Raw genomic sequence first — 57,671 nt, 5'->3', positions numbered from 1 at the left:
GGACAACGAGACCCGAACCGTCGACGGGTAGCGGCGCGGCCTCGGTGGTGGGTGTGGGAACCGCGATGTTGTGCGGGATGATCGGCGGAGCGATCTTGCCGCCCAGTGTGGCGACGGCGGCGCCGATCCCGAACCCGATGAACACGTCGCCCGGATAGTGCGCCCCGGTCGCGACGCGGGACAATCCGACAAGGCCTGCGAGCGCAGACATCACCAGGCCCAGTGGCGGGGACTCGAGCGCCACGCCGACGGAAAAGGCTGCCGCGCTTGCTGAATGGCCCGACGGCAGCGAATTCGACGTCGGCTGGTGCGCCGCCCGCCGCACCAGTGGCACGACCGACGGTGAGGGTCGCTTGCGTTGCCGGATTCGTTTCGCGCCCTGGTTGGTGACGAGACTGGACACTGCGAGCGATGCCAGGCCACGGACCGCGGCCCGCTGCCAGCGAGGGCGCCCACTGAGTATGAGTCCGGCTCCGATGCCCATCCACAGCTTCGAATAGTCGGCTGCCGCGGTGAGTTTGGGCATCGTCTCATCGAGCAGCGGGCTCGGTGAACGAGCGATCGCCTGGAAGAGGTTGGCGTCGAGTGTGCCGAGCTCCTTCGTCAGCTGATGTAGTGGGTCTTTGTCGCGATGTCCGATGTGTCGCACTCGTGTCATCGTTCAACCGTAGCGGTCGGCGGGGGAGGGGAGTGCTTGTCCCACAACAACACACGGCCCACATCACACACGACCCACAACAGCACACGGCTGCCGTCGCGGAGTGCGACGGCAGCCGTGTGTGACTGCTGATTCGAGAGCTGGTCAGTCGAGCGGGTTGCCGCCCTTGGCCTGCAGCTCGCGCAGGGCGTCGATTTCTTCGCGTTCCTGCTCGTGCTCGAACTCGACGTTGCGCTTCTGCTGCTCGGGCGGGTCGGCCACCATGATCGAACCCGTGCCGGGCGCACCCGACGACCCGAGTTTGTTCATCCGTTTCGGGACCGCGGCACCCTCGTACGGCAGCGGGATCGCGTGACCGTGATCGTCGACCGGGCCGAGCGGCTGATGGATCTCGATGTACTCGCCCTGAGGCAGACGCTTGATGATGCCTGTCTCGATGCCGTGCTCGAGGACCGCGCGGTCGCTGCGCTGCAGGCCGATGGCCCAGCGGTAGGCGATGAAGTAGGCGATCGGCGGCACGATGATCAGACCGATGCGACCCATCCACGTCGTCGCGTTGAGCGAGATGTGGAACTTCAAAGCGATGATGTCGTTCATACAGCTCAACGTCAGGATGATGTAGAACGAGAACGCCATCGCGCCGATGCCGGTGCGCACAGGGGTGTCGCGCGGACGCTGCAGCAGGTTGTGATGGGCGTCGTCGCCGGTGAATTTCTTCTCGATCCACGGGTAGGCGAACATCACAACGAACATGATCGTGATGATCACGACGACCCAGAAGATCGCGGGGATTGTGTAATTACCGAGGTACAGCTCCCACGCAGGCATCAGACGGGCCAAGCCGTCGGTCCACATCATGTAGATGTCGGGCTGAGAACCGGCCGACACGTGTGCGGGGTTGTACGGACCGATCACCCACACCGGGTTGATCTGGAAGATGCCGGCCATGATCGCGAGGATGCCCGCGGTGAAAGCGAACATCGCTCCACCCTTGGCGGCGAACACCGGCAGGATACGGACACCGACGACGTTCTTCTCGGTGCGTCCCGGGCCGGGGAACTGGGTGTGCTTCTGGTACCACACCAGCGCCAGGTGGGCACCGATCAGCGCGAGGATGATGCCCGGGAACAGCAGGATGTGCAGCACGTAGAGGCGCGGGATGATGATGTCGCCGGGGAACTGCCCACCGAAGAGCGCCCAGTGGATCCAGGTACCGACCAGCGGGATTCCCAGCACGATGCCGCTCATCGCTGCGCGAACGCCCGTGCCCGAGAGCAGGTCGTCGGGCAGTGAGTAGCCGAAGAAGCCCTCGAACATGGCCAGGACCAGCAGCAGGCAGCCGATGATCCAGTTGGCCTCACGCGGGCGACGGAACGCGCCGGTGAAGAAGATGCGGGCCATGTGGATGATGATCGACGCCGCGAACAGCAGTGCTGCCCAGTGGTGGATCTGACGGACGAACAGACCGCCGCGCACCTCGAAGGAGATGTTCAGCGTGGTCTCGTATGCGCGCGTCATCATCACGCCGTTGAGCGGCTGATACGCGCCGTGGTAGGTGACCTCGGCCATCGACGGGTCGAAGAAGAAGGTCAGGTACACACCGGAGATCAGCAGGATGACGAAGCTGTAGAGCGCGACCTCACCGAGCATGAACGACCAGTGTGTCGGGAACACCTTGTTGATCTGGCGCCGCATCCCTGCGGCGAGGTGGTACCGGGAATCGACCTCTTCGGCCTGCTTCGCGAGACGATTGCTCATGACTTGCGCTCCCAGAATGCGGGTCCGACGGGTTCGATGAAGTCGCCTGCGGCAACCATGTACCCCTGATCATTGACCGTCAGCGGCAGCTGCGCCAGTGCACGCGCGGCCGGACCGAACACCGGCTTGGCGTATTCGAGCGCGTTGAACTGCGACTGATGGCACGGGCAGAGGATGCGGTTGGTCCGCTGCTCGTACAGCGAGGTCGGGCAACCGAGGTGGCTGCAGACCTTGGTGTAGGCGAAGTAGTCGCCGTAGTTGAAGCTCTCCTGGCCCTTGCGCTTGATCGACCGGGCTGCGTCCTCGGGACGCAGGCGGATCAGCATGACGGGGTTGGAGACGTAGCGCAGACCCCAGATCAGCTTCTCGCGCGACTCTTCGGTCTCGCCGTAGCCGTCGGAGACGCGCCACGGGAACACGGTCTCCATGCCGCCGGCGTCGAGGTCCTCGGGCCGGACCAGGGCGACCTGGTGCGGGTTACCGGTGTCGCGACGAAGGAAGACGGTCTCGTTGGGCTGCGATTTGGGGTTGTAGATCGGTGACCAACCGGTGTGCCACAGCGGTGCGTCCTCGCGCTTGGCCCACGGATTCTTGATGAATCCACCCAGGCCTGCGACGACGCCGGTGAGTGCGAGCGCACCGAAAGCGAACAGTCCGGAGCCGATCAGCATCTTGCGACGGCCGAGTGTCGACTTCGTTCCCGAGTCGACGAGTTCGGCGACGATGGTCTTCTTGTCGACCTCGGTCGATCCCGGACCGTCGTGACGGTCCTGAACCGCGATCTCGGACGGGATGAACTTCTTCGTGATCAGGACGAGGGCCACACCGATCGACAGGATCGACAGACCGAACGTCACACCCAGCAACGGTGTGTTGAGGGTGTAGCGCCAGTAGTCGGAGGTCCCCGGCAGTGCGAACTCCCAGTGGTTCCACAGGAAGATCACGAAGCATGCCAGCGCGGAGATGCCCGCGATGACCAGCCAGATGGCGATCTGTCGTTCTGCGCGCTTCTCGGCCTTCGTGCCGGGCTCGGGAAATCGCTCACCCCGATGGATGATCTCGACGCCGTCGAGGTTGGTACCGAGCTTGACCAGGTCATCGTTGGTCATCTGGTCAAGCTCATCGGCGGACGGCGTGTCCTTGTCCGTGGTGCTCATGTTCGTGATCCCATCCACATCGCGGCGGCGACGACCGCCACAACTCCGACAAACCACATCACCATGCCCTCACTGACCGGGCCGAAGCCGCCGAGGCTCAGACCGCCCTGGGGCTTGGATTCGGTGACGTACTTGATGAAGCCGATGATGTCCTTCTTCTCGTCCAGCGAGAGCTGGCGATTGGAGAACTTCGGCATGTTCTGCGGTCCGGTGAGCATCGCCGTGTAGATCTGCTGTTCCTTGACGTGGTCGAGCGTCGGCGCGTACTTACCCGACGACAGCGCACCGCCACGTCCGGTGAAGTTGTGGCATGACGCGCAGTTCAGACGGAACAGTTCGCTACCGCGACCGAGGTTCTCGCCACGCAGCGACTCCTGTGCGACGACCGGCAGGACGACTTCCTTCATCGAACCGTCGGCCTGGCGCTGCATGACCTTCTCGGTCTTGCGGGTGCCGTCCGGGTTCTTCTCGAACAGCGGGCGAGGGCCGCCACCCTGCGACTGGATGTAGGCGCCGAGCTGGTCGATCTGTGCGGTGTCGAACTTCGGTGGCTTGCGCTGGGCCTGAGCCTCACCGCGCGCGGCAGGCATGCGGCCGGTCGAAACCTGGAAGTAGACAGCCGCGTCGCCGACACCGATCAGGGATGGGCCGCGGTCGGCCACACCCTGCAGATTGGCACCGTGGCAGGTGATGCACGAGCTCTCGTAGAGCTTCTTGCCGTCCTGGATCAGCGCGGCGTCGCTGGTGTCCGCGACGGCGACCTGAGGCTTGGGGGACAGCAACGACGCGAGGACGCCTGCCATCATCAGGCCGGCGAGCAGTAGCAAAGCGCCACTGGCGCGGCGGCGCAGCTTACGACGCGAGCGGGACTTCTTCGCGGCGCTCGGCTTTGTGCTCGAGGTGACTGTGTCGACCTGACCGACGTCGGAAGGGCTATCCGACGGTCGCGGTGGAGATGAACTCATCGTGGTCTCTCTACTAGCGGACGGACTTCTCAGCTGTTGGCGGGAACGCGGTTCCGAGGAGCCACTCTCGCCTCATGTCTCAGTTATTCGTTGCGATCGGTGTCATCGGATGAAGGGCAGTCATCGGATGAAGTAGATGGTGACGAACAGGGCGATCCACACGATGTCGACGAAGTGCCAGTAGTAGGACACGACGATCGCAGCAGTCGCCTGGTTCGGAGTGAACTTGGCGAGCTTGGTGCGGACCAACAGGAAGATGAAGGCGACGAGACCGCCGATCACGTGCAGGCCGTGGAAGCCGGTCGCCATGTAGAAGACCGAGCCGTAGGCGCTCGACGAGAGGGTCGTGCCCTCCGCGACCAGGTGGTAGTACTCGTAGGCCTGGCCGCAGACGAAGAAGGCGCCCATCACGAACGTGAGGATGTACCAGCGACGCAACCCGAAGACGTCGCCTCGCTCGGCGGCGAACACGCCCATCTGGCAGGTCACCGACGACAAGATGAGGACGGTGGTGACCGGGATGGCCAATTTCAGGTTCAGTTCGGTGGGCTCCGGCGGCCAGCCGGCAGGGCCGGCATTGGCGCGTGCGACGAAATACATCGCAAAAAGTCCAGCGAAGAACATCAGCTCACTGGACAGCCACACAATCGTGCCGACACTCACCATGTTGGGGCGGTTGAGCGAGTGCACGCGCGAGGTGATGGCTGTTCCCGAGGTACCTACAGCGCTAGTCACAGATTGAAGTATGACGGTTCGTAGTACGCCCTGACCACTCGGGTCGGATATTCGTGGGAACTATTTCTCTTCCCGCTGGTAGGCGCCGGTCGGAGGTGCCTTTCGGCGTGTCAGGGTACCGGTGGACCGAGCGGTGAGCGCCGTGCTTTGCTCAACTCCATGGGTACCTCCGACCACGACGATCCAGGGTCGCGGCACGACGGCCGACAGTTCGACCTCAACGGCAGGCCGATGGCGCCGCGCCGCTGGGAAACGTTGCGGCGAGCGATGATCGGCGGTCGAGCCGCGCCTCGCGACGCGCTGACGGTGACCGACCGCGACGTCGTCGTGGTCGGTGAATCCGACGACGAGGCGGCGTCGAGCTCGTCGATCCTCGACGCCTCGACGTTGCGTCCGGCCGATCAGGCAGTCGTGCGGCACGTGCTGGCGCTTCCGGACGACGGTGTCGAGGCGGCGGTTGGCCTGGCCGCGCTCGACGAGTACGAGGCGATTCCCATCGATGTCGTCGCCGATCGGTTCGCGATCCCGGAGGGACTGGCACCTGTGGTTCTGGCGCGCGTGCAGCTCGTCGACGCACTGCACTTGTCGCAGGAGCGCTCACGAATGGCGAGCCTGGCGTCGCGGCACTCAGGTGTTGCGGTGGGGTGGCAGATCGTCCAGCGGCCGCGATGAATCACCGCGCCGCGCGCGCATTGATCACCGCGCCGCGCGCGCATTGATCACCGCGCCGCGCGCGCCGAGATCACCGCGCCGCGGGCGCTTCGCACATCGTGCGGTACGACCGCGAGCAGATCGTGTGCGCAGGTCAACTAAGGTGCATGGGGTGAGCAGCGAGCAGAGCTACACCTGGCCGCAGATCCTGGGATCCGTCACCGACGGAATCGACCTGACCGTCGACCAGGCGCGATGGGCGATGGACGAGGTCATGACGGACAGCGCGACGTCGGCGCAGATCGCCGCATTCGGCGTCGGCGTGAAGATGAAGGGCGCAGCGCCTGCCGAACTCGCAGGCCTGTCGCAGGCGATGCTCGACCACGCCACCCTCGTCGACACCGACCGTGCGGCGATCGACATCGTCGGAACGGGAGGCGACCGCTCGCACACCGTGAACATCTCGACGATGACGTCGATCGTCGTCGCCGCGGCCGGCGTGCCCGTGGTCAAGCATGGCAATAGGGCGGCGTCGTCGAAGAGTGGCGGTGCCGACGTGTTGGAGGCCCTTGGCGTGACGATCTCGCTCGGTGCCGCTGAGGTCGCCGCGTGTATCGAGCAGATCGGCATCGGATTCTGCTTTGCCCCGGTGTTTCACCCTGCGTTCCGTTTCACCGCTCCCGCACGACAGCAGATCGGCATCCCGACGGTGTTCAATGTGCTCGGCCCGCTGACGAACCCGGCGAATCCACGCGCGGGATTGATCGGGTGCGCGTTCGGCGATCTCGCGCCTGTCCTCGCGCGTGCCTTTGCCGAGCGGGGCAGTTCTGTCCTTGTGGTGCGCGGCGATGACGGTCTGGACGAACTCACGACGACCACGACGTCGTCGGTGTGGCAGGTGGTCGACGGCACGGTCACCGAATTGACGATCGATCCGCGTGATCTGGGAATCGACTACGTCGACCTATCGGCGCTGCAGGGCGGAGATGCGACGGTGAACGCCGCCATCGCGCGGGAACTGCTGTCGGGAAAGTCCGGCCCCGTGCGCGATGCTGTGCTCCTCAACGCTGCGGGTGCACTCGTCGCCAACGAGCAGACGTCCGCGACCGACAACGCGGGACTCACCGCGGCGTTCGCGGCGGCGACCGAGCGCGCCGCGGAGTCGATCGATTCGGGCGCAGCCGCGCGGCTGCTCGACCGGTGGGCCCAGGTCAGCGGAGAGCTCGCCAACAAGTAGGCCGGTTGCCGGGCGAGGATCACTCCTCGCCGATGGAGAAACCACCCTCGACGGCGCTCGACGAATAGCTGCGGAACGCGATGTGTGTCGCGCTGTGCCGTACTCCCGGCAGCCGATTGATCTTGCCGGTGACCACCTCGGCGATCTGCTCGTGGTCGCGTACGCGGATCTTCGCGATCAGGTCGACATCGCCCGCACACGAGTAGACCTCTTCGACGCCCGGGATATCGGCCACGGCCTGTGCCGTTTCGGGGATCTGGTGGACGTCGGCGTCGATCAGGACGATGGCGGTGATCATGCGGGCAAGCGTAGTCGGCCACCTTCGGCGCGCGGGCGTGACCGGTGACGGGGCGTGCGGATGTCACGCGCATCGTGGGCGGTCTGTGACCACTCCAGCCAGCGTTGCGCCGAACCGACGGGTGTGGCCAGCGCGTCGCTGGAGTCGACGATGCGGGTGCCGGGGTCGGACACCCAGCGGTAGAGCAGACCTGCCTCTTCCGGGGAGGCGCCCCGAAGTGGGGTGTCGCCTGGCAGCACTGTCTCGGCCGCCGCGACCAGCGCTGCGACCACCGGCATCGGCGCGTGTCCGCGTGGCGCTGTTCCCGCCGCAGCGAGCCGTCCGTGCCGAATGACCGCCAACTCCCAGCCGCCGGCGCCGTCGGAGCGTGCGACCACCAGCTCGGCTATCGCGCAGAGGGAACTCAGACGCTGACACCGTGCGAGCTGATCGATGGTCGCGGCCATCCGGTCGCGGTGGCGCGCGGCGGTCTCGTACATCTGGGCACCGGCGACGACGTCGAGTCGCTGCGAGAGCCGCTCCAGGATGGTGTCGGATCGTCCGAGTATCAGATCGACGACGGACGTGACCGATGGCAGGTAGTCGGGGAGTGTCTGAGGGCGTGTCGAGGCGGCAGCACAGCCTCCGACGACCCGACCGCCGTCGTCGGGGAGGCGACACCAATGATGGGTGGCGGTCGCGCCGAGGCGGGTCGTGCAGGTTCGCAGTCCTGCGGCGTGTGCGATGAGGTCGGCGATCGCGGTCGCCGTGGTGCGCTTACCGATCGGCCCGATGCTTATCTCTCCCGGCGTGCGGGCCACACGCAGACGGGCGAACCGTTCGTTGCTCAGGGTCACCCACCAGCCGCGGTGGGGTTGCGTCGAGCGTCGGTTGTACGCCGGGGCGTGTGCGGCGAGCAATCGGAGCTCGCGAACTCCCGCCTCGAGTGCGTGCGCGCATTCGACGTGGTCGACGCGTTCGGCGAGCATCACCATCTCGCCGATCCTGCGTCGGGGATCGGCTCCGGAGAAATAGGACCTCACGCGTCGACGCAGATCCGATGCCGTGCCGACGTAGAGGACCTCGTCGCTGGGGCCACGGAACAGGTAGACGCCGGGACGCGCGGGGATTCGGTCGGCCAGGTGCCGCTTTGCGCGCAGCCGCGGATCGGTGCGTGGCAGGTAGCGGGTGAGTTCGCGATAGCTCTGTACGCCCTGATTCCCGACGCGTTCGAGAAGGTGGTGAAAGACCTCGACGGTCGCGCGGGCATCGTCGAGAGCGCGGTGCGTCGGGCGGACGGTGACGTCGAACAGATCGGCCAGAGCCGACAGGCGCACCGTCGGCGCCTCGTCGCGTCCGAGGATGCGTCTTGCCATGGTGACCGTGCACAGCGTTGCACTGAACGGCCACTGCAGGTGTAGGCGCAGCGCGTTCTGCCGCAGGAACGACATGTCGAACCGGGCGTTGTGCGCGACGAGAATCGATCCGCGCGCGAACTCGATGAACGACGGCAAGACCTCGTCGATGCGTGGCGCGTCGTAGACCATCGCCTCGGTGATCCCGGTGAGCGCGACGATCTGCGGTGGAATCGGGAGTCCCGGATCGACGAGTGTCGCGAACTCGCCGAGTACCTCGCCGCCCCGAATCTTCACCGCGCCGATCTCGGTGATGCGGTCGTTGGCGGCACTGCCGCCGGTTGTCTCGAGGTCGACGACGACGAGCGTGGTGTCGAACAGGGACCGATCAGAGAACTCGTTGTCGAGAGTGCTCTCGAGGTCGGCGCTCGCGAGGTCTGAGAACGAGAGCTGATCGCCACTGGATGTCACGTCGCGAACAATAGTTCGAACCACCGACACCGCTGATTCGTTGCTGGTGAGGCGTGTGTTCCGGATGTGGCGATTCGTCGCCAACTGGTTTCGGGTCCCGGGCCTCCGCGACTCGGTCGGCCGGACTTGTCGGTGGGGGTGCCTAGTCTCGCGGTGAGAAGGAGGCAGTGGTGCGCGTCGCCGCCGGGAGGAGGGGAAGCCTCCCGGCGACATGCGCATCCCGAGGATTTCACACCACTGAGACGGAGATCACATCATGGACATCGATTGCAGCACCTGCCCCGGTCGTGAACACGCCTGCGACGGCTGTGTGATGACAGTGCTTTTCGGCCCGCTGAACAGCCAGGATGGCAGCGCCGGGTGGCGACGAGGGTGGCCCACCGGCACCCGAGATAACGACGCCGAGATCCACGCCGCCATAGATACATTCACGGGCGCTGCAATGGCCTCCAACGTCGATGCACGATCTGCAAGAGCAAGCATCTGCGCAGTTCAAGCGGCCAGTTCGTCGTCCGAATCGCCGACATTGCGTGCCGGCTAGGGTGCGGAGGTCGAACACGCTGTTTGTCGGTTAGTGGACAGACACGCATCCGGTTTCGTAACCTTTCCGAGACCTTTGCGAAGCGTCCCGCTCCAACAGGAGAGGTTCGCAGGGGTCACCGCTCAATCGCCGAGGCTACGAGTCTCGGCGTACCGGGGAACCACTCATTTTTTCGGAGCTTTCCGAATGGGGGTGAATCGCGCTCTCGATCCGGGTGTTCGCACTCGAATCGCATGCGCGTAGGGCCATTTCTTCCGGCCCGAATCCGACAGCTAACCCGGTCGGCGGTAGAGGGAGAACAAAGGAGAACACCCTTCGTGGCCAAACATCGTTTGGAACAGCCCGACCGCGGCAAGGTCGCAAAGAAGGCGGTAATCGCCGGGTCGATCACGTTCGGCTCGCTTGCCGCTGTCGCTGGTCCCGCTCTGGCCGCGCCGGTCACCGTGCCCAACGTCGGCACGTTCGAACTTCCCGGCGTCGACACCAAGCAGATTCCGGCACAGTTCCAGCAGCAGAAGGCGCCGGTCGTCAAGAAGCAGGATGTCGCGAAGTCGCCCGACGCCACAGTCGAGATCCCCAACGTCGGCAAGTTCACGCTTCCGGGTATCAGCGACAACCAGATCCCACAGCAACTTCGGCCGCGTGGCGGAGCTCCGCTGCTCGCCCCGACGCAGACCGCAGGCGAGAAGGCCGTGCGCGCCGCTGAGACCAAGATCGGCGCCCCCTACTCGTACGGTGCTTCCGGACCCAACGCCTTCGATTGCTCCGGCCTCACCAGTTGGGCCTTCCGTCAGGCAGGCCTGACGATTCCGCGCGACAGCTACGGACAGCTCGGCGGTGGCACCGCGGTCGCCTCGCTGGCGAACGCGAAGCCCGGCGACATCCTGGTGTTCAACGGTGGCGGACACGTTGGCCTCTACATCGGCAACGGACAGTTCATCCACGCATCGACCTACGGCGTCCCCGTGAAGAAGGACGTCGTGAAGAATTGGAGCTTGGTCGGTATCCGTCGCTACTGAGCGACGAGATCGACAGAGTTCGTGACGGCGGGCAGATCACGCGTTGACGCGTGATCCGCCCGACCGGCAGTAGCCGCCGCAACGCTCACGTTAGGGTGGAGCGCGGTGCACCGGTCTGCCACGTGGAGGCCGGTCGCTGCATGTGGTGAGGGGAGTGAACACAGAAGTGGTTGCGGGATCGCAGGCAATGGCGCATCGATCACGGGCGGCATTCGTCGTTGTCGTGACGGCGATGATCGTCGCTGTCGCACAAGTCTTCTCGATGGCGATAGCGGGTCCGTCGAGCGCGGAACCGACGCGCACACCCGACCAACTCCTCACTCAGTACAAGAAGCTGAGCACCGACGCCGAGAAGTCGTCGGAAGCGATGCACAACGCCCAGATCGAGTACGACAAGCAGCGCGGCATCGTGACCGCTGCCCGTAAAGACTCGACCGAGGCCCAGAAGGGCCTCGAAACCTCGCGGAAGACGCTGGGTTCGTACCAGAAGCGCGTCGACACGATTGTCCGCGCCAGCTACAAGGGTGCCCGGGTCAACCGTCTCTACGCGGTGCTCGTCAGCGACTCACCGCAGTCGTTGCTCGACCAGATGTCGGGCCTCGAGGTGATCTCGCGCCAGGCGTCGGCAGATCTCAAGGGCCTCAAGAAGGCTCGCGCCCAGATGGCAGCGGCGAAGGCGAAGGCCGATCGCACCGCCGCGGAGGCGACGACCGCCGTGTCGGCCGCCGAGCGCGTACGCGGCGACCTCCAGGCCAAGCAGGCCAACCTGCAGCTCCAGGCGGTTCAGGTGCGTGCCGTGTACGAGTCGATGACCGGCAAGCAACTCGGCGCACTTCGCGGCCCCAAATTCGATTTCGACCCCCGTGCCGTGCCGAAGGGTACGTCCGCCGCTCTCGCGGCCGTGCAGGCGGCGCTGACCCGCATCGGAGATCCCTACGTCTGGGGTGCCACCGGACCCGACTCCTTCGACTGCTCCGGGCTGATGGTGTGGGCCTACCAACAGGCCGGCAAGACGCTTCCGCGCTCGAGCGAGGCACAGATGGGCTCGGGAACGGCTGTCGACCGCGGCAATCTGCAGCCAGGCGACCTGATCATCTACTACCCGGACGCCCATCACGTCGGCATGTATGTCGGCGACGGTTACGTGATCCACGCGTCGACATTCGGTGTGCCCGTCAAGGTGGTACCGATCGACCAGGCCGGGCCGTTCGCGGCCGCGCGGCGATACGCCTGATGCGCGGACAGCGTGCACGCTGAGGCCTCGGCCGCGCGCGTCGCATGTGTGCTTCTCGCTGCCGCGACACTCGCAGTGGGTGCGTCGGCCTGCTCGTCGGATGATCAACCGCGGCAGGCGACCTCGTCGTCTGTCACGACGACGACCACGAATCCCAACGTCTATCTGCAGGAGCGGTCGGAGGGCGTCGCGCAACTCCTCGACGACCTCACCCGCGCTGTGACGGATGGCGATCGCGCTCGCCTCGACTCGCTCCTCGACGCATCGACGCCCCCGACGTTCCGCGACTCCCTGACCGTCGCGGCCCAGAACCTGTCCGGACGGGATTTCTCCGGAACGGGCACCTCCACCGCGTCCTCGGCCGCAGCGTCGCCGCCGTCGGCAAACTCGCCGTCGCCATTCTCGCAGTCGCCGTCCTCACCGACCACGGCTGTGCCCGCGCGCGGAACCACACTGAAGCTCAAGGAGTTCGGCTACCAACTCGCGTCGACGCAGGGCGCCGAGACCCAGGTGCCCGCAGAGGTTGCTGCTCGACTCGAATCGCAGGGCAGCACCGACTCGTGGGTCGCGCCGGTGCAGCTGCGGTATGCGCTCGGCGGTGCCAATACGCCGGGAGTCGACGAGCCGACGGTCACGCTTGATCGCGAACTTGTGGTGGCGCGATACGGCGATGGGTGGAAATTGGTCGGCGACGCAACGCTTCTCGGTGACGACGCCCCGGCAACCCAGCTCTGGGACCTGCCGGGTCTCGAGGCCACGGACGTGCTCACCGGGGGAGGGCCGTCGACGGTGGTGTCGTATCCGGGTACCGACGTCATCGTGGATCGGACGCGAAGCTCGCTGCGTCAGGCGGTATCGGCCGTCACCGCCTTCTGGGGTTCGGAGTGGCCGCGACGCGCCGTCGTGGTCGCAACCGCGACACCGGACGAGTTTTCCGCGATAGCGCACAGTTCTGCGACCGATACCTCTGCCGCCGCTGCGGCCACCGTGTTCGATCGCGTCGAGGGTGACACGGTGATCGGTCAGCGCGTCGTCCTCGCTCCGTCTGCCAACGACCTACCCGCGCCCGCGCTTGCGGTGGTGCTGCGGCACGAACTCACCCACGTCGCGGCGCGCTCGGTGACCGCGAAGGATGCGCCGCTGTGGATCACCGAGGGTGTTGCCGAGTACGTCGGCCGCAAGGGAACCTACGTGCGCCTCGACGACGCCGCACCGGATCTCGCCGCGCAGGTGCGCGCCGGGCAGAGTCCCGACGCGCTGCCGTCGGATCAGGATTTCGGTGTGGCGACAGACAAATCGGCTCTCGCATACCAGTCCGCGTGGGCGCTCGCGGCCTACGTCGCCGACCGCTACGGTGAAACACGTCTGAAGGCCCTCTATCGCGGGGTGGCGGCGTCGGGAGATGTCGGCAGGCAGGACAACGCGATCGCAACTGCTCTCGGTGTCGATCGCAACCGTCTGATCGCCGACTGGCGCAGATGGCTCGCGGAACAGGTTCCGGGATAAGGAGTACGGTCCGTGCGTCGAACCCTGTTGGTGACCAACGACTTTCCGCCGCGGGCTGGTGGGATTCAGTCGTATCTGCAGAATCTCGTCGACAGGTTGCCGCCCGAGGATATCGTTGTCTACGCGCCCCGATGGAAGGGCAGCGTGGAATTCGATGCGCGACAACCGTATCGCGTCCATCGGCACCGGACGACGCTGATGTTGCCCACGCCATTCGTTGCGCGTCGCGCCGCCGAGATCATCCGTAGCGAGGGTATCGAGACCGTGTGGTTCGGTGCCGCGGCGCCGCTCGCGGTGATGGCACCCACGATGCGAAGGGCGGGCGCCCAGCGCGTCATCGCCTGCACCCACGGCCACGAGGTGGGGTGGTCGATGCTGCCGGGTGCCCGACAAGTGCTGCGCCACATCGGAAATCACACCGACGCGATCACCTACGTGAGTAGATACACCCGGAATCGCTTCGCTTCGGCCTTCGGGCGCGCCGCCGCGCTCGAGTACCTCCCGCCCGGCGTCGACACTGATCGTTTTGCTCCGAATCCTGTTGCCCGCGAAGAGTTTCGCGCACGGTTGGGGCTCGGCGACGCCCCGACCATCCTGTGTCTGTCGCGATTGGTGCCACGCAAGGGGCAGGACATGCTCATCCGTGCCCTGCCGTTGATCCGCAAGGAGATGCCCGACGTGGTGCTGGTCATCGTCGGTGGTGGACCGTACGCCGACACACTGCACCGCCTCGCCCGCGAGGAGGGGGTGGCCGATCAGGTGATCTTCACCGGTTCTGTTCCGGCAGAAGATCTTCCGGCTTACCACAACATTGCCGACGTCTTCGCCATGCCTGCGCGCACACGCGGCGGCGGCCTCGACGTCGAGGGATTCGGGATCGTCTACCTCGAGGCGTCGGCAACGGGTGTGCCCGTCATCGCGGGACGCTCCGGTGGCGCGCCCGAAACCGTCGTCGAGGGGGAGACGGGCACCGTTGTCGACGGCCGCGACGTCCCGGCGATCGCGTTGGCCGCACTGGCGATGCTCACCGATCGTTCGGCGTCTGCCGCGATGGGCGCCAACGGGCGCGTTGTCGCCGAAGGCAGATGGCAGTGGCGACATATGGCAGCGCGCCTACAGCAACTGCTGTAGACGCGCCTGCGTGATGTCGGTCTGCGTGATCTCGAGCCGCGTGCGCTTCTACTTGGTGTAGAGCGCGTCGATGTCGTCGGCGAATTTGTCGACGACCACGTTGCGCTTGACCTTCAGCGTCGGAGTCATCTCGCCGGTCTCCTCGGAGAAGTCGGACGGCAGGATGCGGAACTTCTTGATCGCCTCTGCGTGCGAGACCGTCTTGTTCGCCTCGTCGACGGCGGCTTGAACTTCGGCGCGCAGCTTGGGGTCGTTGATGAGGGATGAGACGTCGGCGTCGGACGGGAGGCCCATCCGCTCCTTCCAACCGGGGAAGGCTTCGGGGTCGATGGTGATGAGCGCCGAGATGAACGGCTTCTGATCGCCGACGACGACTGCCTGCGACACCAGCGGGGCGGAGCGCAGTACATCCTCGAGACCTGACGGCGAGACGTTCTTGCCGCCGGCGGTCACGATCAGTTCCTTCTTACGGCCGGTGATGGTGATGAAGCCCTCGGAATCGATGTTGCCGAGGTCGCCGGTGTGGAACCAGCCGTCTTCGAGCGCCTGTGCCGTGGCGTCGGGATTGTTCCAGTAACCGTGGAAGACCACGCCGCCGCTCAGCAGCACCTCGCCGTCCTCGCCGATGCGAACGGTGTTGCCCGCCACGGGCTTTCCGACGGTCCCGATCTTGATCTCACCCGGGGTGTTCACGCTGAAGGCCGCGGTGGTCTCGGTCAGTCCGTATCCCTCGTAGACGGGGATACCGACTCCGTTGAAGAAGTGCCCGAGCATTGCACCGAGCGGCGCGCCGCCGGAGATGGCGAGCTCGCACTGCCCACCGAGCGCCGTGCGCAGCTTGCTGTATACGAGGCGGTCGAAGACGGCGTGCTTCACCTTCAGTAGTAGCGGAACACTGCCCTGCTCCGACTTCTCCGAGTATTCGATCGCGGTGGCGCTCGCGGCGTCGAAGATCTTGCCCTTGCCGCCGTCGGCGGCCGATTGGCGGGCCGAGTTGTAGACCTTCTCGAAGACACGGGGGACCGAGAGAATCAGCGACGGCTTGAACTGCCCGAAAGTGGCGACGATGTTCTTGGTGTCGCCGGTGAAACCGACCTCGACCCGCGCCTCGATCGCGACGAGGGTGATCGCGTGCGCAAGGACGTGCGCGAGAGGCAGGAACATCAGCAGTCGCTTGCCCGGCGCGAGCAGGGTGCTCAGGTTGCCCTGCAGTACACCGCGGATCTCCGAGAGCATGTTGGAGTGCGTCAGCTCGCACCCCTTGGGGCGGCCGGTGGTTCCCGAGGTGTAGATGAGCGTCGCCGGGTCGCTCGACTTGAGAGATGCACGCCGCTTGGCGATCTCGTCGTCGGAGACGTCCTTGCCCGCCTCGATGAGGAGTTCGACGGCACCGGGGCCGGCCTTCGGATCGATCTGGAACACCTGGACGGCTGTGGGCAGATCGCCGACCGCCTCGAACTCTGAGCGATGTCCGTCGTCTTCGACGATGATGGCGGAGGCGCCGGAATCCCGCATGATCCAGTCGATCTGACCCGACGACGACGAGTCATAGATCGGAACGGTCGTCGCGCCTGCGCACCAGATTGCGAAATCCAAGAGGATCCACTCGAGGCGCGTGCGGGACAGGACCGCGACGCGGTCGCCGGGAGCCACACCGGAGGCGATCAAGCCCTTGGCGATGGCCGTGATCTGCTTGACGGCGTCGTCTGCCCGGACCGGAAGCCACTCGCCGCCTTCCTCGCGCCGAAACACCGTCGAGGCGGGAGTGCGCTCGGCGAGACCGAACAAGATGTCAGTACAGTTCTCGTCCTCCTCGATCGTGAAATCGGCGGGGACGCTGTACTCATTCATCGCGGCACTCATTTGTTAATCGACGACCTTTCGCCATCGTTGGCATCAGACACTCGCGGTCAATCGTATCCCCGGACTTTTGGCCACCCACAACCGCGCCGGAGTTGTGTCACGTATGAGGGGTCTATCCGCTCCCGTCGCGAGTATGTGAAGCTAAGAGGCGTGACGAGCATTCAGGTGGCGGATGAGACATTCGTCGCTGCGGCACCCGAGTTGGTGGCTGCCGTGGTGGGTGATCGCGGACGGTGGCGATCCTGGTGGCCCGATCTGCGCATAGAGGTGGCCGAGGATCGCGGTGCCGCGGGTATGCGCTGGCGGGTCGACGGTCCGGTGAGAGGAACGATGGAATTCTGGTGCGAGCCGGTGCTCGACGGGTTCGTACTGCACTATTTCCTTCATGCAGAACCCACCGGTGATTCGGCAGGAGCCGACGTGTCCGGCCTCAATCATCATTACCGCGTGATCGGGAAACGGGTGACGTTCGAGATCAAGGATCTTCTCGAATCGGGCCGCGCCCCAGGCGATCCCGCGATCAGTGAAAGCGTGGCGAGCTGATGGCCGACCATACCGAGCGTTCGATCGTCATCAACGCCGACGCCGCAGAGGTGATGGCTGTCATCTCCGACTTCGAGCACTACCCGGAGTGGGTCACCGCGGCGCGGGAGGTCGAGGTCACCGAACGCGACTCGGCGGGCAGGGCGTCGGAGGTGCGTTTCCTCCTCGACGCCGGCGTGCTCCAGGACACCTACGTGCTGCGCTACACGTGGGGTGCAGGCGGCGACGAGGTCTCGTGGGTTCTGGTGTCGAGTGATCTGCAGAAGGATCAGCGTGGCCGGTACGTGCTCAGCCGACAGGTACCCGGCTCGACCAAGGTCACCTACGAGTTGATGGTCGACCTGCAGGTTCCGATGATCGGACAGCTCAAGCGACGTGCCGAGAAAGCGATCACCGACGCCGCGCTCAACGATCTGAAGAAGAGGGTCGAAGGCTGATCGACCTGACGCCTATTCACATCGTCTTCGGTCCGGGGGGATCCGGGGTGACCGCGGTCGCGGCCGCGGGCGCGGTCAGCCGACCCCGCGCGCGCAGGCCCGAGGTGCGCTCACCGCTCACCGCCGATCGGCACACCCTCCTGGTCACGGTCGACCGCTGCTCGCCGGTCCCCGACATTCTCGGTGTGTTCCGCTCGCCCAACGACGTCGTCGCGGTGTCGTCGCATCTGCACCTGCTCTGCCTCGAGCGGCTCACGTCGGCCACGACGTCGTGGGCGCTGTTCGCCGAACTCCTCGCCGATACCGTGCGACGCTCCAAGATCTCACTGCCCTTCGTCGACACCCTCGCAGGGATCGACCAGGCGGAGGTGACATCGCTGCCCGGCGTCGAGGATGCGTTGTTGCTGCGGCGGATTCGCGACGAGGCGGTCAGCGGTCAGTGGCAGCGCATCGTCGTCGACCTGTCCGGAATGGGAGATCCGTACCAATTGCTCGACGCGTCGTCGACGCTTCGACACTCTCTCGACCGGCTATGGCCGAGGCATCGCAGGCTCGCGGCCGCGGCCGACCGTCCGGCTGTCGCACAACTGACCACCGCGGTCGACACCATCGACCGGGACTGCGCCGACGTCGCCGAGCTACTGCGTGACGCGGACACCACAGCGGCACACCTCGTGGTCGGCAGCGGGCATCGCGGAGCCCGATTGTTGCCGCATCAGCTCGCGTCCATCGACCTGCTCGGACTCCCGCTGCGCACCATCTACCTCGACGACGCCACCGCCGAATCGGGCCGTCGGGAGCTCGTGCCCGACGAGATCGACATCGCGCCCGGCGTCGAGATTCGTGGTGTCGCGGCGCTCGACACGCCGCTGGACCGGCCGGCACGACTGAAGAAGCTCGGGGTGACGCTACTGGCGCCGTCGGGTCGCGCGCACGGTTCGTCGGCGCTGTCGGTTGTCGGCGACGAGGCGGACGGCCTCGACACCACGTACGAATTGTCCTGGCCGCAAACGCTTCCCGACCCCGGTCGGTTCATGCTCGGACGCTCGGGCGACGACCTCCTCGTCACCGTGGACGGTCTGCGCCACTGCCTGCCGTTGCCTTCGGTGCTGCGGCGATGCGTCGTCGACGACGCCGACTGGGATGGCCAACAGGTGCGCATCCGGTTCCGTCCCGACCCAGCGGTATGGCCTCGACGGTGAGGTTGCGGGTAGCGTTTCGGTGCACATGTCCCCGGGCCAGTACCGGGGCCCGCCACCAGCAAAGGACCAGCCGCCCGACATGAGCAGCGACGACCGTGGCAATCCGTCGGGGGGACGGGAGACGCCAGGAGACCGCGACGACGCGTTCACCGGAGACCCCGTCGGTGACCCTGTCCGCGACTTCGTCCTGGGCATCGCAGCGCAGATCGACCAGCTCGCCGCCATCATCGGCGGAGGGGGGCAGTCGGCGTCGACCGGGGCAGCCCGGGGAACGGGCGCGCGCCACCAGGCATTCGGCGACGTCGCAGGCGAGATCAGTTCACTCGTCGCCGAGATCGGCGACCTCATCTCCCGGCTGATTGCCGCACTCATCGCGGTGCTGGAGGCCGTCGCGAACGCGCTACGCGCGACTCCGGCCGCGCACACCCCGCCGACCGCGCAGTACCAACCGATCGCGGTCCGAATCGGCACGTCGACGCCACACCGGGCGACGCGCGAGCACGGCGCCGATCCCTTCGTTGACCGCAGGCATCTCGATGGCGACACTCGGACGTGATGAGAACTGAGAAGTAATGGGCGAGTTGACGATCGGCATCGACATCGGCGGCACGAGTGTGCGCGCCTCCGTGGTCGACGAACGCGGACGGATGCTCGACACCCTGCGGGCCGCGACGCCGGGCACGGCGCTGGCCCTCGAGCACTGCCTCGATCGGCTCGTCGGCGAACTCACCTCACGGTGGGCGGCGCGCGCCGTCGGCCTCGCGGTGGCAGGCTTTCTGACCCCCGATCGGCAAGTCGTCCGGTTCGCGCCGCACCTGCCGTGGCGTGAGGCACGTGTCGCAGAAGAGATGAGTGCACGCATCGGTCTGCCCGTGGTCACCGAGCACGACGCCAACGCCGCGGCCGTCGCCGAGTTCCGATTCGGCGCGGCGGCGCGCGGACACAACTCGCTGGTCTTGGCCATCGGGACCGGTATCGGTGCCGGACTGCTCATCGAGGGCGAGATCTATCGCGGCAGCTTCGGCGTAGCCCCGGAGCTCGGACATCTGACGGTCGTCCCCGACGGCCGGCCGTGCTCATGCGGCAAGCGCGGATGCTGGGAAAGATATTGCAGCGGAACGGCTTTGGTCGACACCGTCGTCGAATTGCTTGCCGACGGCGACTGGGGGAGAAGCCAGCTCGCCGCCGACGTCGCAGCCGATCCCGGGTCGCTGACGGGGCGTCGTGTCGCGGGTGCCGCCGCCGACGGTGACGCGGTCGCGATTGCCGCGTTCGCCGCCTTCGCGGCGTCACTCGGTCAGGGGCTGGCGATGATCGCCGACATCTTCGACCCCGACCTGATCGTGCTCGCAGGCGGCGTCGGCGCGGCGTCGGGACTGTTCCTCGACGAGGCGCGTGAGCACTACGCCAGATTGATCACCGGCTCGGGGCACCGACAGCTCGCGCGGATTCGAGGCACGCAGCTCGGCGAGAGCGCGGGCGTCATCGGCGCCGCAGAGGTGGCGCGCGCGGCACTACGGTCCGAAGGTCTGGCGCTCGGCGACGCAGGGTGGTCGACGGCACACTGAGAGCACGCCCTATGGCCCACGCGGGTCTGGGCGCTTGAGTAGAGTCATCTCACAACGTCCCGTCGGCTCACCGCGAAACTCGCCCCTCTTCGAGTTCTCTCGGTTCTCTGTCCGGCGACGACTTCACCAAGTGGCGACGCGGCGATGATGGAGTGAGTCTCAAATGTGGTACTACCTGTTCAAGTACGTTCTCCTCGGACCGCTCCTGCGGGTGCTCGGCCGTCCTGAGGTCGAAGGCCTCGAGAACCTCCCCGAACGCGGACCGGCAATTCTCGCCAGCAACCACCTCGCCGTGATGGACAGCTTCTTCCTGCCGCTGATGGTGCCGCGTCGGATCTACTTCCTCGCCAAGGCGGAGTACTTCAACGGCACCGGTATCAAGGGTCGCTTCCAGGCGTGGTTCTACACCGCCGTCGGTCAGATCCCGATCGACCGGACCGGCGCGGAGGCCGCCGCCGATGCGCTCAAGGCCGCGCGGCGCCAGCTCGAGACAGGCAACCTGATGGGCATGTACCCGGAGGGCACCAGGTCGCCCGACGGCAACCTCTACAAGGGCAAGACGGGACTCGCCCGAGTCGCGCTCGACACCGGGGTGCCGGTGATCCCCGTCGCCATGATCGGCACCAATACCTTCAACCCGCCCGGAACCGTGCTGCCGCGCCCGACCAGGGTCAAGGTGAAGATCGGCAAACCGCTGAACTTCGCCCGCTACGAAGGCATGCAGGGCAACCGCTTCATCGAGCGTGCCGTGACCGACGAGATCATGTACGAGCTGATGCAGCTCTCGGGTCAGCAATACGTCGACATCTACGCCGCCTCGCTCAAGGAGCCGAAGCCCGACGTGCAGGAGCCCGCGCAGCCGGGCGAGGCCTCGGCCGCCTGACTCATATCGGCCGTCAGTTCGGGCGCCGGCGCTGCGCCGGAATTATCGCTCAGGCAGATCGGATCTCGGCGAGCGGCTGATCGGCTGCTCGTGTGGCGGCCCGCGCGGGGGAGAACGGAAGCAGCCAGATCACGATCAAAGCGGCGATTCCCCACAGCGAGAACGCGTTTCCGACGATGTGGTCGAATACGGTCCAGTGTCGGGCAACCATCGGCAGGAACTGGTACGGGCCGACGGCGAAGATCAGGATGCCGCTGACGGCGATCGCGCTGTAGGCGACGTACGCGCGCCGTGAGTCGGTGCGCGCGGCCACCACAAGGCTCGTCAGGATCAGCGGAATCGACCACACCCAGTGGTGTGCCCACGATGTCGGTGAGACGAGGAGTCCCCAGACCGCGACGACGCAGGTCGCCAGGAGGGCGTTGACGCGTCCGGTCCGACCCGCGCCCCGGCCGAATGCCGCGACGGGCTTGCATGCGAACAACGCGGCGCCCGCCAGTGCCGTTGCGACGAGTGAACTGAGCACCCACGCGAGCTGTGCGGCGCTCGCCTCGGGGAGGAGCCGAATCCACATCGCGTTGAGGTTCTGGTTGATCCGGCCAGACGGATCACCGATGCGCGTGGTGTGGAACAAGGTGTGTGTCCAGTACCCCCACGAATCCGACGGCATCCAGATCCATGCCAGGGCGGCTGCGGCGACGAAAGTTGCGGCAGCGGTGACGACCGCCCGCCAGCGTCGAGCCGATGCGAACAGCACGATGAAGACGAGCGGGGTCAGCTTGATCGCCGCCGCGAGTCCCACCAGAACACCCTGCAGAGGCCCGATTGCGCGGCGACGCCCCCGCCCGACGAGGAAGACGTCGACGACGATCATCGCCATGAGGATCACGTTGATCTGACCGAAGCCGAGCGTCATCCACATCGGATTGAGCCAGAGCGCGGCAGTGGAGACCAGAAGAGCGAGCCACCACCGGTTGCCGATGCGCCCGACGGAAAGCACCGTCAGCACGATGTGCACGACGACGACGAGGAGTCCGATCGTGAGCAGTGACATCACGACGCCCGCGATGGTGAGTGTCATCGCACCCAGCGGCACGAAAGTCATCGCGGCGAACGGCGGGTAGGTGAACGGAAGCCAGATGCCGTCGCTGGTGAACGGCATCGATCCGTCGGCGTAGAGGCTCTGGCCCTGCTGCCAGATCTGTGCCCCCAGCCGATAGACGTCGAGGTCGATACGCGTTCTGGTACCGAAACTGCTGGTGAAAGGCACACCGATCATCTGGAGCAGCGACGACGTCGCGAACACGATGACGATGAGCGCGCGCGTCAACCGCGTCGGAACCCACCGACGGAGCCGAGTGTCCGCGGCGCTGCAGAATGTGGGCATCGATGGCCTTTGTGTAGGCCCCGCAGCGGGGGCATGTGGGTCGGTCGGGTGTCGGTGTGCGCATTCGGTGGCGAATACTTGGCGGTATGCGTTTCTTCTACGACTCGGAGTTTATCGAGGACGGCCGCACGATCGATCTCATATCGATCGGTGTCGTCGCAGAGGACGGTCGTGAATATTATGCGGTGTCGACCGAGTTCGACCCCGGGCGCGCCGGTAGTTGGGTGCGCGCCAACGTCCTGCCCAAGCTTCCCTCACCCTCGTCGCCGCTGTGGAGGTCGCGGTCGCAGATCCGCGACGGCCTGCTGGAGTTCCTGACGGAAAAGGGCAACGACATCGAGCTGTGGGCGTGGGTAGGGGCCTATGACCACGTTGTTCTGTGTCAGTTGTGGGGTCCGATGACCGAACTGCCCCGCGCTGTTCCGCGCTTCACGCGTGAGCTCAAACAGCACTGGGAGGCCGCCGGACGCCCACCTCTGCCACCGGCGCCCGACGACGCTCATGACGCCCTCAGTGATGCTCGACACAACCTGCGCAAGTGGGAGGCCATCGAGCGCGCGGGCGGTTCGCGTGCCTGAGGCGGGGTAGGCCCGGAGACGGTACGGGGCCGTGCTGCGGGGTCGTCGTAGACGCCTACTACCCTGGTGGGGTGGTGAACTGGACCGTAGACGTTCCGATCGACGAACTTCCCGAACTGCCCCCGCTTCCCGGCGACCTGCAGGCACGCTTTGCCGACGCCATGAGCAGGCCGGCACTCCAGCAGCCGAGTTGGGATCCCGAGGACGCCCACCGGATGCGCACGGTGCTCGAGAGCGTGCCGCCGATCTGCATGCCTGCAGAGGTGGAGGCTCTGTCCTCCCAACTCGCCGACGTCGCCGAGGGACGCGCCTTTCTGCTGCAGGGCGGCGACTGCGCGGAGACATTCGCCGACAACACCGAACCGCACATCAAGGGCAACATCCGCACCCTGCTGCAGATGGCCGTCGTGCTGACCTACGGCGCCAGCCTTCCGGTCGTGAAGGTGGCCCGCATCGCGGGGCAGTACGCCAAGCCGCGCTCTGCCGACGTCGACGCGCTCGGCCTGACGTCCTACCGCGGCGACATGGTCAACGGATTCCCACCCGTCGAAGCGGCGCGAGTGCACGATCCGTCCCGCCTGGTCCGCGCGTACGCCAATGCGTCGGCAGCGATGAACCTGGTGCGCGCACTGACCGGCGCCGAAGCAGACCTGCGTCGCGTGCACGACTGGAATCGCGAGTTCGTCCGTACGTCACCCGCCGGTGCGCGGTACGAGGCCCTCGCAGGCGAGATCGACCGCGGTCTGAAGTTCATGGACGCCTGTGGCGTCACCGATTCGAGCCTGAAGTCCGCCGCGATCTTCGCCTCGCACGAAGCGCTCGTACTCGACTACGAACGCGCGATGCTGCGCCTGGCCGACAATCCCGACCTCGACGAGTCCGGTGCCAACGGGTCCGAACTCGACGAGAAGGTGCTCTACGACCTTTCCGCGCATTTCCTCTGGATCGGTGAGCGCACACGCCAACTCGACGGTGCGCACATCGCGTTCGCCGAGCTCATCCGTAACCCCATCGGGGTCAAGATCGGACCGACGACGACACCCGAGCAGGCCGTCGAGTACGTCGAACGGCTCGATCCGCACAACCGTCCCGGACGGTTGACCTTTGTTGCCCGCATGGGTAACTCGAAGGTGCGCGAGGTGCTGCCGCCGATCGTGAGCGCGGTGGAGGCGACCGGCCACAAGGTGATCTGGCAGTCCGATCCGATGCACGGGAACACCCACACCTCGCCGACCGGGTACAAGACACGGCATTTCGACCGCGTCGTCGACGAGGTGCAGGGATTCTTCGAGGTGCATCACGCGCTCGGCACTCACCCGGGTGGTATCCACGTCGAGCTCACCGGAGAGAACGTGACCGAGTGTCTCGGTGGCGCGCAAGACATCTCCGACCTCGACCTGTCCGGCCGATACGAGACCGCATGCGACCCGCGGCTGAACACCCAGCAGTCGCTGGAACTGGCATTCCTCGTCGCGGAGATGCTGCGCGGCTGAGCATCTCGGCACCGGGCCGGCCAGCTGGAGATCGGTTCAGCCGACGATCGGTTCAGCCGACAATCAGCGCGCCGAGCCACCAGCCGACCGAGCCCACGCCCGCGGCCACCAGCAGGACGACGGTCAGCCAGATCAGCGCCTGCAACCTTCCGCGCCCCGGGTCGTGGGTGGGGGTGTCGTCGGCCGGTCGATCGGGAATCACCGTGGGACGCTTGGTCGTCGCGGGTGGTGCTGTCGTCGGCTGCGGAGGCGCGACGAGCGACGCCGCGACCGGTTGCTGTGCCGTTGCGGGGACAGCGCGCGGCGCCACCGGGCGAGGCTGTGGGCGCGCCGCGGCGGCCTGTGCGGCGCGCATCCGGACCATCGTCTCCCGCTCGGCCGAGCGGCGCGGTGCGGGAACGGTGAACGGCGGCAGGTCGAGATCGTCGGCGGCGGCGAGCAGCGCGTCGCGCATCTCGAAGGCGTCGACGTAGCGGTCGCGTGGCCGACGTTCGGTGGCGCGCAGGATCACCTCGTCGATCTCCTCGGGCACGCCGTCGATGACGTCGCCGGGGGCCGGGACGTCGTAGGAGAGTCGTTGGTAGGCGAGTGCAAGTGGCGAGTCGCCGTGGAAAGGTGTTCTGCCGGTGAGTAATTCGAACATCATGACGCCCATGGAGTAGACGTCGCTCCTGGCGTCGGCGTCGGCGGATTCGACCTGCTCGGGCGACAGGTACGCCGCGGTGCCCAGGATGACGCTCGCCGAGGTGACACCCGCCTCCGCGACCGCGCGCACCAGGCCGAAGTCGGCGACCTTGACCTCGCCCGCATCGGAGATCAGGACGTTCTCGGGCTTGATGTCGCGATGGACGAGTCCTGCTCGGTGCGCTGTGCCGAGACCGCCGAGGACGGGATCGGCGACAGCGACGACGGCGTGCGGCGGCATGGGTCCCCGCTCGCGCAGCAATTCGCGCAGGCTCCCGCCCTCGACGAGTTCCATCACGAGAAACGCGGTGCCCTCGTCGATGCCTTGGTCGTAGACCGCGACCAGGCCCGGATGTTTGAGGCCTGCGACCGCCCGCGCCTCGAACTCGAAGCGGCGCACGAACTGTGGGTCGCCCGAGTAGCGTCGATCCATCACCTTGACCGCGACGTCGCGACCCAACCGCAGATCGGCGCCGAGATAGACCGCCGACATCCCGCCGCGCGCGATGGGCGCGTCGAGACGATAGCGGTCCTCGAGGACCGCACCGAGCAGGGTGTCGGCCGGGCTGTTCACGACGTCGAATCTACCCGGCACCACCGACCGCGGGCCCATACGCGGCGCCGTGGCGTGTACCCGAATGACGAGTTGTGCACAGCGTGACAACCGCCTGTCGGCATGCGCGGCGAAACGGTAATCTCAGGCGGGTGAGTTCTCTGCCCCTCTCGACCGACACCCTCCCCGCCGACACCGCCACCTATTCACTCGACGACGTCGCAGCACGCCTGCATGTGTCGACGAACAAGGTGCGCAACCTCATCCGGGATCATCACCTGCTGGCGATCTCGCGTGACGGTCAGCCCGCGGTGCCGCGCGTGTTCTTCGACGACGAAGGCATCGCGAAACACTTCACCGGACTCGTCGACGTATTGTTCGACGGCGGCTACACGCGCGACGAGATCATGGCGTGGCTGTTCACCGAACAGGACGACCTCGGCCTGACACCCGCAGACGCGCTGCACACCCACTCGGCGCGCGAAGTCATCCGTCGCGCGCAGGCACAGGCGTTCTGACACCCCACATCCGACGTCCGAGAGCGCCGACCCGCAGCGGATCGGTTCGCATCACCGACGCGGCCGCGAGGCCACCGAGCGCCAGCGCCAGCAGGGTCTCGGGCAGCTTGTAGAACAAGATCGAGTCGTCGGGCTGAAAGACGATCAGCATGAACGTCGAGATGCCGACGACGAGCGCGCGCACCCATATCGGGAGCGTGAACGCGACGGCCAGACACAGCACCCACGTGTAGTACCAGGGGAGCGTCGACGGTTCGAGGATCACGACGGCCAGCATGGCGAGCACGATGCCCGCCATCGCGTCTCGCTCGGAATGCCGCTGCCGCCACCACAACACGACGAGGATGACCGCGAGAAGCGCTTCGCCGATGAGCCGGGTGATCGGCAAAACAGTCTGCAGGTTGAGCGGAGTGAACGGCGCGGCGACGAGCGTCACGAGGTGAGCGACAACCGTCGGCAGCGTAAACCAGTTCACGATCCGATCCGCCCAGCCCAAACCAGTGAGCCAACCCAGGCCGAGCCCGACGAGCGCGGTCCACGCCGCGAACACCGCAACGGTGATGCCCACGATCGCGGCGAGCACGAGAGCCACGTCGCGCGCGCCCACCTGGCGCCGTTGTCGAATGTGCGCCAACCAGATCCACAGCACGAAGGGGACCGCGATCCCGGCGGTGATCTTGATCGAGACCGCACAGCCGAGCAGCACGAGCCCGCCGACGTGTCGCCCGGTGACGACCAACGCCATCCCCGCGGACAACACACCCATCATGAGCAGCTCGACGTGCGGTCCGCCCACCAGGTGGATCAGGACGAGCGGGTTGAACAGCACGAGCCACAGCCCGGCGGCGGCCGACGCCCCGAAGTGGCGGGCGAGTCGCGGAATTGCCCAGAGCGACAACAGGAGTCCCGGCAACAGGACCAGTCGCATGGCGAGCACACCCAGGATGACGTGATCGCCGGTCACCGCGACCACAAGGTGTGTCACCCACACGAAGAGCGGACCGTAGGGCGCAGTGGTCGACGCCCAGACCTGCGCCATGCTGTCGACGAGCGGTCCCGGATTGTGGGCCGGGCCGTCGGCGTACGGCGAGAAGCCGGCCCCGAACAGAGCGCCCTGGCCGAGGTAGGCGTAGACGTCGCGACTGTAGAGCGGCACGGTCACCATCAACGGTGCGGCCCATGCCAGCACCCACCTACCCAGGTGGAGCCCGCTGTGATCACGCGTGCGGTCGCACAGGATGCGCCCAAGGCGTATCCATGCGATCACCATGAGCGTCACGCCGACCCAGAATGTGATGCCGCACAGCGATTTACCGTGCCCGTAGGTGAGCCAGCTCAGTCCGGTGTCGGTCAGTATCGGGTGGTTGCGGGGGATGTCTGCGATGCCGAAACCGCCGAGCGACACCATGATCGAGCCGATCAGACCGGCGATGAGGGTTCGCCGCGTCGTCGACGATCCGCAGTCCACACTCGGGTCTGCGGCCACCGTCACGTCGGTGTCCACGCTCAGGCGTCGCGATGCGCCATACGACGCGCGACGGCAACGAGGTCGGTGTACACGGCATCGTCGATGTCGGTGCTCTCGAGGGTGGTGACGGCGGAGTCGAGTAGCGTGTCGATCGTCCGCTCGACGTCGGCGACGGCGCCCACCTCGGTCAGAATGCCACGCGCAGTGGCCAATTCGTCTGCCGACAGTTCGGTCCCTATGACCGAACGCAACGTGTCGCCGAGTGCGGGATCGTCCGCGTCGGCGCGGGACAGTCCGAGCGCGAGAAGCGCTGTCCGCTTACCTGCGACGAGGTCGTCGCCCGAAGGCTTGCCGGTTCGGACCGGATCACCGAACACACCGAGAAGGTCGTCCTGCAACTGGAACGCGATGCCGAGATCGTGGCCGACCGAACGTAGTTGGCCGACGAGTTCCTCGGAAGCACCCGCGGCGCGGGCTCCGAGCTCGAGTGGACGCGCGACCGTGTACGCCGCCGTCTTGAACTCCATCACCCGATAGGCGGCCTCCGTCGATTCCTCGCCACTGACCTCGTTGACGATGTCGAGGACCTGACCGCCGAGGACCTCGGTACGCATGGCCGCCCATGTCGCGATCACCCCCGGTGGCAGGGGCGCTACCTGCGGACCCGTCAGAGGCCTTCCCGCGGGCGACACGGTCGCCGGGACGTACCCGTGGACAAGGTCGTCGGCCCACGCGAGCGCGAAATCGCCTGCCAGAACAGCCGACGCGACGCCGTGTTCGGCTGCGTCGCCGCGCCATCCGGCGTCGCGATGGCCGCGCTCGAACACCCGGTGCACCGTTGGTCTGCCGCGCCGCGTGTCGGAGGCGTCGATGATGTCGTCGTGAATGAGCGCGCACCCCTGCACGAGTTCGAGGGCGGCACTGATCCGCAGCGCGTCGGCGTCGGTGAGGCCGGTCGGGACACCGTTGGCGTCGCTGCGGCCCGCCTGCCAACCCGCGTATGCGAAGACGGGCCGGATGCGCTTGCCGCCCGACAGCACGAAATCGGCGACGACCTGCGCCGACGACCCGACGACCGGCGAAATGGCCGCGGCTGTTGACACAGCGGTACCGAGGAAGTCGCGCAGCACGGATTCGACTGCGCCGGGAACCTCGGCGAGGCGCGTGGGGACGGGAGCGGTCGAGGTCACGTGTCACAGGCTAGCCCGTACACTGGTCCGGTGAATTCATCCGCCCCGGTGCCGTCCGTCGTCGAACGTCTGTCTGCGCCGCATCCGGGACAGGTGCCCTTCTCCGTCGAGTTCCTTCCACCGAAAGATGCCGAGGGCGAAGCACGCCTGTGGCGTGCGGTGCGTGTCTTCGAGCGGCTCAATCCCGCGTTCGTGTCACTGACGTACGGCGCGGGTGGCAGCACGCGCGATCGCACCGTGCGCATCGCGGGGCAACTCGCGACCGAGACGACGCTGGTGCCGGTCGCCCACCTCACCGCGGTGAACCACTCGATCGCCGAACTGCGCTCGCTGGTCGGCGCGTACGCGGATAAGGGCATCACCAATATCCTTGCGCTGCGCGGTGATCCGCCCGGAGATCCGCTCGGTGAGTGGGTCAAGCACCCCGAGGGCGTCTCGTACGCCGAAGAACTCGTCGACCTGATCGGCGGACTCGGCCAGTTCCACGTCGGTGTGGCCTCCTTCCCCGAGGGCCACCACCGCGCTCCCGATCTCGACCACGACACCCGCGTACTCGTGAGCAAGCTCCGCGCAGGCGCCGAGTACTCGGTCACCCAACTGTTCTTCGACGTCGACTTCTACCTCCGCCTGCGCGACCGCGTCGCTGCTGCCGACGCCGAGCAGGGTGCCAAGCCGATCATTCCCGAGATCATGCCGATCACGTCGCTTGCCTCGGTCCGACGGATGGTCGAGCTGTCAGGCTCGGTCCTGCCCGAGAGCGTCGAGCGACGGTTGATCGCCGCCGCGGGTTCCGGTGAACAGGAAGATCGGGCAGCGGTGCGCGCGGTCGGAATCGACATCGCCACCGAGATGTCGCAACGTCTCATCGCCGAGGGCGTCCCCGGGCTGCACTTCATCAGCCTCAACTTCGCCAAGGCCACCTGCGAGGTACTCGACCGGCTCGGCGTCGACACCTCCGACGCCCTGCCGCTCGTCTCGACGAACTAGCCGGCGCCGGTCGGCGCAACTGCCCCTTGAATATTCGCCCGACCAGGAGTGCCTAGCCGGTGGAGCCTGTGCTCTTCGGCTTGTCGCCACCCGACGGCGTCGTCGCGGATTCTGCGTGCGCGGCAGGTGCGGTAGTCGAAGGCTGTGCGCTTGCCTTCGGAGTTGTCGTCTTCGGTGTCGTTGTCGTCTTTTGGACGGGTGCGCTTCGACGCACCGGCCGCGGCCGCCCGGGGCGAGGGCTCGTGTCGCGGTGCGAGTACGCCAACCAGATGACGAGCGCGACGACGAGCAGGCACACGATCACGAGGAGCCACGTCCATCCGGTGAACGCCGCGGTCGCGGGGTCGGGGTATGTCGCGTCGGCGATGAACTCGGTGACCTTGCCCGGTTCGGGTGTCCACGTGACCGAGGTCTCCGAATCCTGCTTCGCGACGTTGCTCGCGGTGATCGGACCAGCGAACGCCAGGGTGAACTTGAGATAGTCGCGTTCCTCGAGTCCGTTGAGATCTGCACTGCCGCGGAAGCGCACGACGTCGCCGCTGCGCTTGGCGTTCAGCTCCATCGTCATCGACGTGTCGCCGAACGCGTTGGCGACGATGTCGCCGAGCTGACTGAGCTGACCGGCGGTCAGATCGGAGAACGTCGCCCTGGTACCGACCCGGCTCGCGCCCTGCCCTGTGGTTCCCGGCTGTGTCCCGGTCGATGGTGCGCCTGCGGATGGGGCGCTTGCGGACGGGGCGCCCGGAGACGGTGAAGCCGACGGGTTCGCCGAGTCGCCCCCACCCGTGTTGGGGCCTTCGCGGTAGTCGGAGGTCGACACGTTGTTGCGCATCGATTCGGGAATGTCGAGTCGTGGCGCGCCGCTGGGATTGTCCGGCGAGGTGGCGACGATGACCGTGCCGGCATACCGGTCGCCGACGGTGGTCGAGCGGGTCAGACACCCCGACAGCAGAGGAATGGCCGTGAGCAGGATCAACACCGACGCGACCGCGGTTCGCGCGGAACGTCTACGCGTCGGATCGGTCGGGCGTCGCGTGGTAGCCGGTTGCACGTGCTCATCGTGCCAGAAGGGCACCGTCGCCTCGCACACCCTGCGGCGTGTGTCAGATGGGGAGTGTCGGATGCGGGGTGCCGGATGGGGAGCGTCAGCGACGCCGTCGGCTCGCCGCGATCGCGAGTTGCCCTGCGATCCGCCCGCTGGCACCGGTCACCCCACCGCCGGGATGCGTCGACGCCCCGGCGAGGAAGAGACCTGCCGCGCCGGGTACACGGTGCCCGGCCAGGTCGGGGTGCGGCCGATAGATGAACATCTGGTCGATCGTCATCTCGACGTGCATGATGTTGCCGCCGACCAGCCCGAGTTCGGATTCCAGATCGGCCGGCGTCTGTACATAACGGTGGTCGACCGACGCCCTGAACCCCGGTGCGTGGCGATCGACTTCGGTGAGGATCTCGTCGGCGGCGACCGAGCCGGCCGTCGACCACTGTCCTTCGTGCAACTGTCGGGGATGCCACTGCGACCATACGGTGATCGAATGTCGTTGTGCGGGAGCAAGTGTCGGGTCGATCGCCGAGAAACTCATCACGACGCACGGTGGGCGCGGTGGTAACTCGCCGACCGAGGCCGCGGTGTACGCGCGGCGAAGCTGTGCGCGATCGGTGACGAGGAGTCCCAGCGCCGAATGCACGCCGTGCGGTGGAAGGTCCGACGGCAGGTCGCGGTAGGCGGGGAGTGCGCGTGTGCCGAGACGGACTGCCATCCCGATCCCGGAGCCGATGTCGATCTCGCGCCGCCACCGATCGATCTCCGCTGGTGGAGCAGCTCGCCCGGCGTCGAGCATGTCGAGTGTCGCGAAGATGTGGCAGGCGGCGATCACCTGGTCGGTGCAGTGGCTGTCCTCGCCGGTCTGCACGCGCCAATGACCGCCACACCGACTGATCGACGTCGCGGGCGATCCGGTGAGTACCTGCGCGCCGTCGGCGTCGAGGCGATGCAGGAGGGATTCGGTGAGCGCGCCGCTGCCGCCGACCGCCCTGCCAGGGGGAATCCGATGCATGAGCGCGGCGAACCCGACCATGGGTGCGGTACCCGGCGCGTTCATCGGCGGACCCGATTGCGCGCCGAACCAGGCGAGAGCTGCTTTGAGTCGTTCGGAGGTGAACCAGCGATCGAGGAGGGCGTCGCCGGACATCATCAGTTCCTGGGTCGCCGACATGAGCGACCCCGCACGTCGACCTATGAACCCGGTACGGGCGGTGTGGGCGGTGTTGCCGATACCGGTGAATGCCCGTCCGAACCGGGGGAGCGTTGCCGGCGAGTTGAACGCGTCGAGCACAGCTCGCGACCGCGGACCCCACACGTCGACGAATCGTCGGTAGGCGTCCGCGTCGGCGTCTGAGCACGCGGCGGCGATCGACGCGCAGGTCGCGTCGAGGTCGGTGCGGAACACCAACGGTGGTCCGTCCTGCGTCGCGGGTGCGAAACCCCAAGGGTCGCAGTCGATATAGCGCAGACCGTGCGCAGAGAGGTCGAGCTCGTCGATGATCGGGGAGTGTCGGATCATCAGATGTGCCGACGATCCGCGATCGACTCGATAGCCCGGAAAGCGTTCGACGGTCGAAACGGCGCCGCCCGGGATGTCGTCGCGTTCCACGACGAGCACCGAACGTCCCGCGCGGGCGAGGTAGGCGGCCGCGATGAGGCCGTTGTGACCTGCACCCACGACAACGGCGTCGTGCCGGGGCTTATGGCCGGAGCCGCCTCGGCGGCTCACCGCGCCGCCGCTGGTGGCGTGCCTGTAAGAGGTTCGGTAGCCGCGTCGAGCGGGAGTCGTCGACCGAGGAAAGCGAAGGGTCGTGGGTCGCCGGTGAAGGTGAAGTGGCGCAGCACATCGTCGAAGCCCATCCTGCGGTAGAGGGACCACGCCCGATTTCGTTCGGCGGGAATCTCCGGGGTGGACAGCAGGACGTGGTCTTCTTGACGGTCGCTCAGCAGTGCGGTCAGCAACCATTCGCCGATGCCGTGGCCCTGAGCGGTCGGGTGGACGTGGAGTTCGGTGAGTTCGAAGTAGTTGGTTGCGATGCGTTCGATGGTGTCGCGGTCGCAGCCGGACAGTCGGAGACCGGTTCTGAGCTGGTGATTCCACCACTGGTCGTCGGCGCCGCGATAGCCGTAGGCGATGCCGACCATGATCTCGTGCCCGGACGGCGACACCGGAGGGCCGATACGTCGACGCTCCGCGTCGGGGTCGAGCCGGATGTCGGGGGAGACGGCCGTCAGCGCCGCGTATGCGGTCCACCCGCGTCGGGCGATGTGTTCGCGCCAGAGCGGAACCCGGTGGTGCTCGGTGCCACGCGGGTAGTCCATCGCGGTCACGTAGACATTCAGGGCAGCGTCGAGCCAGGCCGGGGAGTCCTGGCCGGTCAACCGAACGAGTCGGGTCGCCAACTGCTCGTTGTCCTTCCTCCCGCAGTCCGCCGCGCGCGTCGCGTTCCTGGCAGGCCGCAGCCGATCGGGAATGTCGGTACCGAGTTCTACGCTTCTGCTGTCGGGAATGGGGCCACATCTCCTCTTGAAGAGTGTCGCCGTTCTAGCTATATTGAATATGTCGAACGGGTGTTCGATGAACGTGCCTCCGCAAGCCGTTCTGCGTCACCCACGACAGTCTGGGCGGTCCGGCGACGGACGAGGGAAGCGTGCATCGCCGGACCGTACCGGGACTTAATTGCGCAGGAACGACTTGGTCACACAGGAACGACTCGGTCACACAGGAACGTGGAAGCCGCTCGGGTGTCGAGCGGACGCAACACCGAAGGGAGCGCGAGATGGCAGTCCATAGGCCGACGCGCGGCACAGTGCGTCACGCACGGCGAGGTGCAGTGGTGCGTCCGGAGATCGACCCGATGGTCGTCGTGCGTGCTCGCGACCTCCTCGATCGCGCAGAGATCCTGGTCGAGAATGCCGACGGCGTGCCAGACGACGCCGAACGGTTCCGCCAGTACTACTTGGCGGCGCTGCGGGCGGCAGGAGCGGCACTCGCGGTCTACGAACCACCCGCGAAGCGAGCATCTCGACGCGTGTCCCCAAATGCGTGGTCACGGATCTCGTCGGCCGTTCCTGATCTGGCAGAGTTCGCCGAGGCGTTTGCCCGGATGTCGTCTGTGCGCATGGAGATCGAGTCGGGCCTGCGTCGCTCCGTCGAGGGTTCGGCGGTCGTGGCGCTCCGCTCCCGCGTGTTGTCGTTTCTCGACGCCGTCGAAGACATCATCGTCGCCTACGAACAGGGAAAGCTTGCGCACCAAGCGGTCGACCGGTCCGACTACGGCTACGACCACATCGCCTGATTCATCGGCTCGTCCGCGCCTGCGGTTCGCGCTTCGCGGCCGACGGCGCCCGTACGGCGATTCTGATTGGCGGTCATTTCACCCGACGTGATCACAGGTCCCGAATTGTCGCTATTGGCGGCTTCGATGTGACGGTCGGGTGGTTATGGTGGTCGCGCTTGCAATCACCTCGTATCATGGAAGCAGTAAGCCGCGAACACATGTCACGAGACTGGCGTCCGCGGTCGCCACAATCTCGTTGATGTGTGAATCGGCAACGTAGTAAGGAGGGTCGGTGCCACTCTCGGAGCACGAGCAGCGCATGCTCGAACAGATCGAAAGTGCTCTTTACGCCGAGGACCCGAAGTTCGCGTCCAGCGTGAAGCGTCGGCGGCTTGGCCGGTCGTCGGGTCGTCGTCGTCTTCAGGCGGCGGCGGTCTTCGTCGTGGGTCTTGTGCTGCTCGTCGTCGGCCCATTGGTGGGCCTCAGCGTCGCCGGGCTTCCCGTCGTCAGCCTCATCGGATTTCTCGTGATGTTCGGCGCAGGCCTCCTCGCTCTGTGGGGCGGTGGCCGCTCGGCTCCCGAGAATTCGGCACCCGCCGACGCCCCCGCGCGGCAGGCAGGCAAGCGCAAGTTCACCGAGCGCATGGAAGAACGGTTCAACCGCCGCTTCGACCAGGAGTGACCCAGGCGCCTGATTGATCAGGCGCCTCCTTTCCGTCACATGTGTGTCGTATCGAAGGATGTGTGTGTGCTGCAGCACCCACTGCCTTCGATAAGACACACATTCACGCCTCCACCGCTCCTTGAGATAGTCAGATCTCACAAACAGCAGGGCAACACATCGCACCAATGTGTTGCCCTGCTGTCGTATGCGGGTGAGCACGCTGTGTCCGCATCGGCCGGCCGGCCACCTCGCCTCTAACCCTGCCTTCTGCCGGGCCATGCACCTATCGCTCGGGTCTGCCTGATCGGACCGCCCACTCCGGAGCTCCCGCGACGCCGCCGCCAGCTGTGCGGCCCCTGATTCCCCACGCCGCCCCACCGCGGTCCCCACAGCGCCCCACCGCCTTCCCCACATCTCCCCACCCGGGCATAAAACTGGCTCCCATCAGTCACTTTGATGCTGTTTCGTCCTTCTAGACACACGAATGGCGGGCTGGGACACGCGGCGCGTGGTGTCATCCACCACCGTGTTTATCCGTGTTGACCTGCAGTAATAGTTTTGGATGGCGACTTCAGGGGGTGGAAGGGGTGGAAAGTGGTGGAAAGTGGGGTACTGTGGCAGCACTGGGTGAGACGGACCGGAACGGATCGCTCAGGGGGCAGGAGGTGTCGACATGTCGTCCGTTCGATTTGTCGGCACCTACACACCCAAGTTGGACGACAAAGGGCGACTGACATTGCCCGCCAAGTTCCGCGACGTACTGGCAGGAGGCGTGATGGTCACAAAAGGCCAAGACCACAGCCTGTCGGTGTTTCGAGCCGAGGAGTTCGACGAGATCGCCGCCCGAATTGTGGAGGCATCCCGTAACGATCCGCAGGCACGAGCCTTTCAGCGCTACTTCTTCGCCAGCACCGAGGAGCAGCGCCCGGATGGGCAGGGTCGGATCAGCTTGTCTCCCGACCATCGGGAGTACGCGGAGCTGACCAAGGAGTGCGTGGTGTTCGGCAGTTTCGATCACCTCGAGATCTGGGACGCGCAGAAGTGGCGCGAGTACCAGAACGAGCACGAGGAGAACTTCTCGGCAGCCAACTCGGCCGCATTGAACGCGGTCTTGTAGCCGAGGAATGGCACACGATGGACAGGGCTTCGGGTGGATCGAGGCCCCGGTCCGGAACGACCCTGGCGTACTTCCCCAACGCCAGGTGCGCGACCGGACCGGGACCCCGCTTCACCCGGCGAGACTCTTCGCACGGACCGGTGTCGGTGCCAGGGATTCAAGATGAGTGTGCGTGGCCGCAACGGGTCGGGGCGTGCAGACAGCACGCGTCGGGAGGTGATTCGGTGAACGCGCCACACGACGACGAACGTCGTTCCGGAGAATTCGGCCACGTGCCCGTCATGGCACGGCGGATCACCGAACTTCTCGCACCGGCCCTGACCCACTCTGGTGCAGTCCCCTCGGAGACCGACCGCCCAGTGTTCGTCGACGCGACGTTGGGGGCCGGCGGCCACAGCGAACTCATACTCACCGAATTCCCCGACGCGCGTGTGATCGGCATCGACCGTGATGAATCGGCGTTGAACATCGCACGTGATCGCCTCGCCCGCTTCGGCGACCGGATCTCGTTTCACCAGTCTCGATTCGACGGCATCGACGACGTCCTCGCCGAGGCAGGCGTCGACCACATCGACGGCGCGCTCTTCGATCTCGGCGTGTCGTCGATGCAACTCGACCGCGCCGATCGTGGATTCGCCTACGCCGTCGACGCCCCGCTGGACATGCGGATGAATCCGGACGACGACCTGACCGCGGCAGATGTGCTCAACACGTACTCGCACGGCGACCTCGCACGGGTGCTGTCGGAATACGGAGAAGAACGCTTCGCAGGCAAGATCGCGTCGGCCGTTCTCCGGGCCCGTGAGACCGAACCCTTCACAACGAGTGGGCGGCTCGTCGAATTGCTTTATGCCGCAATTCCTGCGGCCACACGTCGCACCGGTGGGCATCCCGCGAAGCGCACGTTCCAGGCGCTGCGGATCGAGGTCAATCACGAACTCGACGCCCTACGTCTCGCGTTGCCCGCAGCGCTCGACGCGCTCGCGGTGGGCGGACGCGTGGTGGTGATGAGTTATCAGTCGCTCGAAGACCGAATTGTCAAGCGCGAGTTCGCGTCTCGTACCACCTCGACGTCGCCACCCGGCCTTCCGGTCGAACTGCCGGGAACCGCACCCAAATTCAGACTCGTCACCCGAGGTGCCGAGCAGGCAGGCGAGGCCGAGCTCGCCGAGAATCCGCGGTCTGCCCCGGTACGGGTCCGCGCCATCGAACGTGTCGAGAGGAATCGGTCATGACAGTGCTCGACGACCGCACCGTCGCCGACAGCGCAGGTGCAGCCACCACAACGCCAACCCGTCGTCCGCGTCGGGAGAATCTCGAATCCGAGCGTGCCAACCGCTCGCGGGCAGCCCAGCGTGCGCTCGATCGCCGTCGCAATCGTGTTGTGGCGCAGGGCTCTACGTCGACACGTGGTGACCGCGATTCGAGTGTCCGACGTGTCTCGTTGTTCACTCGTGCGCGGTCGGTTCCGTTCGTGGTGCCCGTTCTCGCGCTGCTCGTCGTCGGTCTCGGGTTGAGTCTGTGGCTGTCGACGAAGGCCGCGCAGGATTCCTACCGACTCGGAATCGAGCGCAAGGTCAACCAGTCGCTCGTCGACCGCCGCGACAGTCTCAAGCGCAGCTACGAGTCGGGCGACTCCGCGCCCGAATTGTCCGACAAGGCAGCGAAATTGGGGATGATCCCGGTTCAGAATCCGGCCCGGATGGTTGTCGGCGCCAATGGCAAGCCCAAGGTGCTCGGCGATCCCGAGCCCGCATCCGGCAAGCCGATGGGGACGATCAACCCCGACGACAAGCCCGATCCCACCAGCAAGATCGACAAGAGCAAGGTCAGTGATTCGATGGGCCTCGGGGGTGCGGACACATCGGACTCGGATGCTGCCCCGTCCGGTGATGCGACCAGGTCCGGCGACAGCAACTCGTCCGGCGCCGGCTCATCCAATTCGCCAGCGCCGAACAACAATACGGCTCCCGGAACCAACACCACGCCGACCCGGAACCAGGGTGGCGACGCCCCGGCACGCGCCGATGCTCCCGCGCGCGCTGACGCTCCGGCGCCGGGGGCCGCTGCCGCACCCAATCCGAATGTTGCACCCTCGGCTCAGACGAATGGCAACCCGCCGAGCGCAAATTCGGCGGGAGCCCGTTAGGGCAGTGGACAATTGACAACCATGACACGCGCCAGTTTTCAGCGGATCGGTGAGCGTTTCGACCCGCCCACTGCGCAGCCCCGGTCAGGGCGACGCCCAGCACCTGCGGGCGGAGGGTCGGGTACCGGTGGCCGCGGAGGCGGACGGGGTCGAGGTCCACGCACCTTTGAATTCCGTAGTCGCGCTGTAGGAGTCGTGATTCTCCTCGTGGTGTTGGCGGTGGCGATCCGGATGATCGTCGTGCACACCATCGAGGCGTCGTCGATCTCAGCGGAGGCGGCGCAGCAACGCGAGTACACCCAGGTGCTGACGGCCAAGCGTGGAGCCATCCTCGACCGGAACGGGCGCCCCCTCGCGTACACCGACGAGGCGCGTTCACTCACGTTCTTGCCCAAGGCCGTTCGCAAGTCGATCGAGGCCGAGCACAAGAAGAACCCCGAGTACCCCGATGTGGACAAGAGACTCAAGGAGATTGCCGACGGTGTGTCGTCGGCGCTCGGCGGATCGATCAGTTCCGACGATCTGCACAAGAAGCTGACGAGCGACGACGGGTTCGTCTATCTCGCACGGTCGGTGAGCCCTGAGGTCGCGGCACGGATCGTCGCCGACTATCCCGAGGTGGGCGCAGACCCGCAGGCGATCCGTCTCTATCCGGGTGGCTCGCTGGCGGCCAACGTCGTCGGCGACGTCAACTACGACGGAAACGGGTTGATCGGTCTCGAGGCGTCGATGGATTCGGTACTCGCGGGGACCGACGGATCGAAGACGTACGACCGCGGCTCCGACGGCGCGGTGATCCCGGGTAGCACCCGCAACGTGCACCCGGCCATCAATGGCGCCACGGTGAAACTGACGCTCGACTCAGACATCCAGTGGTTCGTGCAGAGCGAGGTCAACAAGGCCAAGCAGGCGTCCGGCGCGAAGTCGGCGTCGGCGGTCGTACTCGACGCGAAGACCGGCGAGGTGCTCGCGATGGCCAACGACGGAACGTTCAACGCATCCAAGCCGCTGTCGGAACAGACCAAATCGGACCTGGGCAACCCGGCGGTCACCTCGCCGTTCGAGCCGGGGTCGGTGAACAAGATCGTCGCTGCCTCCGCGGCCGTCGAATATGGGCTGACCAGGCCGGACGAGGTGTTGCAGGTGCCGGGCAGTATCAATATGGCCGGAGTCACCGTCAACGACGCGTGGTCGCACGGCGTCGAGCCGTACACGACGGCGGGCATCTTCAGTAAGTCGTCCAACGTCGGAACGCTGATGCTGGCCAAGCGTGTCGGTGAGCAACGTTTCGCCGACATGGTGAAGCGCTTCGGGCTCGGGCAGCGGACCGGCGTCGGCCTTCCGGCAGAGAGCGGTGGAGCGGTTCCCGCCCTGAGTCAGTGGTCGGGTGGTTCGTTTGCCAATCTGCCCATCGGGCAGGGCCTCTCGATGTCGCTCCTGCAGATGACCGCGATGTATCAGGCGATCGCCAACGACGGTCTCCGTGTGCCACCGCGCATCCTCGAGTCGGAGCAGCGCGACGGCGGCAACGTCGAGGATGCTGATCGGCCCGCTGGTGTCCGAGTGGTCAGTCCGCAGACCGCGCGTACGGTTCGCGACATGTTCCGCGGGGTCTTCCAGGAGGACCCGATGGGCGTGCAGTCGGGAACGGGCTACAAGGGTGCGGTCTCGGGCTATCAGATGTCGGGCAAGACGGGTACAGCGCAGCAGGTCGACCCGGCGTGCGGGTGCTACTCGAACTCGAGCTACAACATCACGTTCGCAGGCATCGCTCCCGCCGACAACCCGCGTTTCGTGGTGGGCATCATGCTCGACAACCCCAAGCGAAGCTCCGACGGCAGCGGCGGACAGTCGGCGGCGCCGCTGTTCGGGACGATCGCCTCGTGGATTCTGCAGCGCCAGCAGGTGCCGCTGTCTCCCACGCCTACGCCGTGGATCAAGCTCGAGGCGCGCTGATTTGCCGGTGGGCGCGCCGTCACGAATTGTCCTGACGGTATCGTGAGTGCGTTCCGGAGAGCGCGCATCCGCACATACCCCGGGTTCGAGCCGCACAGGCGAGAACACGCGACACCGATACCACTGCTGAGGGAGGCGATCGCATCATGGCGTCGAATCGCCGGTCCGCAGGACTGAACAGACCAACTCACGTCGAACCCACGGCCGTCTCCGTGCTCTCGACCGCCACCGGCGCACGACTCGACCTGATCGGGACGGTGCCTGCTGACGCCGCCGTCTCCGGGGTGTCGCTGCGTGCGCAGGACATCGTCGCGGGCGACCTGTTCGCAGCGCTGCCGGGCGGCCGCACGCACGGCGCCAGGTTTGCTGCCGAGGCCGTCGAACGTGGCGCGACGGCGATCCTCACCGACGCGGCGGGCCGCGCAGAGCTCGGACGGGTGCTCCCGCCCGACGCCGCGTGCGCGGTACTCGTGCACGCCGACCCTCGGTCGATTCTCGGCGGCGTGAGCTCACGGATCTACGGCAACCCGTCGCAGCGCCTCAAGCTGATCGGCATCACCGGCACGTCGGGCAAGACGACAACGGCATACATGGTCGAGGCCGCGTTGATGGCCGCCGGTCACACCGTCGGATTGATCGGCACGGTGGAAACCCGCGTCGACGGTGTCGCTCAGGCGAGTTCACTGACGACACCCGAAGCTCCGACCCTGCAGGCATTGCTCGCCGCGATGCTCGAACGCGGCGTCGACGTCGTGGTCATGGAGGTGTCGAGTCACGCGCTGGCTCTCGGCCGCGTCGACGGAGCCCACTTCTCGATCGGTGCGTTCACCAATCTGTCCCAGGATCACCTCGACTTCCATCCGACGATGCGCGACTACTTCGAGGCCAAGGCACTCCTGTTCGCGGCGGGATCACCGACGCGAGCGGTGCGTTCGGTGGTGTGCGTCGACGACGAATGGGGTCGACGCATGCTCGACGTCGCGCGTCGCGGTAAGGGCATCGCGCCGATCACTGTCTCGACGACCGACGTCCCGGCCGAGTGGCATGCCGGGCCGTCGACGATCGAGTCCGACGGCTCACAGCGCGTCGAGATCGCCGACGCCGCCGGGATCGGTCACGATCTCACGCTCAGGCTGCCCGGCCGCTACAACGTCGCCAACGCGACACTGGCGGTCGCGGTCGTGGTCGCGGCTGGTGTGCCCGTCACGACGGCGACCGCAGCAATCGCCGACGTGTCGGTTCCCGGTCGGCTGCAGCGCATCGATCGGGGGCAGGACTTCCTCGCCATCGTCGACTACGCGCACAAGCCGGGAGCGCTCGAAGCCGTGCTGACAACTCTCGACGAGCAGGCGCGCGGACGTGTCGCCGTCGTCATCGGTGCGGGCGGCGACAGAGACACGGCCAAGCGGCCGCTGATGGGCGAGGTGGCCGCGCGCCGCGCAGACCTCGTCGTGATCACCGACGACAACCCACGGACCGAGGACCCGGCCAAGATCCGCGCCGCCGTCCTCGCCGGTGCACAGGCTGTGCCGGATGAGGAGCGTCGAGCGGGTGTCGAGATCAGGGAGGTCGGCGACCGCCGTGACGCGATCGAGGCCGCTATCGCGTGGGCGCGGCCCGGCGACATCGTCTTGGTGGCCGGCAAGGGCCACGAGGCAGGCCAGGAGATCGACGGCGTGAAGCATCCGTTCGACGACAGGGACGTCGTCGCCGAGGCCCTCGCGGGCGTCGTCGAGAACACGTCTGGGGCAGCTCGGTGAGTCCCGATGGCGGCCAAGGGGAACGACACGTGGTCATCGTGCCTGCGGATGTCGAGACGGTGTCGCGTGCGATTCGCGACCTGGTGTCGCGCGCACGGGATTCACCTGAACGTGTGCGCACCTGGGCGATCATCGGCGACATGGGCACACGCGACGGTCTGACCGAGAACGAGCGCGTCGTCGAGCATGACAGGGTGGGGCGACTCGCCGTTCGGCTCGCCGTCGACAAGACACTGTGCGTCGGAGAGTCACGTGCGGTCCGTGCGCTGCATCAGGGAGCCGTGATGGAGGGTTCCTGGGGCGACGAGGCACGGTTGGTCGCGACGGTCGACGACGCGGCAGCAACGCTCGACACCGACGACTGGCGCCCTGCGCCCGACGACATGGTGCTCGTCGCGGGCACCGATCCGGCGCTGGCCGATCTGGCGGGTTCGGGTACATGAGCTGCGGGACTGGGGAGATGACGAGACAGGAACAAGGAGAGCGACGAGTGACCGTCGGGCGAACTGAGGGAGGACTGCTGCGGTGACCCAGATCCTCATTGCGGGTGCGATCGCCGTTGCGGTATCGATCCTGCTCACTCCGGTGCTCATCCGTGTGTTCTCCCGCCAAGGATTCGGACAGGAGATTCGCGTCGAGGGGCCGCAGAGTCACCAGACCAAGCGTGGCACCCCGTCAATGGGTGGAGTGGCTATCCTGATCGCGCTGTGGGCGGGCTACTTCGGAGCTCACATCGTCGGAGTGTTCACCCACGACGGCAACGGGCCGACAGCGTCCGGGCTGCTCGTTCTGGGTCTCGCGACCGCACTCGGCGGCGTCGGATTCCTCGACGACTTCATCAAGATCCGCAAGCACCGGAATCTGGGGCTCAACAAGACTGCCAAGTCGATCGGGCAGTTCCTCGCGGCAATTCTGTTCGGCGTGCTCGTCCTCGGCTTCCGCAACGACTCGGGTTACACACCCGCGAGTCCGCACCTGTCCTACGTCCGCGACATCGACGCGATCTCGATGGTCTCGGTCGCCTTCGTGGTGTTCTGCTGGCTGATCGTCGCGGCGTGGTCGAACGCCGTCAACTTCACCGACGGTCTCGACGGCCTCGCCGCCGGGTCGATGGCCATGGTGCTGGGAACCTACGTGTTGGTGACGTTCTTTCAGTTCGTCAACGCCTGCTCGGGTGGCGCCAAGCCTGCCGCCGACATTCCTCGGGGCTGCTACCAGGTGCGCGACCCCTTGGACCTCGCGCTGATCGCGGTCGCAGGTGGCGGCGCATGTCTCGGGTTCCTCTGGTGGAATGCGGCACCGGCGAAGATCTTCATGGGCGACACGGGTTCGTTGGCTCTCGGCGGGCTGCTCGCGGGACTGTCGATCACGACCCGCACGGAGCTGCTCGCGGTGGTCATCGGCGCGCTGTTCGTCGCGGAGATCATGTCGGTCGTCATCCAGATCGCGTTCTTCCGGACGACGGGTCGTCGTGTGTTCCGCATGGCGCCCTTCCACCACCACTTCGAACTCGGTGGCTGGGCGGAGACCACGGTGATCATCAGGTTCTGGCTGCTCACAGCCATCGCGTGTGCGCTGGGACTCTCGCTGTTCTACGGCGAGTTCCTCACGGTCAACGGCTGAGTGTGATGACCTCATCGTCGGAGCTGCATCTGCGCGGCAGGCGCGTGCTCGTCGCGGGCGCAGGCACAGCGGGGATGTCGGCGGCACGATTCCTGCTCAGAGTCGACGCTCAGGTCACGATCGCCGACGACAGATTCGGTGAGGTAGAGCCGACCGGTGTCGTCGGGGCCGATGCCGCGCAGACCGCCGGCGCCCGTCTCATCTCGATCGCCGAGCTCCTGGCCGACGACTCCTGGGTGGCGACGACCGACCTCGTCATCGCTTCGCCCGGATTCGCGCCGACCAATCCGCTGATGGTCGCGGCAGCCGAGCACGAGATCCCCGTGTGGGGCGAGGTCGAGCTCGCGTGGCGGGTCGACCGTGCCGGGCTGCTCGGCGCTCCGCGCACGTGGCTGGTCGTGACCGGAACCAACGGAAAGACCACGACGACGTCGATGCTGACCGACATCGTCGTCGAGAGCGGCCGCGCCGCCGCAGCGTGCGGCAACATCGGATTGCCGGTGCTCGACGCGATGCAGACGCAACCGAGGGTCGACGTGCTGTGCGCCGAGTTGTCGTCGTTCCAGCTTCACTGGGCGCCGTCGATCACTCCCGATGCGGGTGTCGTGCTCAACATCGCCGACGATCACCTCGACTGGCACGGATCGTTCGCCGCGTACGCGGCCGACAAGCAGATCGCGCTGCACGGCGACGTGGGTGTCGTCGGCCTCGACGATGACGTCGCCGCGGGCCTTCCCGTGCCGGGACGGCGCGTCGGGTTCACCCTCGGCGAGCCCGCACCGGGTGAGCTCGGCGTCGTCGATGGCGAGCTTGTCGATCGGGCGTTCACAGCTGAGCAGGACGGCGCGTCCGGCGGTACGCCTCTGATCGCCGCGACGGCGATTCACCCCCCGGGGCCGTCGGGAGTGTCCGACGCGCTGGCGGCCGCTGCGTTGGCGTTGGCGGTCGGCGTCGCCCCGTCGGCGATCGGTCGGGCGTTGAGCGCGTTTCGTCCCGCGGCACATCGGGGCGAGGTCGTCGTGACGATCGACGGCATCGACTTCGTCGACGATTCGAAAGCCACCAATCCGCACGCGGCCGCGGCGGCGATCGGTGCACACCGTCGCGTCGTGCTCATCGCGGGCGGGCTGTTGAAGGGTGCGTCGGTCGACGACATGATCACGGGCTCCGCGGATCGACTGGCCGGAGTTGTCGCGATTGGACGAGACCGGGCGATCATTGTCGACGCGATTTCGCGACACGCCCCAAAAGTCCCAACAGTCACAGTATTCACAGGAGACGATGGCGGTGTGATTGCACAGCGCGCCCTCGGATCAGAAACGGATCCGGTGTCGAGCGGGGGACAACCCCCATTCGACGCCCCCGGGAACTCCGACGACCTCGCGACCGCGGTGATGAACCGTGCCGTCGCGGAGGCGTGGACGCTGGCCACGGCCGACGATCCGCGCCCCGACGCAGTGCTTCTGGCACCTGCGGCGGCGTCGCTGGACATGTTTCCCGGATACGGACGACGCGGTGATGCCTTCGCGGCCGCCGCGCGCTCGTTGCCGGGGAGCGCTCCCCGGGCGACGCAGCCGTGACGGCGACTCAAGAAGACGTGTCGACCGAGGCGAAGAGCGCCGGCTCTGACCCCCCGCGTGCGTCGAAACGACGTACCGCGCCCAAAGCTCCCCGCTCACGCAGCGATGCCGCCGCCATTCCCGCGACGCTCGTCGAGGGCGTCCGCAATCTCCTGAGCCGCCCATTGGCGTCTTACCATCTGGTCCTGACGATGGCAGCGCTGATGACGTCGTTCGGTCTCATCATGGTGCTCTCGGCGTCGTCGGTGGAGGGGTACTCCGCGGACGGGTCGGCGTACGGCTTGTTTGCCAATCAGGTCATCTTCGTGGTGCTCGGTGCCGCCGTCTTCTACCTCACGCTTCGCATGCCGGTGCGGTTCTTTCGCCGCATGGCGGTCCCGATGATCGCGGTCACGACGATCATGTTGGCGCTCGTCCTGGTGCCGGGTATCGGCACTCTGAGCCAGGGCGCGCGGCGCTGGTTCGACATCAACGGCCTGTCGGTGCAGCCGTCGGAGCTGGTCAAGGTCGCGCTGTGTGTCTGGGGTGCGCATCTGCTCGCGTCACGTCGACGCGACAACGCGTCACTTCGCGAGTTGCTCGTACCCCTCGTGCCGGTCGGCCTGCTGATCTGCCTGCTGATCATCCTCGAGCCCAACCTCTCGACGACGATCACCATCGCGATCATCGTCGGTGCGCTGCTCTGGTTCGCGGGCCTACCCATCAAGGTGTTCGCGGCGTTCGTCATCACCGGTATCGGCATCGCCGTCGTCCTGGCACTCGTCGAGAGCTACCGGTCGCAGCGCGTGATGAGCTTCCTCGGCGGCATCGACGATCCGCAAGGCGCCGGCTATCAGGCGCGGCAGGCGACGTTCGCGTTGGCCAACGGAGGGGTGTTCGGCGTCGGACTCGGTCAGAGCCGAGCCAAGTGGAACTACCTGCCCAACGCCCACAACGACTTCATCTTCGCGATCATCGGCGAGGAGCTCGGGTTGATCGGTGGACTGCTCGTCGTCTTCCTGTTCGTCGTGTTGGCGTTCACCGGCTTCCGTATCGCGCACCGCTGCACTGACCCGTTCCTGCGGTTGATGACCTCGACCATCACGGTTCTGATCACCGCGCAGGCCTTCATCAACATCGGATACGTCATCGGACTGCTGCCCGTGACGGGAATCCAGTTGCCATTGCTGTCTGCCGGCGGCACGTCGACGCTGACGGTGCTGGCGATGCTCGGCCTGTTGGCCAATGCCGCGCGGCACGAGCCGGAGGCCGTCGCCGCTTTGACGACTGGCCAGCGCAGTCGCGTCAGCCGCTGGTTCCGACTGCCGACTCCCGTGGCCTACAAGCCGAGTCGCGCCGAGAGTGCGCGGAATCGCCTCGACGCGCGCGATGGTCGCGCACCTGCCGCATCCGGGGCACGACGTTCCATGCCTCGCACTCGGGTACCTGCGTGGCGTCGGGCGATCGGCGAGCGCTTCTTCGGCGTGGCACCGGAGACGAGTCCACCCGTCGACAGACGCGGGGCACCTCGGTCGGGTCCGGTCCGCGTCGACTACCGTGTCGGGTATTCAGGCAGTGGGCAGCGTCGTGACGACGCACACGATCAGCGTCGTGACAACGCCCGCGGACACGATCACCGGAACCCAACGCGACGATCGTCGGACTCCGCCCGTGCAAGCCAATCCGCCCGTCGTGCGACAGCCAGGGCGGTGCCAGGGTCGGCGCGAAGCGGGGCATCAGCCGGGACATCGAGGTCGGACTCGGGGCGCTATTCGGGCCACACGGGGAGAACTGACAAGATGTCGGGTGGGTCGCGGCGGTCGGGCAGCGGTCGCTGATCGTCTCGTTGCGAGCAGAACAGATGTGAACGGAGTGCAGACCGAATGGGTCCGGACGAAACACGGGTCACGACAACCGACCCGGGGGCTGCGGGAGGCAGTGACCGTAAGCTGTCGGTTGTGGTCGCAGGTGGTGGCACCGCAGGTCACATCGAACCGGCGCTTGCCGTCGCGGACGCAGTGCACAGACTCGATCCGACCGCTCGGATCACCGCCTTGGGCACCTCTCGAGGACTCGAGACGACGCTCGTTCCCGAACGCGGCTACGACCTCGCGCTGATCCCGCCCGTACCGCTGCCGCGCAAGCCCGGCATCGAGCTGGCGAAGACACCCACGCGGTTGCTCCGCTCGGTTCTGGCCACACGCAAAGTCCTCGCCGACGCGAAGGCCGACGTCGTGGTCGGATTCGGCGGTTACGTCTCGATGCCCGCCTACCTGGCGGCCAGGGCCCATCTGCGGCCGAGTCGACGGCTGCCGATCGTGATCCACGAGGCCAACGCCAGTGCCGGTGTCGCGAACAAGGTCGGCGCCCGCTTCGCCGACGTCGTGATGGCCGCGGTCGACGGCTCGGGACTCGACGGCGCCGAGGTGGTCGGCATCCCGGTGCGCGGGGTGATCGCCGATCTCGACCGCAAGGGCCTGCGCGCGAAGGCACGCCACTACTTCGGCCTCGACGAGGATGCGCCGACCCTGCTCGTGTTCGGCGGTTCGCAGGGAGCGCAACGACTCAACGAGGCGGTCGCGGGCGCAGCTGATGCACTGGGGCGTGCCGGGATCGGAGTCTTGCACGCGTACGGACCCAAGAACACGATCGACCCGGTCTCACCCGAGGGCGCTCCGCCGTATCGGGCCGTCGGCTACCTCAAGCGCATGGACCTCGCCTACGCGGCTGCCGATCTCGTGATGTGCCGGTCTGGTGCGATGACGGTTGCCGAGGTGTCGGCGACCGGGCTCCCAGCCATCTACGTTCCCCTCCCGCACGGCAACGGTGAGCAGCGACTCAACGCGCTGCCGGTCGTCGAAGCCGGCGGCGGAGTGCTCGTCGCCGACGACGAGGTCACCGCGGACTGGGTGGCAGCGAAGGTTCCCGAGCTCCTCGGCAACCCCGATCGGCTCGCGGCAATGTCGGCGTCGGCGTCGGGGACTGGCCACGGCGACGCCGCGAATGCTGTGGCACGAGCGGCCCTCGACCTCGCTGCATCGCATCGGCTCGGGCGCAAGGCTCGAGCCGCGCAGCGCGGCGAGCAGCCGCAGGTCGACGCAGACGCACCGGTCGCCACCAAGGATCGCGAGTCAGCGGCTCGCGATGAGGGCACGAGCGGACCTGGCGCTCCCGATGACGGGGCGGCGTTTCGTTCGGCGGAATCGGCCCGCGAGCGGTGACAATCGACGACGTGACCCCACCACACCCCGAGCCTTCAGCACACCCCGAGCCGGGAGCCGCGCCGCTACCGGACGAGCTTCGTCGAGTCCACATGGTCGGTATCGGCGGGGCAGGAATGTCGGGGCTTGCGCGGATTCTGCTGTCCCGTGGTGGTCAGGTGTCGGGATCGGACGCCAAGACAAGTCGCGGAATCATCGCGCTGCGTGCACGCGGCGCCGAGATCACGATCGGACACGACGCCGCCGCCCTGGATGTGCTGCCCGGCGGCCCGACCGTCGTCGTCACGACGCACGCCGCCATACCCAAGACCAATCCGGAACTCGTCGCGGCACGCGAGCGTGGGATCCCGATTCTGTTGCGGCCCCACGTCCTCGCAGGACTGATGGCCGACCACCGCACGCTGCTCGCCGCAGGAACACACGGCAAGACGTCGACGACGTCGATGGCCGTCGTCGCGCTGCAGCATGCGGGCCTCGACCCGTCGTTCGCGATCGGCGGCGAGCTCAACGAGTCGGGCACCAACGCCCATCACGGTAGCGGCGACGTATTCGTCGCGGAGGCCGATGAGAGCGACGGTTCGCTCCTCGAATACACCCCCGACATCGTGGTGATCACCAACATCGAAGTCGACCATCTGGATTTCTTCGGCAGCGTCGAAGCGTATGTCGCGGTGTTCGACGAGTTCACCGAGAAGATCCGGCCGGGCGGCACGCTCATCGTCTGCCTCGACGATCCGGGAACCGTGGCACTCGCGCAGCGACGCGCCTCCGAGCTGACCGCGCGCGGCGTCCGGGTGCTCGGGTACGGCACCGACGCCGACACGGTCTCCATCCCGGACGTCATCCCGGCGGCCACGCTGCTCTCGTGGGCGCCGCAGGGGAGTGGCGGGGTGGCCGATGTGAGGTTCACAGAGCCGGTCGCCGACACCGCCATCGAGGTCCCGATCACTCTCACGACACCGGGAATCCACATGGCACGCAACAGCCTCGGCGCTATCCTCGGCGCGGTGTGCGCTGGCGGTGAACTGGCCGATGTCGTCGCGGGAGTCGAGGCATTCGGCGGTGTCCGACGCCGCTTCGAATACAAGGGGAGTGCCGCAGGCGTCGCGGTATACGACGACTACGCGCACCACCCGACCGAGGTCGCCGCGGTGCTCGCCGCAGCCCGCGGTGTGGTGGCACGAGGTGCCGGCGAGCACTCTCGAGGCGGTCACCAGGGTCGGGTGATCGCCGTCTTTCAACCCCACTTGTATTCGCGCACAGAAGAATTCGCGGAAGAGTTCGCCTCGGCTCTCGACGCGGCCGACGAAGTGATCGTCGCCGACGTCTACGGGGCACGTGAGGCGCCCATCCCGGGTGTGAGTGGTCGGAGCATCACAGACGGGCTCACCGGGAGCCATCGGTTCGTCCCCGATCTCTCGACGCTTGCCGGGGTGGTCGCCACGATCGCGCAGCCCGGCGACATCGTGTTGACCCTCGGTGCCGGAGACATCACCATGCAGGGACCCGAGATCCTCGCCGCACTCGACGACGCCCGCGCAGCGTCGCGCACGACCAACGGAGGCGAGGGCGCGTCGTGACCCGGTTCCTGCCGGAACGTCGAGGAGCGCGCATGCTACTCGGGGTCGCGGCCGTCGTGATCGTCGTCGTCGGACTCGTTCTCGTCGCGTTCTTCACGCCGCTGATGTCGGTGCGCACTACCACCGTCGAGGGTGCCAAGGGAGTGCAGACAGGCGAGATACTCCATGCGGCCGATGTCGCGTCGGGGACGCCGCTCCTGCGAGTCGACACTCGAGTCGTCGCCCAGCGGATAGCGGCGATCCCGTCGATCGAGTCCGCGCGGGTACAGCGTGAGTACCCGTCGTCGCTGTTGATCACGGTTGTCGAGCGGCAACCGACCGCCAGGGTCGTCGACGGCGACAAGGTGCACATCCTCGACCGCACCGGCGTCTCGTACCTGACCTACGCCACCAGGGGACTGCCGGGCGAGTACGCCGCGCTTCCGGTGTTCACCACGCCCAACCCCGGACCGTCGGATCCGACGACCGTCGCAGCCATGAAGGCAACCGCGGGACTACCCGACGACATCTCGGAGCAGGTGACGGCGATCGACGCGTCCTCACCTGTCGACATCGAGTTCACGCTCAAGGGCAACCGAAAGGTCGTCTGGGGCGATTCCGCCAGAGGCGACGAGAAGGCGCGGACCCTCGGATACCTGCTGCCGCGCAAGGCCTCCGAGTACAACGTGTCGAGCCCGGACTTCCCGGCTGTGAAGTAGCGCGGGCCGAGCCTTCTGCGTCGGCTTCGCCGCCGCGGCGCCTCCGCTGATCGAGCCGGTCCCTCGCTGATCGAGCCCATCCCTCGCTGATCGAGCCGATCCGTCGCTGCTTGAGCCCATCCCTCGCTGATCGAGCTGATCCCTCGCTGATCGAGCCGGTCTCTCGCTGATCGAGCTTGTCGAGATCACCCCCACCCACCCGACCGAGTCCCACCCGCGAGCGAGCCGCGCCAAAAAACACAGCGACACGCCGCGCCGCCTGCTGGCTCCAGGGGCAGCGGGTGCATAGCGTTCTCGGCAACAGACCACTTGACATAACTCTAAATCTATGGTTCAGGTTTAGGGTTTGGATCGATAAGGAAGGCGAGCGCCATGACGCCACCGCACAACTACCTGGCCGTGATCAAGGTCGTCGGCATCGGCGGCGGCGGCGTGAACGCCGTCAACCGAATGATCGAGCAGGGCCTGAAAGGCGTTGAGTTCATCGCCATCAACACCGACGCGCAAGCGTTGTTGATGAGCGATGCCGACGTCAAGCTCGACGTCGGCCGTGATTCGACGCGCGGTCTCGGAGCAGGCGCCGACCCCGAGGTCGGCCGCCGCGCCGCCGAGGACGCCCGCGACGAAATCGAAGAGCTTCTCAAGGGCGCCGACATGGTGTTCGTGACCGCGGGAGAGGGCGGCGGCACCGGTACCGGCGGTGCGCCGGTCGTCGCGTCGATCGCACGCAAGCTGGGTGCGCTGACCGTCGGCGTCGTGACGCGTCCGTTCGGCTTCGAGGGCAAGCGTCGCGGGGGACAGGCCGAGGCCGGCATCACCGCACTGCGTGAGTCCTGCGACACGCTCATCGTCATCCCCAACGACCGCCTCCTGCAGTTGGGCGACGCCCAGGTCAGCCTCATGGACGCGTTCCGTAGCGCCGACGAGGTGCTGCTCAACGGCGTGCAGGGCATCACGGACCTGATCACGACGCCCGGCCTGATCAACGTCGACTTCGCCGACGTCAAGGGCGTCATGAGTGACGCGGGTTCGGCACTCATGGGCATCGGGTCGTCGCGCGGCGAGGAGCGCGCGCGCAAGGCCGCCGAGGCAGCGATCAACTCGCCGCTGCTCGAGTCGTCGATGGAGGGTGCGCGCGGTGTGCTGATGTCCATCGCCGGTGGCAGCGACCTGGGTCTGTTCGAGATCCACAACGCCGCGACGCAGGTCCAGGAGGCCGCACACGAGGACGCCAACATCATCTTCGGCACGGTCATCGACGACAACCTCGGCGACGAGGTGCGCGTCACGGTGATCGCTGCGGGATTCGACGGCGGTACCCCGCGCAAGCGCACCGACGCCCCCTCAGCCGTCGGCAAGACGGCTGTCGGAGCGGGCCAGGCAGGCACCGTGAACCCCGCGGAGAAGAGCGACCCGCTCTTCGGACAGATGCCGCAGGAGGGCGCTGGTGACCCGTTCGCCGATCGCCCGGCCTCGCCGCCCCGCCGCAACAGCGTCACGCTCGACGATGATGACGTCGACGTGCCGTCGTTCATGAAGCGCTGACGACCGTGAGCGTGCCGATCACGCCCCGGGTGCGTCGTGTGGTGACCACCCGGGACGGTGGTGTGTCGCAACCGCCGTACGACACGTTCAATCTGGGCGACCACGTCGGCGACGACCCGAATGCCGTCGCCGCGAACAGGACTCGGCTCGCGTCGCAGCTGGGTCTCGCCGACGACCGCGTTGTCTGGATGGAACAGATCCACAGTCGCAACGTGACTGTGGTCGACGCTCCGGTCGGCCACGCAGTCGAGGCAACCGACGCGCTCGTGACGACGACGCCGGGCCTGGCGCTCGCGGTTCTCAGCGCCGACTGCGTGCCGGTACTGCTGAGCGACGACGAGGCGGGTGTGATCGCCGGGGTGCATGCCGGACGTGTCGGAGCGCGCATCGGGATCGTCCCGGAAACGCTGCGCGTGATGATCTCGTTGGGTGCGCGCCCCGAGCGGATCGGCGCATTTCTCGGCCCTGCCGCATGTGGCCGCCAATACGAGGTCCCCGCTGCGATGCAGCGCGACGTCGAAGAGCATCTTCCGGGCAGTGCCTGTCTGACGGACAAGCGCACCCCCGGGCTGGATCTGCGTGCCGGCCTGCGTCGGCAACTGCTCGCGCTGGGTGTGGCGGCGGTGGCAGAGGACCCGCGGTGCACGATCGAGGACGCGCACCTCTTCAGCCACCGACGCGGTGCGCCGACCGGCAGGCTCGCATCCGTCATCTGGATCAACCCGAGCCCGGAGTCGTCGTGATGACTGCACACGACGATGAGCGCACAGCTCAACTGGCGCGGTCGCTGTCGGGTGTGCGTACACGTCTCGACGCCGCGGTCGACGCCGCTGGACGACGACGAGGTGACGTCGAGCTACTCGTCGTCACAAAGTTCTTCCCTGCGGCTGATGTCGCGCGATTGATCACGTTGGGCGAGAAGGGTTTCGGCGAGTCGCGGGAACCCGAGGCGAGTCGCAAGATCGACGAACTGCGCGCAGAAGCGGGCGGCGACCTCGGCGACGTCGCGTTCGACATGATCGGTTCGGTCCAGACCAAGAAGGCGCGCACCGTCGCCAGGTGGGCCCGCGCGGTGCACTCGGTCGACCGCGACAAGCTCATCGATCACCTGGCGACAGCGAGCCGGTCCGCACTCGACGACGGTGAGCGGAGCACGCCGCTCGGCATCTATCTGCAACTGAGCCTCGACGCCGACCCGACCAGGGGTGGTGCGCTCGAGGACGAGCTTCCCGAGCTGGCTGACAGGGTCGAGGCAAGCGATTCGCTGGCACTGCGCGGGCTGATGGTCATTGCACCGCTCGACGGCGATGTCGACGAGTGGATGGCGCGAACCGCGCAGGCGCATGAACGGTTTCGGACCAGATTTCCCCAGGCGACCGGGTTGTCGGCGGGTATGTCGTCCGATCTCGAAAGTGCCGTCGCACATGGATCGACATGCGTGCGTGTCGGTACCGCAATCATGGGTCCGCGCCCGTTAATCTCTCACTAGTCACATTGGTCACATGCGAACCAACGAGAACAAACTCCACACTGACAACACTCGCGAACCCGCCGCGGGCGTCGGATGACCAGAGAGGCCTCACATGACCACGATGCAGAAGTTCAAGGCATATTTCGGCATGGTGCCTCCGAGCGAGTACGAGGACGACTACTTCGACGAGCCCGGACCGGGTCCCGTGCGGTCGGCTTCGCGTGAGCGCGCGTACCGCGACGACTACTACGGCGAGGCGCCGCTGCGCGACGGCTACGGCGATTCCTACGCCGACCCCGGGTACCGCGACGCTGTAGACGCAGGCTACGACGAGCGACGCTTCGGCCCGGGCTTCGATTCGGCACCCGGCTACGAGCAGGGGTACCAGGGCGACTACACCTACGCGGGTCCGCGACACTCCGAGCCCGCCGAGCGGCCCCGCCCGGTGTCGCGCCTCGAGCCGCTCCAGCGGTCGAGCGCGGCACCGCACCGATCGGCCGCTGTTGCGGCCTCTGCGAGCCCCGACCTCGAGCAGGTATTCGCCGACGGTCCGCTCCACAAGATCACGACGCTGCGCCCCGCCGACTACAGCGAAGCGCGCACGATCGGCGAGCGGTTCCGTGACGGAAATCCGGTCATCATGGATCTCGTCGACATGAGCAACGACGACGCGAAGCGCCTTGTCGACTTCGCTGCAGGCCTCGCGTTCGCACTGCGTGGCTCGTTCGACAAAGTCGCCACGAAGGTGTTTCTCCTCTCACCGGCTGACATCGACGTCTCAGCGGAGGATCGCAAGAAGATCGCCGCGACGGGCTTCTACAACCACGGCTGACACCGGCTTATTCGGCGGGCGAATCGCAACACGGTTCGCCCGCCGAAGCTCGGTTGGCCTCCACCTCTGCTCGCGCGCACCAGGTCAGCGGTACCTGGCGTGCAGCGTGCCCGACATATCAGGCACTCTTGACTCGTGGCGATTCTGTTCGAAGTCCTCTACTACGTGCTGTTCATCTACTGGCTGCTGCTCCTTGCGCGCCTCGTCATCGAATTGGTGCGCACCTTTGCGCGTGAATGGCGGCCGACGGGTATCGCAGTTGTGATCATCGAGGCGGTATTCACGGTCACCGACCCGCCGATCAAGGCGCTCCGACGCGTCCTGCCGCCGATCCCGCTCGGGCCAGTCCGACTCGACCTGTCGCTGATGATCGTGATGATCGTCGTACTCATCCTGATGTCGGTCATGCGAGGCCTCGCCAACAGCGCCGCATCGGATGCTCTCGCCAGCGGACTCATCTGAGATTTCCGATCACTCGTGTGACCTGCGATCACTCGTCGTCAGGCTGGTGTGACGGTGCTCCCGGCGTGTCGTCTGATCGGCCATTGCGCGTGGTCTCGGTGCCGCGACACGATCGAATGTTCTACCGTTGAGTGTCATCATCGAGTGACTGTTGAGTTGCAGGACGGCATCGAACGTATGCGACAAGCGGTTCAGATGTGACAGGATGAGACGCCAGTTACGGATTTTGACTGGTATGAATATTGAGTGACAGTCTGTACACATAGGCTGTGACTTGCCCGCCCAACTGAAGACCAAGCTCGAACGACACCAGCTCGAGACGACCCAACGCTCTAACGACAATGAGGGGAACCGACATGCGGCTGACACCAGCTGATGTGCACAACGTCGCGTTCAGCAAACCGCCGATCGGTAAGCGCGGCTACAACGAGGACGAAGTCGATCAGTTCCTTGACTTTGTCGAAGCAGAGCTCGCTCGTCTGATCGAGGAGAACGGCGACCTCAAACAACGTGTCGAAGAGCTCGAGGGTGAGCTCGCCGACGCAAAGGCAGGCAGCGGCGACGCAACGCCTTCCACGTCGACCGCCGACGATTCCACACAGGTTTTCGCCGCGGCGCCCACCGAGGTGCAGACTCCGCAGCAGCCGGTCGCTGCTGCCGCACCTGCGCCGCTGGCCAACGACGACTCCAACGTTCGCGCGGCTCGCGTTCTCGCGCTCGCACAGGACACCGCCGACCGTCTGACCGGATCTGCACGCCAAGAGGCCGATACGCTTCTCGCGGATGCGCGTTCGCGTGCCGACACCATGGTCTCCGAGGCCCAGACGAAGTCCGACGCCCTGCTGTCCGACGCTCGTCAGCGGTCGGAGGCCATCCTCGCCGATTCGCAGACCCGGTCGGAAGCTCAGCTCCGCCAGGCACAGGAGCGGTCCGAGGCGTTGCAGAGCGATGCCGAGCGCAAGCACAGCGAAATCATGGGCACCATCAACCAGCAGCGTGGCGTTCTCGAGGGTCGCATCGAACAGCTCAAGACGTTCGAGCGCGAGTACCGGACCCGCCTCAAGACCTACCTCGAATCCCAGCTCGAAGAGCTGCAGCAGCGCGGCAGTGCGGCGCCGGTCGAGAGTGGTCGTCCCGATCAGTCCTTCTCGTCGGACCCGGGTAACGGCGGCTTCAGCAGCTACTCGCAGAGCTGATCGGCCTTCGGCGGAGTCATTAGGCAGATGACGTGCTGAGTCTGGCGCTTGCGGCCACCCTGGTGGGGTTTGTGCTGCTCATCGTCGGGTTGATCACCGGAACGGTGTGGCTCGCGGTGGCATGCATCGTTGTCTGTCTGATCGGTCTGGGATTCCTGATCGTCGACATCATCGGCTCCGGCCGAAAAGATGATCGGGACCCGGGCGATGATCAAGTCGACGAGGAACCCGACACTCGGGGGCGTCGCAGCGACGCTGTCGCTGACAGCGACCGCTCCGGCTCCGAAAGCAACGTCTTCGACGCTGGCGCTGCCCGACGCGATTCCCCTCCGCAGTCGTCGTGGCAGGGCGTGATTCAACCCGGCGGGCGGTCGGGTCCACGCTCCGACGTCACATCGAATCCGGAATCAGCCCCCGACGCATCTGGTGCGGTTGCCCCCGATGCCGATGCACCCAGCGCTGATCCACCAAGCGCCGATTCACCACGCGCAGACACGCGCGGCACGGATGCACCCCCCTCAGACGCAAAGTCTGTGCCGTCCTCGCGAGAGGGCAATTACGACGACTATCTGCGCGCCGTCGGGGGCGATTCCGCAACCGGCGGATTCCGCCGACCACCGGCGGCCGGCGAGCAGGCAACGCCGCAGGGCTACGGGCAGCCGCCCCCTCAGGGTCCATCCGCTCAGGGCTACCCGCCGCAACCGTATTCGCAGCGCCCTTATTCGCAGGGTCCGTATCCTCAGCGCCCGTATCCGCAGGGCAACGAACCACAGCGCCAGCCGGGCACCGACCAGCATTCCGGAACGGCGCCTCGACAGTCAGATCGCGAGCAGCCGCGCGGAATACAGCAACCGCCGTCCGACGACGGAAAGCCGTCGGATCGGCCGTGGGAACAGCCCGAGCGTGAGCAGGGGAGCGGAACTGCGCGTTTCGATCCGCTCGATCCCAACTGGCGTCCTCCGCTCGACTGATCCGAAGCGATCGATCTCGAGCGACCCCCTGCGGCGTCGATTGCGGGCGGTCAACGGTCGATTCGTGGCCGGGTTGCCACGGTCGCTACACTGAAAGCGCAATGATCCGGCCATCACCGGGGAGCACCCGGAAGAACGGATTCTCGTCACGCATCGCGTGAGTCGGTGAGCATCCCAGTAGAACCGGGCGGGAGTGGCCCGTCATAGCCGCAGGCCAATTCGGTTGGCAGTGTTGGAGCACTCCGGGTGTGTGAACATCTCGGCGTTGTTCGCCTGCCGGTCCGAGATGGCCATGAGCGGCATCGAAGTAGTCCGGTGCAAGCGGGGTGGTACCGCGCACACGTCGTGCGTCCCCGTGCCAAGAGCACATGCACACGTCCGGTGAGGACGTGCGAGCCAGGCACGAGGAGTCAGCGTGAGCGAGCAGTCAGAATCGGCAACACGTGTGTACCCGGTCGTCGACATGACCGGCGGCGTACGTAGTGGTGCGCC

At 66.6% G+C, this 57,671-nt stretch carries 53 protein-coding genes and 1 riboswitch (2 of these 54 cut by a window edge); of the genes, 38 read left to right on the top strand and 15 right to left on the bottom strand.

Features of this window, described 5'->3' with window-relative positions; translation table 11 throughout:
- The 5 genes from ACRVY7_RS20190 to ctaE form a co-directional block, all read right to left on the bottom strand.
- On the bottom strand, positions 1-658 hold the beginning of the coding sequence (locus tag ACRVY7_RS20190; RefSeq protein ID WP_431818385.1) for a bifunctional phosphatase PAP2/diacylglycerol kinase family protein. 851 nt of this gene lie to the left of the window's left edge; 658 of the gene's 1,509 nt are visible here — the first part of the coding sequence; its start codon is at positions 656-658; the stop codon falls past the left edge of the window.
- A gap of 144 nt (positions 659-802) precedes the next feature.
- Entirely contained in the window at positions 803-2,416 is a 1,614-nt protein-coding gene (gene qcrB, locus ACRVY7_RS20185; protein ID WP_064864321.1) for a cytochrome bc1 complex cytochrome b subunit, read from the bottom strand.
- Positions 2,413-3,573 (bottom strand): cytochrome bc1 complex Rieske iron-sulfur subunit, encoded by a 1,161-nt coding sequence (gene qcrA / locus ACRVY7_RS20180; RefSeq protein WP_064864319.1) that lies wholly within the window; start codon positions 3,571-3,573, stop codon positions 2,413-2,415. The genes qcrB and qcrA overlap by 4 nt, the downstream gene beginning before the upstream one ends.
- A complete protein-coding gene (gene qcrC / locus ACRVY7_RS20175; protein ID WP_049698259.1) occupies positions 3,570-4,538 on the bottom strand; it encodes a cytochrome bc1 complex diheme cytochrome c subunit in 969 nt (322 codons plus the stop codon). Before qcrC ends, qcrA begins: the two co-directional genes overlap by 4 nt.
- Positions 4,539-4,658: 120 nt before the next feature.
- The gene (gene ctaE / locus ACRVY7_RS20170) at positions 4,659-5,273 is read right to left on the bottom strand and encodes an aa3-type cytochrome oxidase subunit III (RefSeq protein WP_174273044.1); all 615 of its coding nucleotides are present in this window, start codon (positions 5,271-5,273) and stop codon (positions 4,659-4,661) included.
- Positions 5,274-5,432: 159 nt separating this feature from the next.
- Between ctaE and ACRVY7_RS20165 the strand changes: the two genes are divergently transcribed.
- Positions 5,433-5,945, top strand: coding sequence for a hypothetical protein (locus tag ACRVY7_RS20165; protein WP_064864316.1), 513 nt, complete (start codon positions 5,433-5,435; stop codon positions 5,943-5,945).
- Between the two features lie 151 nt (positions 5,946-6,096).
- Positions 6,097-7,161 (top strand): anthranilate phosphoribosyltransferase, encoded by a 1,065-nt coding sequence (trpD, locus tag ACRVY7_RS20160; protein WP_431818384.1) that lies wholly within the window; start codon positions 6,097-6,099, stop codon positions 7,159-7,161.
- 19 nt (positions 7,162-7,180) lie between these two features.
- Here trpD and ACRVY7_RS20155 read toward each other — a convergent pair whose 3' ends face one another.
- Positions 7,181-7,459 (bottom strand): Lrp/AsnC family transcriptional regulator, encoded by a 279-nt coding sequence (locus tag ACRVY7_RS20155; RefSeq protein ID WP_005176218.1) that lies wholly within the window; start codon positions 7,457-7,459, stop codon positions 7,181-7,183.
- A complete protein-coding gene (locus tag ACRVY7_RS20150) occupies positions 7,456-9,264 on the bottom strand; it encodes a DEDD exonuclease domain-containing protein (protein WP_431818383.1) in 1,809 nt (602 codons plus the stop codon). The genes ACRVY7_RS20155 and ACRVY7_RS20150 overlap by 4 nt, the downstream gene beginning before the upstream one ends.
- Before the next feature lie 658 nt (positions 9,265-9,922).
- A riboswitch (cyclic di-AMP (ydaO/yuaA leader) is annotated at positions 9,923-10,107 on the top strand.
- Positions 10,108-10,122: 15 nt separating this feature from the next.
- Between ACRVY7_RS20150 and ACRVY7_RS20145 the strand changes: the two genes are divergently transcribed.
- The 4 genes from ACRVY7_RS20145 (at position 10,123) to ACRVY7_RS20130 (ending at position 14,695) form a co-directional block, all read left to right on the top strand.
- Positions 10,123-10,824: a C40 family peptidase gene (locus ACRVY7_RS20145; protein ID WP_049698257.1), complete on the top strand. Its 702-nt coding sequence runs from the start codon at positions 10,123-10,125 to the stop codon at positions 10,822-10,824.
- A 154-nt stretch (positions 10,825-10,978) separates the two neighbouring features.
- The gene (locus ACRVY7_RS20140) at positions 10,979-12,058 is read left to right on the top strand and encodes a C40 family peptidase (protein WP_414652002.1); all 1,080 of its coding nucleotides are present in this window, start codon (positions 10,979-10,981) and stop codon (positions 12,056-12,058) included.
- A gap of 12 nt (positions 12,059-12,070) precedes the next feature.
- Positions 12,071-13,564, top strand: coding sequence for a peptidase MA family metallohydrolase (locus ACRVY7_RS20135; RefSeq protein WP_431818382.1), 1,494 nt, complete (start codon positions 12,071-12,073; stop codon positions 13,562-13,564).
- Between the two features lie 12 nt (positions 13,565-13,576).
- A complete protein-coding gene (locus tag ACRVY7_RS20130; RefSeq protein WP_431818381.1) occupies positions 13,577-14,695 on the top strand; it encodes a glycosyltransferase family 4 protein in 1,119 nt (372 codons plus the stop codon).
- A gap of 48 nt (positions 14,696-14,743) precedes the next feature.
- On the opposite strand, the gene ACRVY7_RS20125 is transcribed toward ACRVY7_RS20130, so the two are convergent.
- Positions 14,744-16,546, bottom strand: coding sequence for an AMP-dependent synthetase/ligase (locus ACRVY7_RS20125; protein WP_270485549.1), 1,803 nt, complete (start codon positions 16,544-16,546; stop codon positions 14,744-14,746).
- A gap of 147 nt (positions 16,547-16,693) precedes the next feature.
- On the opposite strand from ACRVY7_RS20125, the gene ACRVY7_RS20120 reads away from it, so the two are divergent.
- The 6 genes from ACRVY7_RS20120 (at position 16,694) to ACRVY7_RS20095 (ending at position 21,191) form a co-directional block, all read left to right on the top strand.
- Positions 16,694-17,101, top strand: a complete 408-nt coding sequence (locus tag ACRVY7_RS20120; protein WP_431818380.1) for a hypothetical protein — start codon at positions 16,694-16,696, stop codon at positions 17,099-17,101.
- Positions 17,101-17,538 carry an SRPBCC family protein gene (locus tag ACRVY7_RS20115; protein ID WP_049698253.1) on the top strand — a complete coding sequence of 146 codons (438 nt, stop codon included), beginning with the start codon at positions 17,101-17,103 and terminating at the stop codon, positions 17,536-17,538. The genes ACRVY7_RS20120 and ACRVY7_RS20115 overlap by 1 nt, the downstream gene beginning before the upstream one ends.
- Before the next feature lie 20 nt (positions 17,539-17,558).
- Entirely contained in the window at positions 17,559-18,740 is a 1,182-nt protein-coding gene (locus ACRVY7_RS20110; protein ID WP_431818434.1) for an ArsA-related P-loop ATPase, read from the top strand.
- Between the two features lie 79 nt (positions 18,741-18,819).
- Positions 18,820-19,296 (top strand): hypothetical protein, encoded by a 477-nt coding sequence (locus ACRVY7_RS20105; RefSeq protein WP_431818379.1) that lies wholly within the window; start codon positions 18,820-18,822, stop codon positions 19,294-19,296.
- 16 nt (positions 19,297-19,312) lie between these two features.
- Positions 19,313-20,308 (top strand): ROK family protein, encoded by a 996-nt coding sequence (locus ACRVY7_RS20100; RefSeq protein WP_049698251.1) that lies wholly within the window; start codon positions 19,313-19,315, stop codon positions 20,306-20,308.
- Positions 20,309-20,471: 163 nt separating this feature from the next.
- The gene (locus tag ACRVY7_RS20095; RefSeq protein ID WP_431818378.1) at positions 20,472-21,191 is read left to right on the top strand and encodes a lysophospholipid acyltransferase family protein; all 720 of its coding nucleotides are present in this window, start codon (positions 20,472-20,474) and stop codon (positions 21,189-21,191) included.
- Between the two features lie 49 nt (positions 21,192-21,240).
- Here the strand turns inward: ACRVY7_RS20095 and ACRVY7_RS20090 are convergent, their stop codons facing one another.
- The gene (locus ACRVY7_RS20090; RefSeq protein ID WP_431818377.1) at positions 21,241-22,578 is read right to left on the bottom strand and encodes a glycosyltransferase 87 family protein; all 1,338 of its coding nucleotides are present in this window, start codon (positions 22,576-22,578) and stop codon (positions 21,241-21,243) included.
- Between the two features lie 86 nt (positions 22,579-22,664).
- Between ACRVY7_RS20090 and ACRVY7_RS20085 the strand changes: the two genes are divergently transcribed.
- The gene (locus ACRVY7_RS20085) at positions 22,665-23,156 is read left to right on the top strand and encodes a polyadenylate-specific 3'-exoribonuclease AS (protein WP_431818376.1); all 492 of its coding nucleotides are present in this window, start codon (positions 22,665-22,667) and stop codon (positions 23,154-23,156) included.
- Between the two features lie 71 nt (positions 23,157-23,227).
- On the top strand, positions 23,228-24,649 hold the full coding sequence (locus tag ACRVY7_RS20080; RefSeq protein ID WP_431818375.1) for a class II 3-deoxy-7-phosphoheptulonate synthase: 1,422 nt from the start codon (positions 23,228-23,230) through the stop codon (positions 24,647-24,649).
- A 52-nt stretch (positions 24,650-24,701) separates the two neighbouring features.
- Here ACRVY7_RS20080 and ACRVY7_RS20075 read toward each other — a convergent pair whose 3' ends face one another.
- Complete coding sequence (locus tag ACRVY7_RS20075; RefSeq protein ID WP_049698582.1) at positions 24,702-25,907, bottom strand: protein kinase domain-containing protein; 1,206 nt, start codon at positions 25,905-25,907, stop codon at positions 24,702-24,704.
- A gap of 131 nt (positions 25,908-26,038) precedes the next feature.
- On the opposite strand from ACRVY7_RS20075, the gene ACRVY7_RS20070 reads away from it, so the two are divergent.
- The gene (locus tag ACRVY7_RS20070; protein ID WP_064864524.1) at positions 26,039-26,404 is read left to right on the top strand and encodes an Rv2175c family DNA-binding protein; all 366 of its coding nucleotides are present in this window, start codon (positions 26,039-26,041) and stop codon (positions 26,402-26,404) included.
- Here ACRVY7_RS20070 and ACRVY7_RS20065 read toward each other — a convergent pair.
- Both ACRVY7_RS20065 and ACRVY7_RS20060 read right to left on the bottom strand, forming a co-directional pair.
- Positions 26,373-27,890 carry an alpha-(1->6)-mannopyranosyltransferase A gene (locus ACRVY7_RS20065; RefSeq protein ID WP_431818433.1) on the bottom strand — a complete coding sequence of 506 codons (1,518 nt, stop codon included), beginning with the start codon at positions 27,888-27,890 and terminating at the stop codon, positions 26,373-26,375. The genes ACRVY7_RS20070 and ACRVY7_RS20065 overlap by 32 nt on opposite strands.
- 20 nt (positions 27,891-27,910) lie before the next feature.
- Positions 27,911-29,062, bottom strand: coding sequence for a polyprenyl synthetase family protein (locus tag ACRVY7_RS20060; RefSeq protein ID WP_431818374.1), 1,152 nt, complete (start codon positions 29,060-29,062; stop codon positions 27,911-27,913).
- Here ACRVY7_RS20060 and ACRVY7_RS20055 point away from each other — a divergent pair, their 5' ends adjacent.
- Positions 29,063-30,049, top strand: a complete 987-nt coding sequence (locus ACRVY7_RS20055) for a methylenetetrahydrofolate reductase (RefSeq protein ID WP_431818373.1) — start codon at positions 29,063-29,065, stop codon at positions 30,047-30,049.
- A 52-nt stretch (positions 30,050-30,101) separates the two neighbouring features.
- On the opposite strand, the gene ACRVY7_RS20050 is transcribed toward ACRVY7_RS20055, so the two are convergent.
- From ACRVY7_RS20050 to ACRVY7_RS20040, 3 genes are all read right to left on the bottom strand, one after another.
- The gene (locus tag ACRVY7_RS20050) at positions 30,102-31,100 is read right to left on the bottom strand and encodes an LppM family (lipo)protein (protein ID WP_431818372.1); all 999 of its coding nucleotides are present in this window, start codon (positions 31,098-31,100) and stop codon (positions 30,102-30,104) included.
- A 94-nt stretch (positions 31,101-31,194) separates the two neighbouring features.
- Positions 31,195-32,823: a phytoene desaturase family protein gene (locus ACRVY7_RS20045; protein WP_431818371.1), complete on the bottom strand. Its 1,629-nt coding sequence runs from the start codon at positions 32,821-32,823 to the stop codon at positions 31,195-31,197.
- Complete coding sequence (locus ACRVY7_RS20040) at positions 32,820-33,497, bottom strand: GNAT family N-acetyltransferase (protein WP_049698243.1); 678 nt, start codon at positions 33,495-33,497, stop codon at positions 32,820-32,822. Before ACRVY7_RS20040 ends, ACRVY7_RS20045 begins: the two co-directional genes overlap by 4 nt.
- Before the next feature lie 377 nt (positions 33,498-33,874).
- On the opposite strand from ACRVY7_RS20040, the gene ACRVY7_RS20035 reads away from it, so the two are divergent.
- From ACRVY7_RS20035 to ileS, 22 genes are all read left to right on the top strand, one after another.
- On the top strand, positions 33,875-34,393 hold the full coding sequence (locus ACRVY7_RS20035; protein ID WP_431818370.1) for an SAV_6107 family HEPN domain-containing protein: 519 nt from the start codon (positions 33,875-33,877) through the stop codon (positions 34,391-34,393).
- Positions 34,394-34,667: 274 nt separating this feature from the next.
- Entirely contained in the window at positions 34,668-35,057 is a 390-nt protein-coding gene (locus ACRVY7_RS20030) for an SCO2097 family morphological protein (protein WP_431818369.1), read from the top strand.
- Positions 35,058-35,712: 655 nt separating this feature from the next.
- A complete protein-coding gene (gene mraZ, locus ACRVY7_RS20025; RefSeq protein WP_431818368.1) occupies positions 35,713-36,156 on the top strand; it encodes a division/cell wall cluster transcriptional repressor MraZ in 444 nt (147 codons plus the stop codon).
- A 224-nt stretch (positions 36,157-36,380) separates the two neighbouring features.
- Complete coding sequence (gene rsmH / locus ACRVY7_RS20020; protein ID WP_431818367.1) at positions 36,381-37,391, top strand: 16S rRNA (cytosine(1402)-N(4))-methyltransferase RsmH; 1,011 nt, start codon at positions 36,381-36,383, stop codon at positions 37,389-37,391.
- Positions 37,388-38,305 (top strand): cell division protein FtsL, encoded by a 918-nt coding sequence (gene ftsL / locus ACRVY7_RS20015; protein WP_431818366.1) that lies wholly within the window; start codon positions 37,388-37,390, stop codon positions 38,303-38,305. The genes rsmH and ftsL overlap by 4 nt, the downstream gene beginning before the upstream one ends.
- Before the next feature lie 21 nt (positions 38,306-38,326).
- Positions 38,327-40,261, top strand: a complete 1,935-nt coding sequence (locus ACRVY7_RS20010) for a peptidoglycan D,D-transpeptidase FtsI family protein (protein ID WP_049698238.1) — start codon at positions 38,327-38,329, stop codon at positions 40,259-40,261.
- A gap of 146 nt (positions 40,262-40,407) precedes the next feature.
- On the top strand, positions 40,408-42,021 hold the full coding sequence (locus tag ACRVY7_RS20005; protein ID WP_431818365.1) for a UDP-N-acetylmuramoyl-L-alanyl-D-glutamate--2,6-diaminopimelate ligase: 1,614 nt from the start codon (positions 40,408-40,410) through the stop codon (positions 42,019-42,021).
- 29 nt (positions 42,022-42,050) lie between these two features.
- Complete coding sequence (locus tag ACRVY7_RS20000) at positions 42,051-42,464, top strand: UDP-N-acetylmuramoyl-tripeptide--D-alanyl-D-alanine ligase (protein ID WP_049698237.1); 414 nt, start codon at positions 42,051-42,053, stop codon at positions 42,462-42,464.
- Positions 42,465-42,546: 82 nt separating this feature from the next.
- Positions 42,547-43,644 (top strand): phospho-N-acetylmuramoyl-pentapeptide-transferase, encoded by a 1,098-nt coding sequence (mraY, locus tag ACRVY7_RS19995; RefSeq protein WP_049698236.1) that lies wholly within the window; start codon positions 42,547-42,549, stop codon positions 43,642-43,644.
- A gap of 5 nt (positions 43,645-43,649) precedes the next feature.
- Complete coding sequence (gene murD, locus ACRVY7_RS19990) at positions 43,650-45,224, top strand: UDP-N-acetylmuramoyl-L-alanine--D-glutamate ligase (protein ID WP_431818364.1); 1,575 nt, start codon at positions 43,650-43,652, stop codon at positions 45,222-45,224.
- Positions 45,225-45,241: 17 nt separating this feature from the next.
- The gene (gene ftsW / locus ACRVY7_RS19985) at positions 45,242-47,041 is read left to right on the top strand and encodes a putative lipid II flippase FtsW (RefSeq protein WP_431818363.1); all 1,800 of its coding nucleotides are present in this window, start codon (positions 45,242-45,244) and stop codon (positions 47,039-47,041) included.
- Positions 47,042-47,086: 45 nt separating this feature from the next.
- On the top strand, positions 47,087-48,424 hold the full coding sequence (gene murG, locus ACRVY7_RS19980) for an undecaprenyldiphospho-muramoylpentapeptide beta-N-acetylglucosaminyltransferase (protein ID WP_431818362.1): 1,338 nt from the start codon (positions 47,087-47,089) through the stop codon (positions 48,422-48,424).
- A 92-nt stretch (positions 48,425-48,516) separates the two neighbouring features.
- The gene (gene murC, locus ACRVY7_RS19975) at positions 48,517-50,004 is read left to right on the top strand and encodes a UDP-N-acetylmuramate--L-alanine ligase (protein ID WP_431818432.1); all 1,488 of its coding nucleotides are present in this window, start codon (positions 48,517-48,519) and stop codon (positions 50,002-50,004) included.
- A 32-nt stretch (positions 50,005-50,036) separates the two neighbouring features.
- Positions 50,037-50,702, top strand: a complete 666-nt coding sequence (locus tag ACRVY7_RS19970; RefSeq protein ID WP_200903222.1) for a cell division protein FtsQ/DivIB — start codon at positions 50,037-50,039, stop codon at positions 50,700-50,702.
- A 372-nt stretch (positions 50,703-51,074) separates the two neighbouring features.
- Positions 51,075-52,247 (top strand): cell division protein FtsZ, encoded by a 1,173-nt coding sequence (ftsZ, locus tag ACRVY7_RS19965; RefSeq protein ID WP_049698232.1) that lies wholly within the window; start codon positions 51,075-51,077, stop codon positions 52,245-52,247.
- Positions 52,248-52,252: 5 nt separating this feature from the next.
- Complete coding sequence (gene pgeF / locus ACRVY7_RS19960; RefSeq protein WP_431818361.1) at positions 52,253-52,990, top strand: peptidoglycan editing factor PgeF; 738 nt, start codon at positions 52,253-52,255, stop codon at positions 52,988-52,990.
- The gene (locus tag ACRVY7_RS19955) at positions 52,990-53,736 is read left to right on the top strand and encodes a YggS family pyridoxal phosphate-dependent enzyme (RefSeq protein WP_431818360.1); all 747 of its coding nucleotides are present in this window, start codon (positions 52,990-52,992) and stop codon (positions 53,734-53,736) included. The genes pgeF and ACRVY7_RS19955 overlap by 1 nt, the downstream gene beginning before the upstream one ends.
- A 94-nt stretch (positions 53,737-53,830) precedes the next feature.
- Positions 53,831-54,550 carry a cell division protein SepF gene (locus ACRVY7_RS19950; protein WP_049698230.1) on the top strand — a complete coding sequence of 240 codons (720 nt, stop codon included), beginning with the start codon at positions 53,831-53,833 and terminating at the stop codon, positions 54,548-54,550.
- 135 nt (positions 54,551-54,685) lie between these two features.
- Positions 54,686-55,012, top strand: a complete 327-nt coding sequence (locus ACRVY7_RS19945; RefSeq protein WP_049698229.1) for a YggT family protein — start codon at positions 54,686-54,688, stop codon at positions 55,010-55,012.
- Between the two features lie 356 nt (positions 55,013-55,368).
- Positions 55,369-56,208, top strand: a complete 840-nt coding sequence (gene wag31, locus ACRVY7_RS19940) for a DivIVA-like cell division protein Wag31 (RefSeq protein WP_431818359.1) — start codon at positions 55,369-55,371, stop codon at positions 56,206-56,208.
- Positions 56,209-56,240: 32 nt separating this feature from the next.
- Complete coding sequence (locus tag ACRVY7_RS19935; RefSeq protein WP_431818358.1) at positions 56,241-57,179, top strand: hypothetical protein; 939 nt, start codon at positions 56,241-56,243, stop codon at positions 57,177-57,179.
- A gap of 463 nt (positions 57,180-57,642) precedes the next feature.
- Positions 57,643-57,671, top strand: partial view of an isoleucine--tRNA ligase gene (ileS, locus tag ACRVY7_RS19930; protein WP_431818431.1) — the start only. It continues 3,160 nt past the right edge of the window; only the first 29 of its 3,189 coding nucleotides appear in the window; its start codon is at positions 57,643-57,645; the stop codon falls past the right edge of the window.

The sequence above is a fragment of the Gordonia jacobaea genome (assembly GCF_965344965.1).
In the GTDB taxonomy this organism is placed as follows: Bacteria; Actinomycetota; Actinomycetes; order Mycobacteriales; family Mycobacteriaceae; genus Gordonia; species Gordonia jacobaea.
Note: the sequence above shows the minus strand (reverse complement) of the source record. Positions and strands in the feature narration are given on the sequence as shown.

Coding starts and splice junctions, on each gene's coding strand:
- qcrB (WP_064864321.1), bottom strand. CDS start 2,416: ATGAGCAATCGTCTCGCGAAGCAGGCCGAAGAGGTCGATTCCCGGTAC.
- qcrA (WP_064864319.1), bottom strand. CDS start 3,573: ATGAGCACCACGGACAAGGACACGCCGTCCGCCGATGAGCTTGACCAG.
- qcrC (WP_049698259.1), bottom strand. CDS start 4,538: ATGAGTTCATCTCCACCGCGACCGTCGGATAGCCCTTCCGACGTCGGT.
- ACRVY7_RS20165 (WP_064864316.1), top strand. CDS start 5,433: ATGGGTACCTCCGACCACGACGATCCAGGGTCGCGGCACGACGGCCGA.
- ACRVY7_RS20155 (WP_005176218.1), bottom strand. CDS start 7,459: ATGATCACCGCCATCGTCCTGATCGACGCCGACGTCCACCAGATCCCC.
- ACRVY7_RS20125 (WP_270485549.1), bottom strand. CDS start 16,546: ATGAATGAGTACAGCGTCCCCGCCGATTTCACGATCGAGGAGGACGAG.
- ACRVY7_RS20115 (WP_049698253.1), top strand. CDS start 17,101: ATGGCCGACCATACCGAGCGTTCGATCGTCATCAACGCCGACGCCGCA.
- ACRVY7_RS20105 (WP_431818379.1), top strand. CDS start 18,820: ATGAGCAGCGACGACCGTGGCAATCCGTCGGGGGGACGGGAGACGCCA.
- ACRVY7_RS20100 (WP_049698251.1), top strand. CDS start 19,313: ATGGGCGAGTTGACGATCGGCATCGACATCGGCGGCACGAGTGTGCGC.
- ACRVY7_RS20095 (WP_431818378.1), top strand. CDS start 20,472: ATGTGGTACTACCTGTTCAAGTACGTTCTCCTCGGACCGCTCCTGCGG.
- ACRVY7_RS20090 (WP_431818377.1), bottom strand. CDS start 22,578: ATGCCCACATTCTGCAGCGCCGCGGACACTCGGCTCCGTCGGTGGGTT.
- ACRVY7_RS20085 (WP_431818376.1), top strand. CDS start 22,665: ATGCGTTTCTTCTACGACTCGGAGTTTATCGAGGACGGCCGCACGATC.
- ACRVY7_RS20035 (WP_431818370.1), top strand. CDS start 33,875: ATGGCAGTCCATAGGCCGACGCGCGGCACAGTGCGTCACGCACGGCGA.
- mraZ (WP_431818368.1), top strand. CDS start 35,713: ATGTCGTCCGTTCGATTTGTCGGCACCTACACACCCAAGTTGGACGAC.
- ftsL (WP_431818366.1), top strand. CDS start 37,388: ATGACAGTGCTCGACGACCGCACCGTCGCCGACAGCGCAGGTGCAGCC.
- ACRVY7_RS20010 (WP_049698238.1), top strand. CDS start 38,327: ATGACACGCGCCAGTTTTCAGCGGATCGGTGAGCGTTTCGACCCGCCC.
- ACRVY7_RS20005 (WP_431818365.1), top strand. CDS start 40,408: ATGGCGTCGAATCGCCGGTCCGCAGGACTGAACAGACCAACTCACGTC.
- murD (WP_431818364.1), top strand. CDS start 43,650: ATGACCTCATCGTCGGAGCTGCATCTGCGCGGCAGGCGCGTGCTCGTC.
- murG (WP_431818362.1), top strand. CDS start 47,087: ATGGGTCCGGACGAAACACGGGTCACGACAACCGACCCGGGGGCTGCG.
- murC (WP_431818432.1), top strand. CDS start 48,517: ATGGTCGGTATCGGCGGGGCAGGAATGTCGGGGCTTGCGCGGATTCTG.
- ACRVY7_RS19970 (WP_200903222.1), top strand. CDS start 50,037: ATGCTACTCGGGGTCGCGGCCGTCGTGATCGTCGTCGTCGGACTCGTT.
- ftsZ (WP_049698232.1), top strand. CDS start 51,075: ATGACGCCACCGCACAACTACCTGGCCGTGATCAAGGTCGTCGGCATC.
- ACRVY7_RS19955 (WP_431818360.1), top strand. CDS start 52,990: ATGACTGCACACGACGATGAGCGCACAGCTCAACTGGCGCGGTCGCTG.
- ACRVY7_RS19950 (WP_049698230.1), top strand. CDS start 53,831: ATGACCACGATGCAGAAGTTCAAGGCATATTTCGGCATGGTGCCTCCG.
- wag31 (WP_431818359.1), top strand. CDS start 55,369: ATGCGGCTGACACCAGCTGATGTGCACAACGTCGCGTTCAGCAAACCG.